Source organism: Paraburkholderia silviterrae (assembly GCF_004353915.1).
Taxonomy (GTDB): Bacteria; Pseudomonadota; Gammaproteobacteria; order Burkholderiales; family Burkholderiaceae; genus Paraburkholderia; species Paraburkholderia silviterrae.
This window is the reverse complement of sequence record NZ_SMRP01000010.1, coordinates 102,088-159,758: the sequence shown is the minus strand read 5'-3', so window position 1 is coordinate 159,758 and position 57,671 is coordinate 102,088. Positions and strand designations below refer to the sequence as shown.

The window sequence follows — 57,671 nt, the reverse complement described above, 5'->3', positions numbered from 1 at the left end:
GTGTCTGCGACGTCAAACGTGGTAGACGTCGAGAACCTGCCGGATATAGTCGTTCTTCAGGACGATCTTCTTGTATGCAATCAACAAGTCCTCGCCAGCCTTACGCAAGGTCACGAACATTGTGCCGAAGTATTGGTCGTTCACCCGGTAGCGGTGGCTGAGCGTGTGAAAGTTGTAGCGCACGTCCACTTCTTCCGCGCGCTCGGCCAGCACTTCCACGTTCGTGACGTTGTGGCTGGTGCGCGGCTCGGGTGTAGAAGCGCCGCTGCGCTCGGTCTTGATGCGAAAGACGCGATCCTCGAGCCCGCCTTTGTCCGGGTAGTACATCAGCGAGATCTGGCTTTCGTGGTCGTCGGTCAGCTGGTCGTCGTCGTCCCAGGCCGGCATCCAGTAGGTGACGTCGTCGGCATAACAGGCCAGCCATTCGTCCCACTGGCGGTCGTCGAGCAGGCGCGCTTCACGGTAGAGCGCGGCGCAGATTTTCTGGTAATCGAAGCTCATGCCTGCGCTCCTTCCTGTTCCTTTTTCAGCGCGTCACGCATCACGCGCACCCAGTATTCGTGCTGACACACGAACAAGCCTTCGTCTTCGCTGCGCTCGCCCGAAATGAGCGGCTTGAGCCCCATCTTCTTCGCGTTCTCGTCCGCGCCTTCGACCCACAGCGGCGCGCCGCGCGACAAGTCGTTCCACATGGCCGTGATACCGGCGTAGCCGTTCTGGCAGGCGCGGAACTCTTCCAGGTCGTCGGCAGTGCCCATGCCGGAGACGTTAAAGAAGTCTTCGTACTGGCGAATGCGCGTCGCGCGGTCGGCGGCGCTCTCGCCCTTCGGCGCGAAGCAGAAGATGGAGACTTCGGTCTTGTCCACGCTGATCGGCCGCACCACGCGAATCTGCGTGCTGAACTGATCCATCAGGAACACATTCGGATACAGGCAGAGGTTACGAGTCTGGTTGACGATGAAGTCCGCCGTCACCTCGCCCACGCGTGCCTTGATTTCATCGCGCTGCCGATAAACCGGCCGCACTTCGGGGTTCATCGTTTGGGTCCACAGCAGGATGTGGCCATGGTCGAAGCCGTAGACGCCGGCTACCGACTTGCTCCAGCTGTTCGCATCCACGGCCTGCGTGCCGTCTTCCTTGCGGCGCCCCATCGTAGCGGCGTAATTCCAGTGAACGGTGCTGACGTGGTAGCCGTCGCAGCCGTTCTCCATCTGCATCTTCCAGTTGCCCTCGTAGACATACGAGGAATTGCCGCGCAGCACTTCGAGGCCTTCCGGCGCCTGGTCGACGATCTGGTCGATGATCACCCGGGCTTCGCCAAGGTAGTCCTCGAGCGGCACGACATCCGCATTGAGACTGCCGAAAAGGAAGCCGCGATAGTTCTGGAAACGCGCGACTTTCTTCAGGTCGTGCGACCCCTCGGTATTGAATTGCACGGGGTATTCGGTGGTCTTCTCGTCCTTCACCTTCAGCAGCTTGCCGGTATTGGAGAAGGTCCAGCCGTGGAACGGGCACGTGAAGCTGCCCTTGTTGCCATGCTTGCGCCGGCACAGCATGGCGCCTTTGTGTGCACAGGCATTGATGACGGCGCGCAGCTCGCCCGTCTTGTCGCGCGTGATGACCACGGGCTGGCGGCCAATCCACGTGGTGTAGTAGTCGTTGTTGTTCGGAATCTGGCTTTCGTGCGCGAGATACACCCAGTTGCTCTCGAAGATGTGCTTCATCTCCATCTCGAACAAATCGGCGTTGGTGAAGATATCGCGACGGCAACGGAAGATACCGGCCTCTTTGTCGTCCTGCACCGCAGTGGCGAGCAGGTGATCCAGTTCGTTGGCTTTGTCGATAATGGCGGACATGTTTCCTCTCCGTAGACGCGAGCTGGCACCTGCACAGAATTCGCGCACCGGTATCGAATGATGCTTGGGGGATCCCGCTATGGCGGCGGCGCTACCTGGCCGCCGCCCTGTTGGGATGTTGAGGTCGCGTTGTGGCCTGTTACGCCGTGGCTGAAACGCGCGGGCGGTTGACGATCTGGTTGTCCTTGCCCTGCACCAGCGTGGTCAGGGCAAAGTTGAACTCGATATCCTTGTACGTGTCGGCCTTCAGGCCCAGCGCCGTACCGCCGGTTTTTTCCACGACGGCAGGAATCAGCTCCTCGCGGGTGGCGTAGGCGAAGTCGTCCCAGATCAGCGGATCGCCTTCGATATTGAATTGCGTGGTGAGCTTGCGGTGGCTATCGCTGGTGACGAAGAAGTGCACGTGCGCGGGACGGTTGCCATGACGGGCAATCTCATCCAGCAGTTGCTGGGTCGCGCCCTGCGGAGGACAGCCGTAGCCCACCGGCATCAGCGTACGGAATTCGTACTTGCCGTCGGCGCCGGTCTTTACCGCGCCGCGCAGGTTGAACTCGCTCTGCGCGCCCGTAGGGTCGAAGTGCGAGTAGAAGCCCTTCGAATTGGCATGCCAGCATTCCACTACCGCGCCTGCAACCGGCTTGCCGTCCGGACCCGTCACCGTGCCGTGGATGACGAGCGGGCCTGCGTCCGCGTCAGGATTGAGGTCGATCTTCGACACGCCGTCGCGCAGCGGCGCGCCGGCCACATACAGCGGGCCTTCGATGGTGCGCGGCGTACCGCCTTCGATGCCGACCGCCTTGTCCGCTGCGTCCATGCGGATGTCGAGGTACTTCTCGAGACCCAGGCCCGCAGCGAGGAGCGCGGCTTCGCCGTCCTTGCCGAGCTTGTTCAGGTAGTTGATGCCGGCCCAGACTTCATCGGGCGTGATGTCGAGATCGTCGATGGCCTTGAACAGGTCGCCCAGCAGACGATTGAGAACCTGTTTGAAACGGGGGTTGCCGCCCGCGCCGCCGAGATTGGTGGCTGCTTTGAGCAGATCCTGGACTTCCTTGCTGTCGAATACCTTCGCGCTCATGGCTACTGTCTCCACTTCGTTATCTGCTGGGAAAAATGTCCCGGGTTTCTCTCGCCGCCACAAACCGGAGTTCTCATGCTCCGAAGGTATAATGAGTTGCGGCGATTGCTGTGAGAGAAGCATAGTTGGGCGGCGGCAGGCGCGTCCAACACTGATTTAGTATCAGGACCATATCCAGCAGGTATGAACATGGAGCTGAGACACCTGCGCTACTTCGTGGCCGTGGCCGAAGAGCGCAATTTCACGCGCGCCGCCCAGCGGCTGCACATCGCGCAGCCGCCGCTCTCGCGGCAAATCCAGCAGCTCGAGGAGATGCTGGGCGTGCAACTCTTCGAGCGCGATTCGCGCCCGCTCAAGCTCACCGACACCGGCCGCTTCTTCTATCAGCACGCGGTGCAGCTGCTCGCGCAGACTGCCGAGCTCGAGTCCATGACGCGGCGCGTGGGCAAGATCGAGCGCAGTCTTTCGGTGGGTTTCGTCGCCTCGACGCTTTACGGCATGCTGCCGAAAATCATCCGGCGTTATCGTCAGGAGAATGGCGCAGTCGAATTGAGCCTCGTCGAAATGACGACGATGGAGCAGATCAAGGCCCTCAAGGAGGGCCGCATCGACGTGGGGTTCGGGCGCATCCGCCTCGAGGATCCGAGCATTCGCCGCGTGGTGCTGCGCGAGGAACGCCTGATCGTCGCGCTGCCGCTCGGGCACCCGCTCATCGAGGCCAAGGCGCTGCTGTCGCTGCGCGACGTGGTCAACGAGACCCTCATCATTTACCCGAAGCACCCGCGCCCCAGCTATGCGGACCAGGTGCTCGCGGCCTTTCACGATCGGGCGCTCGAACCGCAGCGCGTTTATGAGGCGCGCGAGTTGCAGATCGCGCTCGGCCTCGTGGCAGCGGGCGAAGGTATCTCGATCGTGCCCAGCAGCGTCTATGGTCTCAAGCGCGACGACGTCTCGTACAAGGATCTCGACGACGCGAATCTCGTCTCGCCCATCATCATGAGCATGCGCATGCTCGACGAATCCGAGGACGTGCGCCGCATGCTCGACCTCATCTACGTGCTCTATGAAGAAGGCAAGATGGAGCACCTCGCGCCGCCGGAGCGCTAAGCCAGTACCCGCCGGCACCATACCCGGCGAGTATCGATTTAGACATTTTCGGTGTTGGACATGCCGATCGAACGGCCTGCATACTCGGCTCAAATCACTTGACCCAATCTGCCAGGTATGAACGCAACCGTAAGCTCCGTTGAAGCGATCCTCGTGGATCTGCCGACCATTCGCGCCCACCAGCTCGCAATGGCCACCATGCAGCAGCAGACGCTCGTCATTGTCAGATTGCGCTGCAGCGACGGCATCGAAGGCATCGGCGAGGCCACCACCATCGGCGGCCTCTCGTATGGCGACGAAAGCCCCGAAGGCATCAAGCTCACCATCGACACCTATCTCGCGCCCGCGCTCAAAGGTGTGGACGCAACCAATGTGCACGCGGCCATGGCCCGGCTCGACAAGGTCGCGCGCGGCAACCGCTTCGCAAAGTGCGCGCTGGAAACAGCGCTGCTCGACGCGCAGGGCAAGCGCCTGGGCGTTTCGCTCTCCACGCTGCTCGGCGGCGCGGTGCGCACCGCCTTGCCCACGCTGTGGACGCTCGCAAGCGGCGACACGCAGCGCGATATCGAGGAAGCCGAGCGCTGGCTCGCCGAGCGCCGCCACGACACCTTCAAGCTCAAGATCGGCCGGCGCAGCGTACGCGAAGACGTGGCGCACGTGTCGGCCATCAAGCGCGCGCTGGGCGAGCGTGCCCGCGTGACCGTGGACGTCAATCAGGCGTGGAACGAAGCCGAGGCCGCAACCGGCATCGCCATGCTCGAAGCGGCCGGCATCGACCTGATCGAGCAGCCGGTGCCGCGCGAGCAGCGCGCGGCGCTCGCGCGGCTGGCAGCACGCTTCGTCGTGCCGATCATGGCCGATGAAACGCTGATGGGGCCCGAGGACGCCATCGACCTCGTGCGCGGCGCGTGCGCCGACGTGTTCGCGCTTAAGATCATGAAGTCGGGCGGTCTCTACGGCACGCTGCGCACCGCCGCCGTGGGCGACGCGGGCGGCATGGCGCTCTACGGCGGTACGATGCTCGAAGGCAGCGTGGGCACGCTCGCGGCGGCGCATTGCTTTGCGACGCTGCCAAGGCTTGCGTGGGGCACGGAGCTGTTCGGGCCGTTGCTCGTGAAGGACGATGTTGTGGTCGAGCGGCCCGCGTATCGCGACTTCTGCCTGCATCTGCCGGATGGCCCCGGGCTTGGTGTCGCGCTCGACGAAGACAAGCTGGCGCATTATCGTCGCGACAAGCCGCGTGCGAGCGTCGCGACTTCCTGATTACTTTAATTGACTGAGGATCGAACGATGCTGTTTCTGGTACGTATGGATGTGCACATCCCCACCGACATGCCCGCCGCGCAAGCCGACGAGATCAAGGCGCGCGAAAAGGCCTACTCGCAGGATCTGCAGCGACAAGGCAAATGGCAGGCGCTCTATCGCGTGGTGGGCGAATACGCGAACTACAGCGTCTTCGACGTGGAGTCGAACGACGAGCTGCACACGCTGCTTTCCGGGCTGCCGCTCTTCCCGTATATGAAGGTGCACGTCACGCCGCTCGCAAAGCACCCCTCTTCCATCCGCTGATCTTTCCTTGCGCCGCGCGCGGGAAGCTTCACGAGCGCGGTGGCGAAGCTACGAAGCGAGCCGCTGCGCGGAGAAGCGCAGCCCGTCGAACAGCTTCGCGGCCACGCGCTCCGGAAACCCCTCCGGCAACGTGGCAGTCACCTCGTCGATGACTGCCGGGGTGCGCGCGACCAGACGCTCGATAATCGGCGCGGCATCGGGGCCGTAGTGGCACAGCTGCGCCGTGGCATCGAAATGCGCGCGCTTCACGTCGCGCATGCGATAGTGCCGGCTCTTGCCCCACACCGCCATCGCCAGCGTGGCCTTGTGCCACGACCATTGATTGCCGCCATCGCCTTCCACCGGCCAGATCGACATGACGTCGTAGAGCGGCGCGAGCTGGAAGCGACCGCCCGGCAAGAGGCGCAGGCTGAAATTCTTCGCATGGCCATCGGGCGCGGCCAGCATCCAAAAGGCGATCTGCGCGGTGAGGAAGGTTTCGATGTCTTCGCGCGCGGCCTGCGATTGGCGCAGGAGCTCAGAGATCTCGCGCACGCCAGGGCCGCCCTGGGATTCGTACTTGAAGTGCGGCGGAACGCCGAGCGCCTGGCAAAAATCTTCTTGTGGCAAACGCAGCAGCGCGCCGCTGCGCGAAACGGCGCGGTCGAAGCGCTCGACCGCCAGCACTTTCTGCGCGCCGAATGTGACGATGCGCGCCGATGAAACCGGCAATCCATAGGCCTTGAGCAAGGCAAGGCAGAGCCACTCGTTCTCCACCGAGGTAAGAAAGTCCACCTTGCGATGGCCGATCAGGCCGAGCGGCAGCTTGAGAATGTGGGTGGTGGGCGTGGCGCCGTGCGGCAGATGCCAGCGGCCCTCGTGATAGAGCAGCGCGGTCTTTTCCTGCGCGCCCGCGAGCGATATGCGCAACTCTTCGTCGGGCGCGCCCGTGCCGCCCGGCAGCGCGCCCGAGGTTTCGAGCAGGAGCCGCTCGATAGCGGCATCGTCGAGTGGCGTGCCCTCGATATGGTCGATGCGCTCGGGCGTCTCGTCCTCGACCAGCAGTTGCACCGCACCCACGCAATCGCGTCCGATCGCCTTGAGCAGATCGAACGCACCGAGCGAGTCGGTGCTAAAGCGCGCCGCGATGCGCCTGCGAATCTGTGTGCTGTCGGGCAGCAGATTGTCGAAGTAGTTATAGACGCGCGCGCCGCGCAGCGGCCGCTCGCCCACGCCGAATGGCAGCGAGAGCGAAAGCGGCCGCCCCGCCGCCGAAGCCTTCCACGCCGGGTCGTAGCGCAGCTCGGTCTCGCCCGTTGGAGGGAGCGTCCATGTGCCGACACGCTCGCCGTTGGCCCAGATCGAGAGCGTGCGCGAGTGCGATTTGCGCCCCATCGCCTACCACTCCGGCTGGTCTTCGCGCGCCTCGTAGAGCTCTCCCTGGTCGCGCGATTGCACGCACAGTTCGAGGTCGTAGAGCGCGAACAACGCGAGCATCTGGTTCAGCGAGATGCTGGCCGTGCCGGTGGTTTCGAGCGCGGACAGACGCGGCTGCCCGATGCCGAGCGATGCGGCCGCCTGGGCCTGGGTCATGCCGCACGCCTTTCTGGCCGACTGCAGGATCTCGGCGAGTCCCGTCGGCGTATGGACGATGATCTTCATGGGATATTCCTGTGAAGCATAAATCGATTATATGCCTGTAGACGATATTTTGCCAATATCGCTTACAGGCATAAACAGGAAATATCACCATAGCCAATATTGCGCCGATCTCCTCCAATCCGCACGCCAGCGGCGTTGGACACCTCCGCGCCGGGCGTCGCTACGCCGGGCGTAGTTACGCCGCGCGTCGCTACGCCGGGCGTCGCTACACTCACGCGGGCGTGGCCACCTCATGCCGGAACGCCGCGCCCGCGTGACGTTCCGGCAGTGTGTCGCCCGCGCCAAACAGCTTGTGGCGCAGCGTGCCCGCCTCGTACGCGGTCTTGTAGAGACCGCGATTTTGCAACTCTGGAACGACCAGATCGACGAAATCCTCATAGCTCTCCGGCACCACGGTGCGGCTCAGGTTGAAGCCATCCACGCCGGCCTCTTCCACCCACGCCTGCAGTTCGTCCGCGACCTGCGCCGCACTGCCGACGATCGCCGGATATCGCCCGCCCAACTCGAACATCTCCAGCAGCGCGCGGCGCGTCCAGCCTTGCTGCTTCGCCGTGCGCGAGGCCGATTCGATCGCATTGCCTCCGGCGTAGTCGACCGGTGCGTCGAGATCGTATTGCGCGTAGTCGACGCCCGTGCTCGCCGCGAAATGCGCGAGCCCGGCCTCGCGGCTCGCATAGTGGCGATAGTCGGCGTACTTCTCGCGCGCCTCGCGCTCGGTCGCGCCCGGCACCACCGCGGCGCCGACGAACACCTTCACGTCATCGGGGCGCCTTCCGGCGCGCACCACTTGCTCGCGCAGCGCGCGCACGGTCTCGCGTCCCACCGCTCGATTGGGCGGCGAGATGAACACACATTCGGCGTGGCGCGCGGCAAAGCGCTGCCCGCGTCCCGAGCTGCCCGCCTGGAACAGCACCGGTGTGCGTTGCGGCGAAGGCTCGGCGAGATGGTAGCCGTCGACGTTGTAATAGCGCCCCGCGTGCCGCACGCGATGGACCTTCGCGGGATCCGCGTACACGCGCGCCGCCTTGTCGCGCAGCACCGCGTCCGCTTCCCAGCTGCCTTCCCACAGCTTGTAGAGCACCTCCAGATATTCGTCGGCACGCTCGTAGCGCTCGTCGTGCGGCAACTGCTGCGGCACGCCCATGGCACGCGCCGCGCTGTCCAGATAGCCGGTCACGATGTTCCAGCCAATGCGCCCCTGGGTGAGGTGATCGAGCGTGGAAAAGCGCCGCGCGAGCAGATACGGCGCCTCATATGAGAGATTCACCGTCACGCCGAAGCCCAGATGCTGCGTAACGGCCGCCATGGCGGGCACTAGTAGCGTGGGGTCGTTCACCGGCAACTGGATCGACTCGCGCAGCGTCACATCGACATTGCGTAGATACACGTCGTAGACGCCCACAATATCCGCGAGAAAGAGCCCGTCGAAGAGACCGCGTTCGAGCGTGCGCGCGAGATCGGTCCAATACGCCAGTTGCCGGTAGTCGGTCGAGCGGTCGCGCGGATGCGTCCACAGCCCATGATTGATATGGCCCACGCAATTCATGTTGAACGCGTTGAGCAGAATCTTCTTGTCCGGTTTGGCCATCACAAGGCTCCGTGCCGTGGCGGCAGCACATCGTTCAGATAGAAGTTGCCGACCGCGTGATACTTCCAGCGCACGGGGTCGTGCAGTGTGTGCGTGCGCGCGTTGCGCCAGAAACGGTCGAGCCCGAGACCGTCGAGCGTGGCCGCCGTGCCTGCCAGCTCGAAAAGGCGCGAGCCTGCCTCGAGCGAAACCGTCGTGGTGAGCGCGCGCGCTTCGGCCACGGCAATCGATGCCTCGGCTACCGTGCGCTCGTCCGGCGCAGCCTGTGCGGCGTCCACGTAGCGGCCCGCGCGGCGCACCAGCGCCTCGGCAGCGGACAGACGTGCAGAGAGATCGCCGAATTGCGCCAGCGTGAGCGGATCGTCGGCGGCACGCTCGACCTTCGCGTCGATCCACGGGCGCGAGTGCTCGCGCACGAACTGGAGCGCCGCTTCGAAGGCGCCGCGCGCCTGCCCGAGATCGATGGCCGCGTGAAGGATCTGCGCGACTGGCCCGATGGTCGTCGGCCGCTCGAACGACGCCTGGAATGGCACGATCCATTCCTGCTCGACGCGCACGTCGTCGAACTGCACCGAGCCGCTGCCCGTCACGCGCTGGCCGAAGCCGTCCCAGTCATCCGTGATCGTCACGCCCGGCGCCCCGCGCGGCACGAACGCGAGATACGTCACGTCGCGGCCCGCTTCCTCGCTCACCACCAGCGTGGGAATCCAATGCGTGTAGAGCGCGCCTGTGCAATAGAACTTGCGGCCGTCGACGCGCCAGCCGTGTGCATCGCGCGAAAGGCGCGTGCGGCGCTGGAAATCCTTGTGGCCGATCTCGGCCAGCGCATTGCCGAAGCGCTCGCCCGCAAGCACGCGAGCGTAAAAGAAACGCTGCTGCTGCGCGCTCCCACCCACGCGCAGCACTTCGAGCGCGTAAAAATGATCCTGCGGAATCTGCCCAAGCGAGCCGTCCGCCGCGGCTATGGTCGCCGTCACCTCGGCGAGCGTGCCGCTCTTCACGCCCGGGCCACCATGTTCGCGCGGCACCGTGATCGTCCACAGGCCGCTCGCGACGAACGCATCGAGTTCGGCCCAGGGCAAACGGCGCTCGCGGTCGCGCAGCGCCGCGTCCTGTGCAAATGCACTCGCAAGACGTTGCGCGGTGGCAATCGCGTTTGCGTCGTCCTCGATGCGCGCCGGTGGATTCGAAGGCGCGTGCGCGCGCCGCGGTTCGCCCGTCTGGCCAGGCGGCTCCAGAAGCGTGGAAGAAATCTCGACGTTCATGCTTCAGTTCCCTTCAGTATTCATACGATGCTTCATCAATTCCATGAATGTCGCGCGGGCAGCGCGCCGTTCAGGTGATAGTTGCCAAGCAGATGCAGCTTCCAGCGCACGGGGTCGTGCAGCGTATGCGTGCGCGCGTTGCGCCAGTGCCGGTCGAGGTTGTGTGTGGCGCGCGTGGCTGAGGAGCCAGCGAGCTCGAAGAGCTTTTCGCTCGCCTCCAGCGCGATGCGCGTGGTCAGCACTTTTGCGCGCGCCACGGCTACCGAGGCGCGTGCGCTCGCTTCGGCACTGAGTCCATCGCCGAACGCATCTGCGGCGAGCCCATCGAGCGTGCGGCCCGCTTCGAGCAACACTTCGTGCGCCGCGTGCAGATCGATTTGCAGCCGCCCAATGTCGGCGATGATGTACGGGTCGTCCGCCGCGCGGGCCACACCCGAATCCACCCACGGCCGGGCACGCTCGCGCACGAAGCTCAGCGCGTCTGCGACAGCCGCTTGCGCGATGCCCTGATCGATTGCCGCCTGGATCAATTGCGAAGTGGGTCCGTACAGGCCCGGACGGTCCGCGAGCTGCCAGATCGGCAGCACGTCTTCGGGATCGATGGCAACGTTGTCGAAACGCACGGTACCGCTTGCCGTCGTGCGTTGTCCGAACGAACTCCAGTCGTCGATCACCGCGAGACCGCACGCGTCGCGCGGCACCCAGACCTGCACGGCGCGCCCGTCCTCATCGATGGCGCGCGTGGGCACGCGGTGCGCGAACAGTGCACCCGTCGAGTAAAAGCGCTCGCCATGCAGCCTCAAGCCTTCGGGTGTTGCCGACAAACGCGTCGCGCCTTGCAGGATCGTGGCCGAAGCGGCGGAGCGACGTTCGGGCCCGGCATTGCCAAGGCGTTGCCCCGCCAGCACTTCGCCGTAAAAGCGCGCCTGTTGCGCGGACGTACCGATCTCGCGCAGGATACCCAGCACGCCGAAGTGATTTTGGGGAATCTGCCCGAATGCAGGATCGGCTGCGCAGAGCACCACGAATACTTCGGCGAGCGTCGCGTACGAAACATCGGCGCCGCCGAATGCGCGCGGCACGGTAATCGCGCCGAGACCGCTCTCGGACCAGCTATCGAGCTCGTCCCACGGCAGCGTGCGTTCGCGATCGCGTTGCGAGGCACCGGGGGCTATGGTTTGCGCGAGAGTATGTGCTGCCGCGAGCGCTTCGGCATCGTTCGCGATGCGCCGCACACGGCGCGGATCGGAAAGCCGCGGCAGACGCGCCGCGGCGTTGGAGAATTCACTAGTCGGCATGGCGATTCGAACTGATCGGGTTAGCGTCCCGCTCGCGCCATGCGGCGCCGGGCGGGTCCCGCTAATCATTTGAACAGCGCAACGCGCAATCCCCTACTAGTTAATCCACGATTGCATATGACGTTTCTGGCTATGCGCGCATGCACGCCGGGCAATCGTCTGGCCGTGCCTGTTTGGCGCTGGCCGGACGGTAGTCTTCGCTGTCGATATCGTAGCCCGAAGGCTCCCAGCGAATCGCAAGCAACACGAGCAATGACGCGAGCGGCGCAATCGCGATCACCCAGAACACCTTCGTGCCGAGCGCCGCCGCCAGCACCGGAAAGAGAAACAGCGAAACGGTGGACGCCGAGCGCACCAGCGTCTGATTCAAGCCCACGCCAATGCCGCGCAGCGAGGTCGGATAGCTGAGCGAGGCATACGTCATAGAATGCGAGCCGGGCCCGAATCCCTGAGCGAACAGATACGCCCCCAGCAACACGATGGCGAGCGCGACGAACACCCCGCTCGACGGATGGCCGATCAGCGCAAGGCCAACCAGCGCGCCCACCTGCAGCGCGTGCCCTAGCACGGTCATCTTCCACGCCCCCACCGTGGGCGCGGTGCGCACGCCGATCAAGCCGCCCACGAACGCGAACAGCAGATTGAGCAGCAGCGAAGCGACGATGGTGGTGAGCGGCCCCTGCTGCAGGAAACTCGCAATGATCACGGGCAGGCCGAAGATGATCGCGTTATAGCCGAACGAGGACGCCGCGCCTATGGTCGCCGCGAGTATCGTGCGGCGTCGGTAAGTGGCGTTGAACAGCACGCCATAGTTGCGCCACGAAGCGGAGCGCGGCGCGTGTGCGGGCACTGGAGCGCTCGCCGCCTCGCCCACGTTGCGCTCGACCACGGCATCCACACCCCAGGACTGCTTCAGGATGCGGGCAGCCCCTTCAAGATCGCCTTGATTCGCGGCCCACACCGGCGACTCGCTGATATAGCGGTGCCGCACGAGAATGATGGCGATGGCCGGCACCGCGCCGAACGCGAGCGTCAGGCGCCAGAGCCAGCCCGAATGATGTGCGGGCAGCACCGCGTAGAGCGCGAGTATCAGCAGATAGCACGTGCTCGTGGCCGCGTACCACGCGGGGCACCATGCCGCGACGCTCGCCGCCTTGTTGCCGCGCCCGGACACGCGCGAGAACTCCGCGAGGAACGCCATCGCCACCGGCAAGTCGAGCCCCACGCCGAAGCCCATCAGGAAGCGCGCGCCGCCGAGCACCCACGCATTGGGTGCAAGACCCGCGACTATTGCGGCAACGACAAAGAACAGCATGTCAGCCATGAAGACGCGATAGCGCCCGATGCGGTCGGTGAGATAGCCGCCGAACAGCGCCCCAAGGATCGCGCCAAACGCGATCGCAGCGGAAACGAAACCCACCTGCGCGGGCGAGAGCGCGAATTCGCGCGCGATGTCCTTTACGCCATACGCGAGTGAGGTGAGATCGTAGGCGTCGAGAAACACTCCGCCCAGTGCGATCGCGATCACGGCGCGCGTCTTGCTACCTTGCGCAGGGCCTGCGTTGACGATGCGCGCGACGTCTTCGGCAGAACGGATAACGAGGTGCGGATGAACGGTATCGGTGGCGGCAGCGGCGCGCGCGTCGATGCCGCCGTCGCGCGAAGGAAAGGCTATGGTGGACATGAGCGAAACCCGTATGAATGGCGTTCGCAGCATCGTAGACATAGCCCGGCACGCGGCAAAACGACGTTTTCGTATATGCTTTGCGCCCGTTGCGAAAACCGGCATGCAAGCCGCCCACCCGCGCTATGCGCTTGCCGTGCAGTGCTTATCGGCGCACATGCAATAAACATTGCGCTCGAAATTGTTTGGCCATGGCGCGGGCGCCCTCTAGCATCGCCACATCTTTCACCACCTCACGGGCACACGCATGAACAAGAACAAGAGAACACTGTTGGCAACGGGGCTTGCCTCGCTCGCGCTCATCGCCGGCGCAACGCTCATGCAGTCCGCACAGGCAGCGCAAACCGTGCGCGTAGGCATCATGTCGGGCGAAGACGAGGATGTCTGGCGCGTGGTGGCCGCCAATGCCGCCCAGCACGGCATCGAGGTCAAGGTGAGCACCTTCTCCGACTATACGCAGCCCAACGAGGCGCTCACCGAGCACGACCTCGACGCCAATGCGTTCCAGCACAAACCCTATCTGGACGCGCAAGTCGCAGCCCGCCACTACGCGATCGTGCCCGTGGGCTTCACCTACGTGCAGCCGATTGGCCTTTATTCGCGCAAACATTCTTCGGTTTCGGCACTGCCGACGGGCGCGACCATCGGCGTGCCGAACGATCCGAGCAACGAGGGCCGCGCGTTGTTGCTGCTGCAGTCGCAGGGTCTCATCACGCTGCGCAGCGACGTTGGCCTGCTTCCCACCGTGCGCGACATCGCAAGCAATCCGAAGCAACTCAAGATCAAGGAACTCGACGCGGGCATCGTTGGGCGTGCGATCGGCGACCTGGACGCCGCCGTGGTCAACACCGACTGGGCGATCAAGGCCGGCATCCGCATTCCGCAAGAGCGCATCGCGCAGGAAAAGGTGGACGGCAGCCCGTACCGCAACTTCATCGCCGTCAACGAGAAGGACGCGAATGCACCCTGGGTGCGCACGCTCGTCGCCAGCTATCAGCAGCCGAACGTCGCCGCCAGGATCCGCGCCGTCTATCACGGCGCCACCCTGCCCGCCTGGAGCGGCGCGCCGCAGCAATAACTGTGCGCGCAGGCGGCACCCGCTAGCAGCCCAAGCGGCAAAACCGGTTTTCGCCCTACACTGCAAGGCATCGGCCGCGAGCCGCGTCAGCGGACTCCGGCCCCCGATTCCCGCCTGCAAGGAGTGCCACCATGCACACGAATACCGTGAAAATTCCCGGACCGGACCATCCCATCACGATTGAGCCCAGCCCGTTGCGCGTAGTCGTGAAGGTCGCGGGCAAGACCGTTGCCGATACGCGCCGGGCGCTGATGCTGCGCGAGGCGAACTACCCGGCAGTGTTCTACGTGCCGCGCGAAGACACCGACATGTCGCTGCTCGCACGCACGGACCATGCCACTTATTGCCCTTACAAGGGCAACTGCAGCTACTACTCGATCGTGCCTGGCGGCGAGCGCTCGATCAACGCCGTGTGGACCTACGAGTCGCCACATGACGCCGTCGCGCAAATCAAGGACCACCTGGCCTTCTATCACGACCGGGTGGACTCCATCGAGGAACTGGACGCCTGAACAAACCAGCGCAGCGCCGGCACGCGGGCTTCCGGTAGACCCTCAGCGCGCCTTTTGCGCCGCGGGCACGCCGATCAGCAACGCCACGCCGCTCGCCACCAGCAGCGCGGTCAGCACGTACAGCGCGTTGTCCATGCTGCCCGTATGCGTCTTGATGAGCCCGATCGCCCACGGGCTCACGATCCCGCTCGTGATGCCGATGCTGCTGATGAGCGCGATGCCCGCAGCGGCCGCCTTGCCCGTGAGGTAGGCGGACGGCACCGCCCAGAAGATCGGCAACGCGGCGAAGATCAGCACGGCGGCCACCGAGAGAATCGCCATCATTGCGGCAAAGCTCGCCAGGTGCAGCGTGAGCAACGACAGCGCGATGCCGCCGCCGATGGTGCATGCCGCGAAATGCCAGCGGCGCTCGCCACGCCGGTCGGAGCGGCGCGCGATCAGCATGAGGCCCACTGCGCCCACCGCGTTCGGAATCACGGTATAGAGGCTGATCGCCAGCACGTCGTGCACGCCGAAGTCGCGGATCATCAGCGGCATCCAGAAGTTGAGCGTGAGCGAAGCGCAGGTCAGCGAAAAATAAATGAACGCAAATAGATAGACGCGGGGATTGGACAGCGCGGTGCCGAACGAGCGCGACGAATGTGACGAATGCGGCGCCGGCGCTGCCGCGTTAGAGTCCGTGCGTGCGCCCATGGTTACGCCGTCGCGCTGCGCAAGCAAGTGGGCCTTTTCCGCATCGCTGAGCCAACGCGCCTGCTCCGGGCCATCGACGAGCCAGAGCGCCGCCATCAGACCGAGCAGCACGGCGGGCACGCCCTCGATCGCGAACATCCAGCGCCAGCCTTCCAGCCCCATCACGCCGCCCATGTCGCGCATGATCCAGCCCGAGACCAGTCCGCCCAGCACGCCCGCCACCGCGACGCCCGCGAAGAAGATCGAGAACACCGCGGCGCGCCGGCGCGCAGGAAACCAGTAGGTCAGATACAGCACGATGCCCGGAAAGAAGCCCGCTTCGAATACGCCGAGCAGGAAACGCAGCGCGTAGAAGTGCGTGGGCGTATGCACGAACATCATGCAGGTCGACGCGATCCCCCACAGCAGCATGATGCGCATGAACGTGCGGCGCGCGCCAAAACGCGCGAGCAGCATATTGCTGGGCACTTCGCACAGCACATACCCCACGTAGAAGATGGCGGCGCCGAGCCCGTACATGGCATCGCTGAAGCCGAGATCGTGCTTCATCTGCAACTGCGCGAAGCCGATGTTGATGCGATCGAGGAACGACACGACATAGCAGACAAACAAAAACGGAATGACATGCCACGAGACTTTGCGGTAGAGCAGGTCGTCGCTGGTTGGGGACATGCCCGTCTGGGACATGCCCGTTTGGGACATGCCCGTTTGGGACGCGGCGGCGAGCGGCGCGAGCGTGGGGTCGGACGCGCGGTCCGTGATGATCGATTGCGGCATGTGCCTGTCTCCAAACTTTGGGGGGAGATCAGCGCCACGCGGATCTCCGTTTAGTGGCGTCTGGCGCGCCTTGGGAACGACTCGATGAATGCTCCGGCAACTCCAGCCCCTGACTCGGGGGCAAGCAAATGCCGCATCGCAGCATGCCTGCACTGCGGCGACGAACCACTTGCAACTACCGTGGGCACATCATAGGAGCGTCGAAATTTATTTGTCAATAGCAAATCAATTCGTCAAAAGTAAACATAAACGAGCACCATGGCGCCAGACGGCCTCAGCGGCTTACGGACGGCCGCACTCGCCACCCGGATTGCGTGCGCGCGTCTATGCTTCGTCTGGTGCCCAAGACGGCAAGCTCGCCAACACCCATGACGCCGCGAGGCGGCGTCGCAAGGAGATTTTCATGAAGGCCATCAAACTGATCGCGCCCGCCGGGCTCGACAATCTCAAGCTCGTGGATATCGCGGCACCAGGCGAGCCGCAGGCGGGAGAGATCCGCGTGCGGCTGCACGCCAGTTCGCTGAACTACCACGACCTGGGCGTCGTTCTCGGACACATGGGCGCCGCCGACGGGCGCATTCCCATGTCCGACGGCGCTGGCGTGGTCGAAGCCGTAGGGCCTGGCGTGCGCGAATTCGCGGCCGGCGACCATGTGGTGTCCACGTTCTTCCCGCCCTGGCTCGACGGCGAACCCACAATCCCCGACTTCTCCGCGACGCCCGGTGACGGTGTGGACGGCTACGCGCGCGAAGCCGTGGTTGCGCCAGCCACGGCGTTCACCCACAGCCCGCGTGGCTACAGCCACGCCGAGGCGGCCACGCTCACGACGGCAGGGCTGACCGCCTGGCGCGCGCTGGTGGTGGACGGTGCGCTCAAAGCCGGCGCAACGGTTTTGGTGCTGGGCACCGGCGGCGTGTCGATTTTCGCGCTGCAGCTCGCCAAGGCGATGGGCGCGACTGTGATCGCCACATCGTCATCCGACGAAAAGCTCGAGCGCGCGCGGCAGCTTGGCGCGGACCACACAATCAACTATCGCAGCGAGCCGCAATGGTCGCAGCGGGTGCTGGACTTCACGAACGGACGCGGCGTCGACCACGTGGTTGAGGTGGGTGGCCCAGGAACGCTCGAACAGTCCATTCTGGCTACGCGGGTCGGCGGCCATATCGCGTTGATCGGCGTGCTGACCGGTATCGCGGGCCCGGTGCCTACCGCCACGATGATGCGCCGCCAGCAGCGCCTGCAGGGTTTGATCGTCGGGAGCCGCCAGCACCAGATCGACCTCGTGCGCGCCATCGACGCGACCGGCGTCAAGCCGGTGATCGACCGCTCGTTCCCGCTGGAGGCAATCGCCGATGCGTTCCGGCTGCAGCAAACGGGCGGGCACTTTGGGAAGATTGTTCTGGAGTACTGATGCGTGGCGCGGGGCATGCGGGCAGCTCAGCCGGGCCAGCAGGCCCGCTGCCTTGCGCCTGATCCGCGCGAGCGCGTGCCCTGGGCGCCGCGCGCAAATTGCTCACGATACGCGGCGGGACTCGTAAGCACGATGCGCCGGAAATGCCGCCGCAGTGATTCCTCCGAGCCGAAGCCCGCCAGTTCCGCCACGCGGTCCATGGGCAAGTTGGGCCGCGATTCAAGCAGATCGCGCGCAAGGCTCACGCGCTCGCGCACCACCCACGCGTAGGGTCCCATTCCCGTTGCGTCGAGAAACTGGCGCTGCAGCGTGCGCGCGCTCATCGCGGCACGCGCGGCAAGCGACGCCACGCTATGGTCGAGGCGCGGATTCGCACGCACCCAATCCATCAGCTTCGCAAGCGGGCTAGCTTCGTCGCGTGGCATCGGGCGCGGCACGAATTGCGCCTGGCCTCCTTCGCGATGTGGCGGCACGACCAGCCGTTGCGCAACGCGATTGGCTACCGCTACGCCGTGATCGCTGCGCACGAGGTGCAGCAGCATGTCGATGCCCGCAGCCGATCCGGCTGAGGTCAACACCTGCCCTTCGTCGATATAGAGTGCGTCAGGTTCGACACTCAGTTGCGGATAACGCTGCTGGAGCCTTTCGGCATAGCGCCAGTGCGTAGTCACGCGTTTGCCGTCGAGCACGCCTGCTGCAGCAAGCACGAACACCCCGAGCAGATCGAGCACAGCCGCACCCCGCGCGCGTGGGCGGCGCGCAGCTTCTTGAGCAGCGCTTCGGGCGGCAGCTCCTCGGGGTCGCGCCAGCCCGGTATCACGATCGTCTGCGCGCGATCGAGCATCGCCAGCGTATAGGGTGCGGACACGGTGATGCCGCCTGCCGCGTGCAACGGCCCGCGCTCGGCGGCGCACACAGCAAGGCGATACCACGCGAGGTCGAGTTCGGGCCGTTCGAGCGCGAAGAATTCCATCACGCAACCGAATTCGAAGGTGCATAGACGATCGTACGCGAGTGTGACGACGAGATGAGGTGTGGAATCGGACATGGCGCGATGTTGCCGGATATTGTCGATCGCGCCACTGTTGGCGCTAAGGTGCAGGGCTCGAGAATGAAGCCATCGTGTCCCTGCACAATAGACCCGAGAATTTCCGCAATAGACCCGAAAAATATCCCTACATGCCGAGCCAATAGATTAAAAAAATAGAAAGGGAAATTAAATATTTTCCTCAATATCCCGAAAATGCACTTTATTTATGCGTTAAAAATCAGGCTATTATCTCTTGTGTTCGAGGCTCAGCGCCAGAACCTGCGGCGCTTTCATATGTTGATTGCAAGATTCGCCACGGATGGCATTGCTTGCATAAAACCGCCAGATAATTAAGCTCAAACGTCCTTAAGACGCACGCCCCGGTCTGCTGCGCTCGAGTACATCAAGTCGGTTCGCCAGCAATACGGCCGCATGGTCAATGCGGTCGGCCACGTAGACCTGCATCATGGCGGCAACGTGATCCCCCAACGGACCATAACCCCCAGCGCCCTTTCCTACCTCGCCGCGCGGCAAGCGTTGCAGGTGACGGCGCGCATGTGCTGACTCTCCAAGCAGCAACGTCTTGTCCGCAAGCCGGTTCGCGTGTGCCTGCGCGAGTCAAGACACACGGTCATGCGGTCGTCGCTTTGCTGCGGCCTGGGCACGACGGCCAAACATTATTCGGCCTTTCGTGGCTGCTGCAAGAACTGCCCGGGTTGACATCGCGGTCGCCTGCTCATAGCATTGTCGTTATCACTACACACGTCGCATTAGCGGCGATTCCACACAGAACGGTGCCGCCATTGGTGCACTCCCGACGACCGACAAGAGGGTAAAGATCACTTATGACCAATCATGCTGGCTACGACTATGTTGTCGTGGGCGCAGGATCGGCGGGCTGCGTGCTCGCTAACCGGCTCTCGACCGATCCGCATCGCAAGGTCCTGCTTCTGGAAGCAGGTGGACGTGACCGGAGTCCGCTCATTCACATCCCAGGGGGATTCCTTGCGATGTTGCAGGGTGGCTTGTTCAGTTGGCACTATGAAACTGCTCCGCAACAGCATTTGAACAATCGCGTGCTGCATGATGTGCGCGGAAAAGTCATTGGTGGAAGCAGCTCGATCAACGGTATGTGCTACAGCCGCGGCGCTCCGGAAATCTTCGATGGGTGGGCACGTCTCGGGAACGCCGGCTGGTCTTATGCGGATGTGCTGCCCTACTTCAAGCGCGCCGAAGGCAATGAGCACGGTGAGAGCGATTTTCACGGCGGCAGCGGTCCGCTCAGTGTGACGCAGGCGCGTATTGACAACCCCGCGTCATTGGCCTGGCTGGAAGCCGCTCAACAGGCGGGGTTCCCGTACAGTGACGATCACAATGGCGCCAAGCCGGAGGGCTTCGGTCCGTCGGATCGGACCATTCTAAATGGGCGCAGAATCAGTTCTGCAGTCGCGTACTTGCGACCCGCCCGTCGTCGCAAGAATCTAAAAGTCGAGACAAACGCGCATGTGACCAGGCTGCTGTTTCAGGGCATGCGTGCCATCGGAGTCGAATATCTTCAGGGCGGCAAAGTCAAGCGCGCTTACGCCACGATGGAGGTCATTTCGAGTGGTGGCGTTTTCCAGTCGGCGCAGTTGTTGATGTTGTCGGGAATTGGCGACGCGGATCATTTGAAATCGACAGGTATAAAACCCATGCTCGACCTCAAAGGTGTGGGGCAGAATTTGCATGACCACGTCGGCACTCAGGTTCAGCTCACCTGCCCACAGCCTGTGACCGATTACAAGTATGTCTCGAACCGCCGGGCCATGATGCAGGCCGGGCTGAGTTATCTGCTCAAGCGATCTGGACCCGCGGCGGGAAACAGTACAGACGCCATCGCTTATCTACGGTCTGGTGCCGCAGGTCATTCTGAACTGGATCTCAAGTTCTACCTGATACCCATCATGCCGAGCCTGACCGGCTTCGTGCCTGAGCACGGTGTCTCCAACCTGATTATCCTGACTCGGCCGGAAAGCCGCGGAGAGTTGAAGCTGCGTTCAGCGGATCCGACGGCCTCGCCGCTCATCAATGTGAATTATCTGGCACACGAACGTGACCGCGAAGCGCTCAGGCGGGGTGTCAAAATTGTGCGGGACATATTCGGTCAGCGAGCCTATGACGTTTTCCGTGGGCGCGAGGTGACGCCAGGTGCAGATTGCGTGGGCGACTCCCGGTTAGACGACTATTTCCGGGCGACAGTCAATCCCAATTATGAGGCGGTCGGCACTTGCAGAATGGGCAATGACGAACTAGCGGTGGTGAATGACCGGTTGCAAGTCCATGGCACCGAGGGGTTGAGGGTGGTTGACGGATCCGTCATGCCCAGAATTTCTACCGGGGACCCGAGTGCTTCCATCATCATGATCGCGGAAAAAGCCGCCGAGATGATCACAAAGGGCGCGTAACTGTTTCGGTGGGTTCGCTCCGCGCTTGTATGGCGAAGTGCTTGCATTGCGTAGTGAATTCACCCACGTCAGTATGGAGTGCAAATCAACCTCGTCGACAGCGCCAGCCCCAATTCATCCCCATTCAACTTCACCACGGCTGCGCCAGAAGTGCTCAGACCTCATCCGTATGGGTTATGTTGCCGCCGCGGCGGCTGGCCACAATATGACCACACCCATAATCACAAAAGAGGGACATCATGGCACTGCCTCGCTCAAACGGAGAGACTGCAACTGCGGATCGTTACGCCCGAGGCTGGCATTGCCTCGGACTGGCGTCTGAATACAAGGACGGCAAGCCTCACGGTCTCGATATCTTCGGCCAGCGTCTCGTCGCTTTTGCCGGCGACGACGGTCACATCCGCGTCCTCGATGCGTGGTGTCCGCACATGGGGGGAGATCTGGCCTCGGGCACGGTGCAAGGCAACTCGGTTGTGTGTCCGTTCCACCATTGGAGCTGGGGCGGCGACGGCGCATGCAACAGCATTCCCTATTGCAAGCGCGTTCCGGCGAAAGCGCGCGTCAAAGCGTGGCACAGCTGCGAACAAAACAACCTTCTGTTCGTCTGGCACGATCCGGAAGGCGCACCGCCCGCTCCTGAAGTTGCGATCCCCCGCATCCACGCCTGCTTCTCGGACGAATGGATGCCGTGGTCCATCCGCAAGATGACCATCCAGACGCACTGCCGCGAACTCGTCGACAACCTCGCTGATGCAGCGCATTTCGGCCCCGTGCACGGCTCTCCCGCCAGCTACTTCTGCAACACGTTCGTCGGCCACGTCGGCCACCAGATGTTTCATGGTGCGCAGAGCGAGCTTCTGGGCAGCACGCTGATCGCGGACAGTGCCTACTTCGGACCGGCCTATCACATCACGCACATGAGCGCCGAAGTGGATGGGAATCCGCTGCACAGCATATTGCTCAACTGTCATGTGCCGATCAACCAGCACAGCTTCGAACTGCGCTACGGCGTGATGATCAAGAAGATTCCCGGCCTGTCCGACGACCAGAACCGCGAGATCGCCAATGCCTACGTGGAGCAGGCCCACAAGTCCTTCTTCCAGGATGTCGAGATCTGGCACAACAAGACGCGCGTCGAGCGCCCGGTCCTATGCGAAGGCGACGGCCCGATCTATCAGCTTCGCGAATGGTATCGGCAGTTCTACACGGACGTAGCAGACCTCCCTCGCAATTTGCATGAGAAGAAGGTCTTCCAGTGCAAGGACGGTGAATGGCAAACGCTGACCGAAGTGCCAGCACTAGCCCTCAGCGAGTTGCACGAGATTTGATCACGACATTCAGGAGACGAAAATGAACGGACGTTTGCAGGGAAAGATCGCGTGGGTCAGCGGCGCGGGAACCGGCATTGGCGAGGCCACCGCAAGGCGCTTCGCTGCGGAGGGTGCGAGCGTGATGATTTGCGGCCGGCGCCGCGAGCCACTCGAACGGGTCGTGGCCGAGATCGTGGCGCAGGGCGGCAACGCGGACTGGATTCAGGCCGACGTCACCGACGAGCAATCGGTCGAGCGAGCGGTAAGTGCCACGGTCGAACGCTTCGGCGGACTCGACATCATGGTCAACAACGCCGTGAACTACACATGGGGCATGCTGGATCAGGTCAGCACCGACGCGTGGCACCAGTGCCTGCGCGGCAGCCTCGACGTGGCGTTCTTCGGCACCCGGGCGGCGTTGCGCGTGATGAAGCAGCGCGGCGGCGGCGCGATCGTCAATCTCGGTTCGGTCGCGGGCCTGCTGGGGAGTCCGGGCTTGTCGGCCTACGGCGCCGCCAAAGCCGCCGTGCTCAACTTCAGCCGCGCGGTGGCACTCGAAGGCGCGCCCCACAATGTCCGGGTCAATGTCGTGATTCCCGGCGTGGTCTGGAGCGAAGGCACGCGCGAAGCGCTGAGCGACGCGCAAACCGCCGAGGGCACGGCTCGCTCGGTGCCGATGATGCGCATCGGCGAGCCGCTCGAAGTCGCCAATGCCATCCTGTTCCTCGCCTCCGGCGAAGCCTCGTATATCACCGGACAGAGCCTTGTCGTCGACGGCGGCAAGACCTGCCGGCTCGACGTGGGCGCAACCGACTACGTCTCCGACACCTCTGCCGAACGGCGTGATACCGCCTCGTGAGCGGTGCGGCCAGCTTAAAGGACCTGCGCGAAAATGCATGATTCATCACTGCTCGAGCGGATCGACCGCCTCGAATCGATCGAAGAGATCCGCATGTTGCCCGCCAAATACGCGTTGGCGCTCGACATGCGCGACCTCGACGCATGGACGAGCCTCTTCCCGGAAGACGTCGTGGTTGGCAAGGAGCGGGTCGGACGCGCCCATTTGAAGCAATGGATCGACGACACGTTGCGTAAGCAGTTCACCGTGACGTCGCATCACATCGGCGGGCACATCATCGAGTTCAAGGATGCAGACCACGCGAGCGGCGTGGTCTATTCGAAGAACGAGCATGAGACCGGCCCCGAGTGGGTCATCATGCAGATGCTCTACTGGGACGACTACGAACGCATCGACGGCCGCTGGTATTTCAGGCGCCGCTTGCCGTGCTATCTGTACGCGAGCGACCTGAACAAGCCGCCGATCGGAGACAAGAAGATGCGCTGGCCGGGCCGCGAACTCTACGACGGCTCGTGGCACGATCTCTGGCCTTCATGGAAGGCGTTCTGGAACAACAAGCCCACCGGCGAGCTGCCGGATGTCGCCGCCCCCGCACCGCTCGGGGCATTTCTGGAGAGCATGCGGCGCGGCTCGCCCGTGCCAAAGATCCGCACGCGTTGAAGACAGCACGGAATACCCAGCATGACAGCAAATCTGTTTGAGCCCGTACAGCTTGGCGAGCTCGCGCTCGCCAACCGTGTCGTGATGGCGCCGATGACGCGTAGCCGTGCGAACGAAAACGATGCGCCGGACGACTTGCACGTCGCCTATTACGCGCAGCGCGCGAGTGCGGGGCTGATCATTGCCGAGGGCACCTACCCGAGCCGTCACGGCAAGGGCTACTGCCGCACCCCGGGTATCGTCACCAATGCCCAGATCGGCGCGTGGCGCCGCGTGACCGACGCAGTGCACGAACGCGGCGCCAAGATCGTTCTCCAGCTAATGCATGTCGGGCGGGTTGCGACGCGCCACAACAAGGCACCCGATGCGCAAACTGTCGCGCCATCGGCGATTCGCGCACGGGGAACGCTTTATTCCGACTCGCATGGCGCCGTCGAGATGGACGTGCCGCGCGCGCTCACCGGCTCCGAAATCGTCAGCGTGATCAACGAGTATCGTCGCGGTGCGCTCAATGCAATGGCCGCCGGCTTCGACGGCGTCGAACTGCATTGCAGCAGCGGCTATCTGCCGATGCAGTTCCTGCTCGCATGCTCGAACCGGCGCACCGACGATTATGGCCGGACGCTACAAGGACGCATTCGCTTCCCGGTCGAGACGCTCGAAGCCATCGCCGATGCAATCGGTGCTGGGCGGGTCGGCTTGCGCATCTGCCCCGGCAACCCCTACAACGACATGCAAGACAACGATCCGGCCGCCACCTACGGCGCGTTGCTCGACGCCGTGTCGCCAATGGGCCTCGCGTATCTGCACGTGAGCCGCTCTCCCGATCCCGCACTGGACGCCTTTGCGCTGGCGCGCCGTCATTTTCGCGGCCCGCTGATCGTCAACGACGGCTTCGACGGACAAAGTGCGGCGCAAGCCGTCGCCGCCGGCATTGGGGATGCAGTGTCGTTCGCGCGGCACTTCATCGGTAATCCTGATCTCGTGATGCGCCTTAAGGAACACGCGCCGCTCGCAGGATTCGACCGCACATCGCTCTATACGACGGGAGCGCACGGTTATACGGACTACCCGCCTCTTTCTGGAGTCGCCCCAGGCATTGCTGCAGAAAGGACCCACCCGTGACCGATCGTCTTCCAACGAATCCGACCATTCCGAACCTGCTCGCGCAGTCTGCCGAATGTTACGCAGACCTGACTGCCATCGACGATGACAGCATGCGGATCAGCTACGCCGAGCTGCACCGGTCGGCGCGGGCCGTGGCCCGCGCGCTGATCGCGCTCGGCGTGCAGCACGGCGAGCGCGTTGCAATCTGGGCGCCGAACATTCACGAGTGGATCGTCGCGGCGCTGGGCATCCACTGCGCCGGCGCTGTGCTCGTACCGGTGAACACGCGCCTGAAGGGCGCGGAGGCCGCGGATATCCTCCTTCGCAGCCAGGCCCGCGTGCTCTTTTGCATTGGCGAGTTCCTCGACGTCCGCTACCCGGAAATGCTGTCGGACCATGCCATCCCGACGCTGCAGCACCGGGTCGTGCTGCGCGATCCGCAGGCGGGCGACGCAGGCTGGGACGCCTTTCTCGCGCGCGGCGCCGGGACGCACGAAGCCGAACTGGAAGCGCGGCTCGCCTCGATCGCGAGCGAGACGGCCTTGGATGTGCTGTTCACGTCGGGAACAACCGGGCGTACGAAAGGCGTGGTGACGTCACATGGGCAAAACCTTCGCGCCTTCACCGACTGGTCGGAGATCGTGGAGTTGACGCAGGGCGACCGCTATCTGATCGTGAGCCCGTTCTTCCATGCGTTCGGCTATAAGGCCGGGTGGCTCGCCGCCCTCATTCGCGGCGCGACCATCGTTCCTCAACGGATATTCGACGCCGAGTCCGTCTTGCGGCGCATTGCCGCCGAACGGATCAGCTTCCTGCCCGGCTCCCCGACACTCTATCTGAGCCTGCTAGCCCACCCTCGCCTCGCCGAGTTCGATCTCTCCTCGTTGCGCGTCGCTGTCACGGGCGCCTCGAACGTCGCGCCGGAGCTGATCGGGCGCATGCAGCGGGAGCTGGGATTCGGCACGGTGGTGACCGCCTACGGGCTGACGGAGTGCTGCGGTCTGGCCACCGTATGCCGCCCCGGCGACGACGCGTACACGGTCGCTACGACCTGTGGCCGCCCGCTCGACGGCGTCGAGCTGCGCCTCGTCGACGAGACGGGCCGCGCGGTGCCCACGGGCACGGCGGGCGAAGTCCTGATCCGCGGCTACACGGTGATGAAGGGCTACCTCGACGACGAGGCGGCCGTGCTCGAGACGATCGACAGCGAGGGCTGGCTGCACACCGGCGACATCGGCACGCTCGACGAGCGCGGCTATCTGCGCATCACCGACCGGCTCAAGGACATGTTCATCGTGGGCGGATTCAACTGCTACCCGGCCGAGATCGAGAACCTGCTGACCGAACACCCGTCGATCGCTCAGGTTGCGGTGATCGGCGTGCCCGACGATCGGCAGGGCGAGGTCGGCAAGGCCTATGTCGTATTGCGCGCGGGCCTCGACCTCGGCGCCGAGGAGTTGATCGGCTGGTGCCGGGCCCGCATGGCCAACTACAAGGTGCCGCGCAGCGTGGAATTCGTTGCGGCGCTGCCCGTGAACGCATCCGGAAAGGTGCTCAAGCAGTCGCTGCGCGCGTCGGCGGCACCCACCACGCACGGCGAGGTGGAGCGCCCTGCCGTGCATTGAAGAAGTGCAGCCGCCTCGTCCGCTGGGGATGAGGCGGCTCGACAACCCATCGAGACCCTCCATGACGACTCACCTTTCCTCATCGCAGTCAGACTCCCCCCGCGTATCGCTCAACCTGCCGGCCACCGCCGTCGTGGTGACGGGCGGCGCCTCCGGCATCGGGCAGGCGTCGGCAGCGGCGCTTGCCTCCGTCGGCCGCCCGGTCGCCATCTGGGATATTCAAAGCGACAAGGCGCAAGCCGTCGCGGCCCAACTCGCTGAACGTTACGGCGTCGCCACATACGGCCACGGTGTGGATCTGCGCGACGCGAGCGCGCTGGAACCGGCGCTTGCGCAAACGCGTGCGGTGCTTCCAGCGCTCGGCGGCCTGGTTCACGCGGCGGGCGTAGTCGACCAGAGCGGGATCGATGGACTCAGCGTCGAGCGCTGGGACGCCGTGCTCAACATCAATCTGCGCGCGCTGGCCCTGCTCGTTCAGGCGATGCTCCCCGATTTTCGCGCCAACCCAGGCTCGGCAGTCGTGGCCATCGCCTCCATCAACGCCACGCTCGGCAACGGGCTAATCCCCTCGTATTCCGCCTCGAAAGGCGGCGTCCTGTCGCTCGTGCGCTCGCTCGCGGACAGCCTGGGCAACGATGGAATCCGGGTCAACTCGGTCTCGCCGGGCCAGATCCTCACGCCGATGATTCAACCGGTTGTCGACACCCTACCCTCGGGCGCGTTCGAGCGCCGCATCATGCTGGGCCGTCTCGGGGAGCCCGCCGAAGTTGGCCGCGTGGTCCGCTTCCTGCTCTCGAACGAAGCCAGTTACATCACGGGTACGGAAATCGTCGTCGACGGCGGCAACATTCCCTCTCAGCGCTGATCCGGCGCGCACGCCCGACACTTCGTCGAGCGTGCAATACGGCATCGCTGCTGCCGCAGCGATGCACATTCCATCTCATCCACGCCTTGCCGAAGCGGCCGCATGCCGCCCGGCCTGGCGCCCAAAAAACGTCGAATCGGCCAGAGACAGGCCGGAACTGTACCCGCCTCCCCAGCGCGGCAGCCCGCATGCGGTCCGTCCCGCAGCGAACAGCCGAGGGACCGGCTCGCGTTGCTCGGTGAGCACCTGGCCGGTTGGCAGCGTGTCGAGACCGCCAAGTGTGAAATGCGAATAAAAGGCGTAGTCGACCCGGCAATCGAGTGCGACGAACGGCGGCTCGTCGAGCGGCTTCAGCCACTGCGCCGCCTTGTTGAAGAGCGGATCGACGCCGTTGCGCGCATGCCGGTTGTAGGTCTCGACCGTGGCGGTCAGCGTTCCGGCCGGCAAGCTCAGATCGCGCTCGACTTCTTCCCAGGTTTCGCCGGCGGCGGCGATGCCGATTCGTGTGAACTCAGCCGGCTCCTGATACGTTGCCTGATCGACAAGCAAAAAGATCCGGTCGCCAAGCTGCTGCAGAGCGTGATAGCCCACGCGTCCATGGTAGCAGTCCTCATTGATGAAACGCTGGCCGCGCTCATTCACAAAGATGCCCTTGATGAGCGACTCCGGTCCGTAGAACGGCAGGGTCACGAAAGCCTCGTTCATGTGGATCGCCGCCCCGCCGACGCTCATCCCCATCAAGATGCCGGAGCCGTCGTCCCCCGGACTGCCGATCGGCTCGCCCGAGCGCAACAACTGCGGCGCGTGCCGCCGAACCATGTCGCGATTCATCGCGAAACCGCCCGCGCAAAGAATCACGGCTTGTCGCGCGCGAATGTAAGCCGTCTGCCCCGCCGACCTGACGACGGTGCCGCACACCGCACCCTCGGCATCGACGATCAGGGCAAGGACGCGCGTGTCGTAACGCACGGCCGCTCCCAACGCCAGCGCACGCTCGCCAAGCACCTTCATCAGCAGTTGCCCGCCGCCCCAACCGGTCCATTGCGGCGTGTGGCCGCGCGGGCAAGGTTTCGCCTGGGCGCTGAACGGCCAGGCCTCTTCGCTGCCCGACCAGATCAGGCAATCGTCGGTGACGGGCTCCACCATTCGCTCGGGCAGAAACGTGTTCTTGTACTTCACCCCCTGTGCAACCAGCCAGTCGTGATGCGCGAGACTCTCTTCGGCATACAACCGCACCCTGGCTTCGTCGGCATCGCGCCCTCCCGCCATCATCAGATAGCGGTACAGGTCCTCCGTGGAATCGGTGAACCCGGCCTGCCGCTGCGCGGGCGTGCCCCCGCTTCCGCCCAGATAGATTTCGCCGCCCGAGAGCGCGCTCGTCCCACCGTAGCCCGACGCGCGCTCGATCACGAGCGTATCGGCGCCGGCCTGCACGGCCTCGATCGCCGCACTCGCGCCTGCGGCCCCGAAGCCAACGATGACGACATCATGTTCGGCGTCCCAGCGGGGAACGTTTTCGCTGAGCAAAGGATGAGTCAGGGAATATTCGAATGTCATGGCGGGTGGAATGAAAAGAAAGTAGAAATGGAGAATGCCGGCGAAGCCGGCATTTCGAGCGTGCCCAGCGTTTGCATCGTCTTGCGCTGCTGGCGTGACTGCACGGATGACCCAACGGCCGCCGGCGGCTGGCTCAGACCGGCCGCAGCGTGCTCAGATAGTCGTGGGCCAGTTGCTGATGGTGCTCTGAAGAAGGTTGGCAGGCCGAATGATACGGGCAAGAGCGCGGGCTCAGAGCGCAGCCGACAGTTCGGGAACGAGCGTGAACAGGTCGCCGACGAGGCCGTAGTCCGCCAGGCTGAAAATCGGCGCCTCCGGATCCTTGTTGATCGCGACGATCACCTTCGAGTCCTTCATGCCCGCGAGATGCTGAATGGCGCCCGAGATGCCCACGGCGACGTACAGTTGCGGTGCAACGATCTTGCCGGTCTGCCCGACCTGGAAGTCGTTCGGCACGTAACCCGCATCCACCGCCGCGCGCGACGCGCCCAGCCCTGCGCCGAGCTTGTCCGCCAGCGGCTCCAGCAACGCGGTGTAGTGCTCGCCGCTGCCCAGCCCCCGGCCGCCCGACACGACGATCGCGGCCGACGTCAGCTCTGGACGGTCGAGCTTGGTCACTTCACGGCTCACGAACGCCGAGGTTCCTGCAGCGGGCGCCGCCTCGAGCGTCTCCACCGGCGCGCTGCCACCCTGCGCCTCCACGGCGTCGAAGTTCGTCGTGCGCACCGTGATCACCTTGATGGCGTCGCCCGACTGCACCGTCGCGATCGCATTGCCCGCATAGATCGGGCGCTCGAACGTGTCGGGCGAATCAACGGCGGTGATCTCGCTGATCTGCGCGACGTCGAGCTTTGCGGCCACGCGCGGCGCGATGTTCTTGCCGTGAGCGGTCGCCGGCGCGAGGATATGCGAATAGTCCTTTGCAATCCTCAGCACCGTCGCCTCGAGGTTTTCCGCCAGGCCATCGGCCAGTTGCGGTGCGTCGGCGAGAAGCACCTTCGCAACCCCCTGGACCCTCGCCGCCGCGTCGGCCGCCGCCTGGGCCTGATGCCCTGCCACCAGCACGTGAATGTCACCGCCTATCTTCAGCGCGGCCGCCACTGTGTTCAACGTCGCGCCCTTGATCGACACGTTGTCGTGCTCGGCAATTACCAGAATCGTCATCTCGTTCGCCTCCGTGCTTCGCTCTTATAGGACCTTGGCTTCCAGCCGCAACTTCTCGACCAGCGTCGCCACGTCCGGCACCTTCATGCCCGCGCTGCGCTGCGGCGGCTCGGCAACCTTCAGTGTCTTCAGGCGCGGCGTGACATCGACGCCAAGATCCGCTGGCGTCACGATTTCCAGCGGCTTCTTTTTGGCCTTCATGATGTTGGGCAGTGTCACGTAGCGCGGCTCATTCAGGCGCAAGTCGGTCGTGACCACCGCAGGCAACGTGAGCGACAGCGTCTGCGCGCCACCATCCACTTCCCGCGTCACTGTCGCCTTGCCGTCGGCAACGCTCAGCTTCGATGCGAACGTCGCCTGCGGCAGACCGGCGAGCGCGGCCAGCATTTGGCCGGTCTGGTTGTTATCGTCGTCGATCGCCTGCTTGCCGAGGATCACCAGTTGCGGCTCTTCCTTCTCGACGATCGAGCGCAGCAGCTTCGCCACTGCGAGCGGCTGGAGGTCTTCGTTCGATTCGATCAGAATCGCGCGGTCCGCGCCCAGCGCGAGCGCCGTGCGCAGCGTCTCCTGGCACTGCGCGACGCCCGCCGACACCGCGATCACCTCCGTCGCCACGCCCGCTTCCTTCAGGCGCACCGCCTCTTCCATCGCGATCTCGTCGAACGGGTTCATCGACATCTTCGCGTTGGCGATGTCGACTCCCGTCTTGTCCGCCTTCACGCCGACCTTCACATTCGCGTCGACCACTCTCTTCACTGGCACTACGATCTTCAATTGCAACTCCTGTGTCCCGCCACCGCCATCCGTGCGGCGTTGGCGCAATACGGCCTCACGTCTTTCTCGCCGTGATTTCGCCGATCATCGATTCCCGGCTGCTGCGAGGAAATTCACGCATTCCTGGTTGAAGTAGTCGCGATGCTCGACCATCACCCAATGGCCGCAGCGGTTGAGCAGCACGAAGCGCGCGTTCTTGCACCGGTCGAGGAATTTGAGGGCGCCGCCGACCGGATTGAAGCGGTCCTCGGTTCCCCAAAACCCGAGGACCGGGCAGCGCAGCTCAGGCAATGCGTCGGTCAGGTTCGGCACGCTCATGGTCGACAACACCTCGGCCGGCTGCTGCTCGCACACCCGCATCCGCTCTTCGACCAGCGCGTCGCTCACCAGCGAATTGTCGAAGACCAGCAGTTGGAGCAACTCGCGCATCGTGTCGCGATTCATTTGCCTGCTCGTAAAGAGGGACACCATGCGCTGGATGCCCTCCATCCGGAAGTACGTCTCGCGGTCCTCGACGCCCCCGGGCGCCATCATGATCAGGCTTTCGACATCGTCCGGATAATCGAGCGCGTACTTCAGCGCAATCGCACCGCCCAGCGAGTTGCCGAGCAGGACCGCCCGCCCCACGCGCAGCACCTCCAGTTGCGCACGCAGTGCGCCCACAAAGAAGTCCAGTGTGTACGCCACGTCAGTTGGCTTCGACGACTGACCATAGCCCGGCAGATCCACCACGATCGTGCGATAGCCGGCAGCCGCAAAGTGCGGATAGTTATGCTTGAAATTGCTGAACCCGCTTGCACCCGGGCCGCTGCCGTGAATGAAGACGACGGGCGTTCCCGTGCCCACTTCAAAATGATGCAGCCGCAGGCCGCCGGGCGTGTCGGTGAAAAATCCGTTCGGAACTGTCGTCTGTGTGGTCATCGTTGCTTGCCTCCGTCGTCGCTCGTGCATGAAGCTCGAGTGCATCATCGCCGCAGTTCGCACGGCGCGGCATCACCCTTTCGGACTACGATGAAAATTCCCGCGGCGACTATCATCCGCGGGTACAACAACGGAGACTCGCAATGACGACGCTGAACTTCTGCGGCAAGACGGTATTGGTGACAGGGGGGACCAAAGGCATCGGGCGCCGGATCGCCGAGCGTTATCTCGAGGCCGGGGCACGTGTCTTCGTATGCGGCCGCTCCGCACCGGAGACGCTCCCGAGCGCCGCGGGCGAGACCGCCACGTTTATCGCAGCGGACCTGCGCGACATCGGACAGATCGATGCAATGCTCGCCGGCATTGTGGCCGAGACGGGACGTCTCGACATCGTGGTCAATAATGCGGGCGGATCGCCATTCGTCGCAGCAGCCGATGCCTCGCCGCGCTTCACCGCGGCGATCATCCACCTCAATCTCATTGCGCCCCTCGATCTGGCCCAACGTGCCAACGTGATCATGCAGCAGCAGGAAGACGGCGGCGTGATCCTGTTCATCGGCAGCGTCAGCGCCTCGCGCCCGTCGCCCGGCACCGCCGCCTATGGGGCTGCAAAGGCAGGGATCGTGAATGCGGTCGCCTCGCTGGCAGTGGAATGGGCACCGCGCGTGCGCCTTTGCGCGGTGAGCCCGAGTCTCGTGCAAACCGATTCCGCCACCAGCGGACACTACGGCGACGAGGCCGCACTCGACGCCATCAGCAAGACGATTCCGGCCGGCCGGCTCGCTACGCCGGACGACGTGGCCTCTGCATGCCTCTTTTTTGCTTCGCCGCTGGCCGCTTACGCGTCGGGCACGAATTTCCGCCTCGAAGGCGGCGGTGAGCGCCCGGCGTATCTCGGCGCAGCCAACGCCTGAAAGCCTTATGACGTCGGCCCATGTTCCGTACGTTTTGTCTAACAGGAAATATCCGCCATGAACAAAATCAAGTGTGCACTGATCGGGCCCGGCAACATCGGTACCGATCTGCTCTACAAATTGCGCCGCTCGAGCGTGCTCGATCCGGTGTGGATGGTCGGCGTGGACCCGGCCTCGGAGGGCCTCTCCCGCGCCCGGGAGCTCGGCCTGAAGACCACGGACAAGGGTGTGGACGGCCTGCTGCCCTTTGTGGCCGAGGACCAGATCCGCATTGCGTTCGATGCGACTTCCGCCTATGTGCATCAGGCGAACTCCGACAAGCTGACCGCGCTCGGCGTGCGCATGATCGACCTGACACCGGCCGCCATCGGGCCGTTCTGCGTGCCGCCCGTGAACCTCGCCGAACACCTCGGCCGCAACGAGATGAACGTCAACATGGTGACCTGCGGCGGCCAGGCGACGATTCCGATGGTCTATGCGGTTTCGCGCGTGCAGCCGGTCGCCTACGGCGAAATTGTCGCGACGGTGTCTTCGCGCTCGGTCGGGCCCGGCACGCGTCGCAACATCGACGAGTTCACGCGCACCACGGCAAGCGCCATCGAGCAGATCGGCGGTGCGCGAAAGGGCAAGGCCATTATCGTCATCAATCCGGCGGAGCCGCCGCTGATCATGCGCGACACGATTCACTGCCTGACCGAAGACGCGCCCGATGTCGAGGCCATCACGGCATCCGTGCACACGATGGTGAACGAGGTACGCCGCTACGTACCGGGCTATGCGCTCAAGAACGGCCCTGTGTTCGATGGCAACCGCGTGTCCGTGTTCATGGAGGTGGAAGGCCTCGGCGACTATCTGCCGAAATACGCCGGCAACCTGGACATCATGACCGCCGCTGCTGCGCGCACCGCCGAAGTCTTTGCTGAACAAATGATCGCCGCCGCGCAGACGGCGGCTGCTTAAGGAGCTGACCATGTCTCTCGCGGGGACTCCCATTACACTGCACGACATGACGCTGCGCGACGGTATGCACCCGAAGCGGCATCAAATTTCTCTTGACCAGATGCGCTCGATTGCGAAAGGGCTCGACGCCGCCGGCGTGCCGCTCATCGAGGTCACGCATGGCGACGGGCTGGGCGGCGCCTCGGTCAACTACGGCTTCCCGTCGCACACCGACGAGGCCTACCTGAGCGCGGTCATTCCCGAACTCAAGCGTGCGAAGGTCTCCGCCCTGCTGCTGCCGGGCATCGGCACCGTCGAACACCTTCACATGGCGCATGATCTCGGCGTGCATACGATCCGCGTCGCCACGCATTGCACGGAAGCCGACGTGTCCGAACAGCACATCGGGCTCGCGCGCAAGCTTGGACTGGATACCGTAGGCTTCCTGATGATGGCGCACATGTCGTCTCCCGAGCAGCTCGTCGGGCAGGCGAAGCTGATGGAATCGTATGGCGCCAATTGCATTTACATCACCGACTCTGCCGGCTACATGCTGCCCGAGGACGTGACGGCGCGCATCTCGCGGGTTCGCCAGCAACTCAAGCCAGAAACGGAACTCGGCTTTCACGGGCATCACAATCTTGCGATGGGCGTGGCCAACTCGGTGGCTGCCGTGGCGGCAGGCGCAAACCGCATCGATGCGGCCGCAGCCGGACTCGGCGCGGGCGCCGGCAACACGCCGCTGGAGGTTTTCGTCGCGGTCTGCCATCGCATGGGCATCGAGACCGGCGTCGATGTGTTCTCGATTTCGGATGTGGCGGAAGACCTCGTGCTGCCGATCATGGACGCGCCGATCCGCATCGATCGCGACGCACTGACGCTGGGCTACGCCGGCGTCTATTCGTCCTTCTTGTTGTTTGCGAAGCGTGCGGAAGCCAAATACGCGATTCCGGCGCGTGACATTCTTGTCGAACTGGGCAGGCAGCGTCTGGTCGGCGGACAGGAAGACATGATCGAAGACACTGCGCTCACCCTTGCCCGGGAACGCGGAATCGCGGCTTGACCGGCAGGCGGGAAGCAATACGGGACGCGACGTCCCGTTCGTAATGAAGCAGTGGCCGTGGGACACCACGGCCACTGCTTTTTTATTACAGCGACTGATCCGGCTCCGCCGCGGCGTACCCGTGGACCGGCACGTCGCGCTCCGGCGAATCTGCCAGCCTGCGCCGCTCCGCGCGTTCGACACCGAGCCATGCCGCGAGCGCGGGCAGCAGGAACACCGCGCCGAACAGGTTCACGAGGAACATGAACGCCAGCAGCACGCCCATGTCCACCTGGAACTTGAGCGCCGAGAAAGCCCAGCTGCCCACGCCGATAAACATGGTCACCGCCGTGAAGAGCGCCGCCGTGCCGCGCTGGCGCATGGCTTCGCCGAACGCCGCGGGCAGGCTCGCACCCGCGCGCACCTCGTGCTGCAGCCGCTCGTAGAGGTAGATACCGTAGTCCACGCCCACCCCCACGCCGAGCGTGATGACCGGCAGCGTGGCGACCTTCAGGCCGATGCCGAGCTTCGCCATCACCGCGTTGCAGAGAATGGAGACGAGCGTGAGCGGCACGATGATGCAGAGCACCGCGCGCCACGAGCGGAACGTCACGAAGCACAGCAGCGCGATGGCCCCGAAGATCGAGAGCAGCATGGCGATCTCGGCGTCGGCCACGGCTTCGTTGGTCGCCGCCATCACGCCCACATTGCCGCCCGCGAGATGGAACGCCACGCCTTGTGTGGCGTCCTCGGCGGCAAAGCGCTTGATCTCGTCCACGATGTGCGCGATTGTCTGGCCCTCGTGATTCTCCGTGTAGATCTGCACCTGGATCGCCTGGCAGTTCTCCGTGTTCATGCCGTTGTCGGGGTCGAAGCCGCTCGCGCCCTGCGTGAGGCCGTCGGCCGAGCGGGGCAGCGCGCCCCAGCGCGGGTTGCCTTCGTTGAACGCGGCAATCGAGACCTTCGCGAGCGACGGCACGCTCACCACCGACTGCACGCCCGCCACGCCGCGCATCTGCATTTCGAAGCGCTCGATCGTGCTCATCACCGGGTAGTGCAGGCACGCGTCGTCGAAGCCGGTCGTCTCCACAATGACGGACAGCAAGTCGACACCAATGTTGTACTGGCGAGTGATGGCGGCGTTGTCAACGTTGTAGCGCGAATCGCTGCGCAGCTCCGGCGCCCCCGAACCGATGTCGCCGATCTGCAGCTTGCGCGACTCCTGCGCGCCGAAAGCGAGCAGCGCGAGCACCACGACGAAAATCCCCAGCGCCGGCGCGGGGCGCGCGAAGCTCGCGGCGACCCGCCACAAGCGGCTGCCGCCCGCCGCCGCGCTGCGCCGCGCGAGCTCGAGCGTGCGGGCTTCGAGCTGGGTGTACGACAACAGGATCGGCAGGAAGATCTTGTTGGTGACGATCATCAGCAGCACGCCAAGGCACGCGGTGATGCCCAGCTCGCGAACGATATCGATCTTGATGCGCATGATCACCATGAAACCGAGTGCGTTCGTGAGCAGTGCAACGGTGCCCGGCACGAACAGCTTGCGGAACGCATCGCGCGCCGCCTCGACCGGCGACATCCCGGCGACGAGCGCCTGCTTCCATGCATTGGTCATCTGCACGGCGTGCGAGACGCCGATGGAGAAGATCAGGAACGGCACGAGAATCGACATCGGATCGATGCCCAACCCGAGGATCGGCAGTGCGCCCAGCAGCCAGACCACCGGGAACAGCGCGATCAGGAGCGCGAGCAGCGTGGTCTTGGGCGAGCGCGTGTAGACGAGCAGCAGCGCGCCCGTCACGAGAAACGCCAGCGTGAAAAAGCCGATCACCCCGCCGATGCCGGCCTCCACGTCGCCCACGAGCTTCGCGAAGCCAATGATGTTGACCTCGACATCCTGATTCGAGTACCTGGCGCGGATCTGCTCCAGTTGACGGGCGACGCTGCCGTAGTCGAGACGCTTGCCGGTGGCAGGATCGTCCTCACGCAGCTCCGCACGGATCAGCGCCGACTTCAGGTCGTTGCCGACGAGCTGCCCGATCTGGCCGGATCGCGCCACGTTGCGGCGCACCTTGGCGAGATCGTCCGGATTGGCGCTGCTGAACTGGCCCGGCACTACCACATCGCCGCGAAAGCCCGCTTCGGTGACCTCGGTATAGTGCACGTTTGGCGTGAACAGGGAGAACACGCGCGAGCGGTTCACGCCGGGGATGAAGAAGACGTCGTCGGTGGCGTGGCGCAGCTCGTCCATGAACGGCTGGTTGTAGATGTCGCCTTTGCCCTTCCAGCGCAGGCTCACGAGAATCGTGTTCGCGCCGGGGAAGGCGCTGGCGTAGCGGTTGAACACCTGCATGTATGGGTGTTCCATCGGGATCATCTTGTTGAACCCGGGGTCGAGTCGCAGGCGCGTCGCGGACCAGCCAAAGGCAAGCGTCACCGCGATGCACAGCGCGAGCAGATAACGCCGGTTCCGGATAATCGCATCCGCGCAGCGATCGACTGCGCGTGCAAGACGAGAAGCCCGCGCGGCGTCGCGGGGGCGGGAAAGGTCATTCATAGGCGTCTCACGTCAAGGAAACGAAAACGCGTCGTGGCGGCCGGACAGGCTGGCACGACGCGGGCAACAGGGGGAAAACAGGCGCCCGGATTTATTGGGTCACGGCGCCGGGGGCGGTTGCTGCCGGCCACGCCAGAGAGAGACGGCCCACACCGGCCTCGCCGCCGAGCAACAGCTGGCCAGGTCCCATATCAAGCACCGTGTCGAGACTCTGCACGCCGCCGACCTGGCGCACCGCGTACGTTTGGCCTGCGTCGCTCGAGGTGACGATCGCGCCGCCCTGGCCGACCAGCACGACGTCCTTGTTGTCGAGCCGGATCGCTGCAAAGTACGAAGTGCCCACATGGGTGTCGAGGTGTTGCCATGTCGCCCCCTCGTCCGTACTGCGCAGCACGTTGCCGCGCATGCCGTAGGCGAGCCACGCGCCGTCGGCGAGCGACAGCACGCCGAAGAGCGAACCTTCGTAGGGCGATGGGCGTTTCTCCCAGGTCGCTCCGGCGTCGCCGGAAACGAGCAGCGTGCCCGTCTCGCCCGCAATCACGAGATGCCCGTGACCGTCGCCCGCAATCGCGTTCAGATGGCGATCTCCCGCCGGCGTCGGCTGCTGTGTCCAGGTCGCGCCCGCGTCGTGCGAAACGAGCAGTTGTCCGAAGCTTCCGGTCGCGAACACCGGGCCGCCCGCCGTGCCCCAGACCGAGAGCAGCGGGTCCGAATGGGCGTGATCGAAACGCACTTCCTGCCAGTGATCGCCGCCATCGGTCGTGCGCAGGATCCAGCCGTCATGCCCCACTGCGATGCCCACGCGCGGCGAGATAAAGAAGACCTGCGTGAGGGTCGAGGCTTCGTCGGGCGCAACCGCCGCACGCCGCCACGACGCCCCCCTGTCGTCGCTCACGAGTATCACGCCGCGCTCGCCCACGGCCACCACGCGCGCGCCCGCACGCGCGAGGCCGTTGATCTGCACCTGATTGGCCGCAATCGCGCTGGCCGCAAATGCGGGCAACGGGCGCGGCGAAAACGCGAACAGCGCCGCGCCCAGCACGGCCGCCGACATCAGCAGCCCGGGTAGGTTTTTTTTCATGGAGATCTCCTGTCCCATCGAACTTGCTCGGTCGCATGCAATGGACCGGCTTACAGCCTGTCTGCGGCCTACGCCGCGATTTCGAACAGCGCCGCCGCGCATGGGCGAGGGCTCAGTACGGAGCACTCGACAGCGAGTAGCAACGCTGCAGCACCGCGTCGCCCAATGGCAGCCGCAATGTCAGGAACTGCGCGGGTCGTTGGCTAGACGAACGAGCGAGCGATAGCCCTGCATCGCTCCCGGCAGATGCTGGAAATAATCCGTGTACTTCGGCAACGCCTGATAGCGCACGGTGTGCGCGCCTCCAAATAGCGCAGCATCTGGGGGGCCGCGTGGAAACACGGGTCCACCGTGTGTTGAACATTCATGGCAGCCTCGTCAGATAAAGAAGTCTGCGTTTTCTCGCCCAAGCATCACGGCGCCCAGATTCTGGCCAAAGCGCTCGACGTTGTTCGCGTAGTGCGCCCGCGCCGCGTGCAGATCGAGGAAGCGGCGCACCAGCGGGTTGCGGTGATAGATGCCGTTGCCGCCCGCATGGCGCAACAGCGCACTGGCGATTTGTGCACAGCGTTCGGCGACCTGCGCCGATTGATAGCGAAAGTGAACCCGCCGCTCGATCGAGACGGCCGCCCCACCGTTTGCCGCGGCTAACAGTTCGTCGAAATTGCGCCTGAGGAGCACCCTCATCTCGTCAATGGCCACCGCCGCATTTGCGCAGGCGACCTGTGCGCCGGTGTCGTCGACCGTCTTTGCGCCGCTATTCGCGCTGATGCGCTTGTCTGCGTATCCGACGAAGTCGTCCAGCGCGCCCTGCAACGCGCCGATGCAGGCCGTACAGACCGCACGCACGAAGATCTGCGCGAACGGCAAGCGGAACAGCGCTGCGTCGTTCACGGCGAGACCCGGGCTCGTGCCCATCATCCCGTCGACCGACCTGTGGGTCCGGTAGTCGGGCACAAACACGTCGTCCACGACGATGTCGTGGCTGCCGGTGGCGCGCAACCCCAGCACGTCCCAGTCTTGCTTGATCGCGTAATCGCTGCGGGGCAGCAGGAAGGTACGGTATTCGGGCGCGCCGCCGGCGCTCGCGGGCGGCACCAGCGCACCCAGGAAGACCCATTCGCAAAGCTCGCTGCCGCTCGAGAACTTCCAGTGGCCTGATAGCCGGAATCCCCCCTCGACAACCGTCACGCGGCCGACCGGCATATAGGTCGACGCAATCAGCGTGGCCGGATTCGCACCCCACACTTCCTGTTGCGCGCGCTCGTCGAACAGCGCGAGCTGCCAGTTATGCACGCCCACCACGCCATAGACCCACGCTGTCGACATGCAGCCACGCGCGAGCGCGATCTGAATGTCGAAAAAAATCTGCGGATCCAGTTCGTAGCCGCCATAGCGCTTCGGTTGCAGGACCTTGAAGAAGCCCGCGGCCTGCAGGTCGGCGAGCGTGTCGGCGGGAATGCGGCCAATTGCGTTGGCTTGCCCCGCGCGTGCGCCAAGCACCGGCGCAAGTTCTTCGGCTCGGGCGATCAGTCTGGCCGCAAGGGCGTTCGATTCGTTCTCACGTTGCACGGATGTCTCCAGTGTGGCGCGCGCTCGGCGCCACGCTTCTCTCTTGTGTGACCCTTCTGGGTCTGGCTCATGGGTGCCGCCGCCCGCGCGGTGCGCGGGACCGGGCAGATCAGGCGCAAGGACGCACTTTCTCGCGCTCGAAGAACGCAATCACGTGCTCGCCAATGTTGCGGATCGTATCGAGCTGAGCCGAATGCGGAACCGTCCCCATCTGGCACAGAAACAGCACCTCGTCCACGCCAGCCTCCTGCAGACAGCCGACATAGCCGATGCCGTCGTCGACGGTCCCGTACGCGTGATTGGGGTTCATCATCGACAATGCGGGATCGCTGAAATTGACGACAACCTCTTCGGATGCGAAGCGCGAGCGGATATTCGCGAAGACGACAGCGTCGGACCAACCAACGCGAATATCCATAGGCTTCAGTATCGCGACTACGATTGCGAACTGCATCATCTGTTTGGAGTACCAAGATATTGCGTGCTGCCGTGTATGCGGCTTGCGCCGCACCGCCTCGCCGAAGTGTCGGCCGCACGGCGGCTCAGCCCATCGGCACGACACTTCCGAGCACGATGCCGACTAGCGTTGCCTGCCGCGTGACGCCGGTCTTCGAAAATATCGCCCGCAGATGGGTGCGCGCTGTGTTCTTGCTGATGCCCGACTCGTCGGCTGCCTCGTCGAGCGTCATGCCATTCGCAAGCAGCATCGCGAGCGAAGATTCGGCTGGTGTGAGATCGAACAGCTTGCGCAACGTCTCGTGCGCGCCTTGCGGCTTGCGATCCGGGTCGCGCAAAAACAGCGCGACCGCAGCCCGGCGCTTGCTGTCATCCGACCACTCCGACAACGGAATCGTGCGGATCAATACGCCGAGTCGCGGCTTGTGCCCGCTGCGCGTGATGGGCATCGCCTCGACGATCGGCGTGGCCGTCCCAAGGTGGCCCATCACGGCTTGCCGCACAATCCGCTTGAGGGTGCGGTTTTCCCCCGCGTCCATGGCCTCGATCGTTCCACGCGTGAGGTACACGCCATTGCCCTCGGCAAGAATCTCTTCAGCCGCCCGGTTCTTGTCGACGATCGTACCGTTGATGTCGAGCATGACTGTGCCGACCTGCAGGCGATCGATGGTGTTCGCGTACATCGACCGCTCCACCTCCACGGTATCCAGGCGCGAATGCACTTCGACCGCGCGCCTGAGATGGGGCAGCAGCAGCGTGCAGAATGCCCTGTCACGCGCGCTGAACTCCCTCGATGCGTGGCTGCGCGAGACGCGAAAGCGGCACTCTACGCCGGATTCCGTGCGCAAATCGGCACCCAGCACGTACCGGATGTCGGCAGGTTGCAGGAACTGCTTGTATAGCTCGGACGAAACCCAACCGGTCTCGCCGAGCACCTCGTCGACGGTAACGACATGGTCGCCCGGCAGGCCAACGAACGGATCGAGCGCGTAGTAGTAGCTGTTGTACGCAACTTCGTCCGGCACCAGACCGGACTCGGACGCGTTCGTCATCAATCCGCGCCGGTCACGCGAGGCGGTACGCAAAATGAGCGTGACGTAGCTCGAATCGAGAAAGCGTCGAATCCACTCCAATGCGCCTGCCCACGGCGTCTCCTCAAGGGGCCCTTGATATATCCGCGCCATGAGTTCGCTGAACTGCCAAACATCCACTCCCGCCTGTTCGCACAGTGCCTGTCCCGTGTCGGGTCCCCATTTTGTCCTCATCAAAACGCTCCATTCTCCATGCGTATTCCCATGGGGTTCGACCGCAGAGCGAACGCTTACTGTCGTCTCCCGCAAACGCCGTCGGGTAAATTCCAGGCACAGCCTCGCACGAACGCGTAGTTCGTCCATAGTCCGTTTGTGCGATGGCAATGCCGCGCAATCGCAGCGTCACGGTTCGCACATGCAAAAGGCCATGGGTGCCCGGGTTGGGCGGCTTGCCAGCCCGCGCTGGCATTTGTGCACGCCTTTTAGAAGTCGGGTCGTCATCCTGCCCGTAGTAATGGCGCGCTGGCTCGCAGCGGATCAATGCGACACGACTCGGAATCGCCGCACGGTTTCGTCTCGAAGTTCACGCAGTCGCCGCGCGAATTGCACTCTCAGGGGCTCAGACATTTTCCTTCCCGGCAAGCCCAGCCTATAACGCGCGTGAGAGCATGACGAACAGCGCCACCGCCCAGCATACGGCGACAACAAATGTGAATGTCTCTTCGTCCGCGCCACACCGTCTAGCCACCACGGTGCTCACGAGCGATGCGATGCCGATCACGCTGAGGAATTGCGCAAAGAACGAACCGGCCGCGCAAATCAAGCTCGGAAACTCACCGCCCCACTCGCACGTGTGAGTCCGCTGCGCGACGAATCCGACTAAACCTGGCAGCACGAATGCCACCGCTTTCAACCGGCTCCTCCGCACCCTCCCCGCCATCATCGTGTTCTCCCGATGGCCCTCGCAAGCGGGCCATCTGCCATGCGTGTCGATGCGTCATTGGCTACCCGACATCGTCCGGACTCCTGCTCGCTGCGGTGCCGAGTTGCCACATTCCCCCAAGAACATCATTGACTGCGATTTGCGACGTCGACACATCACCCGCGTGGATTAGGGAAATCTCCTGATGATGCGAATGAAGGCTTGTTGCGCACAATATTTTCGAATCGCTGCCTGTCCGCTTCTCACCACCCTTCATCCGCATGGACACCTCCAACTCCCAGACCGCATTCAGCCCGCTTCGCGTCGGTCCGCTGACCTTGCGTAACCGATTCATCAAATCGGCCACCAACGAGGGCATGGCGCCCCAAGGCGTGCCTTCGAAGATGCTCGTCAAACTTCACGAAGCGATCGCCGCAGGCGGCGCGGCCATGACGACCGTCGCGTATTGCGCCGTCGCCCCTGACGGACGCACGTTTGCCGATCAGGCCCAGATGAACGCCGCCACGCTCGCGCCATTCCGGGTCCTGACCGACGCCGTCCATCGGCACGGCGCGGCGGCCAGCGCCCAGATCACGCATGGGGGGTGCTTCACGTTCCTGCCGGAACTGTCGACGCGACGCCCCCTGAGTGCTTCGGGCGGATTCAACAAAGTCGGTATGTTGAACAGGCGGTTCTTCAAGCAGGCCATGACGCAAGCCGAGATGGACCAGTGCGCCGGGCAATTCGCCCAGGCCGCGCGCGCCGCGCGCGATGCCGGCTTCGACGCGGTCGAGATCCACATGGGGCATGGCTACCTGTTGAGCCAGTTTCTTTCGCCGCTCTATAACAAGCGCAGCGACGTATATGGCGGCTCCGCGCAAAAGCGGGCGCGGTTTCCCGCACAGGTGTTGCGGCGGGTGCTCGACGCCGTCGGGCGCGATCTTGCGGTGGTTTGCAAAATCGGTGTCACGGAGGGCGTCAAGGCTGGCGGCACGGCCGAAGACGCGGCAGCCATCGCGCGCATCCTCGAGGCGGAGGGTGCGCATCTGCTCGTATTGAGTGGCGGTATGAACGTTGAATCGTCATGGCAATTGTTCGGCAGCGCGCTACCGGCCGAAGCAACCTCCAACACCGCCAATCCGATCATCCGCACGGCGATAAGGCTGCAAAAGCTCACCGAGCCCAAGTTCGGCGAATTCCGTGAGATGTATTTTCTCGAGCATTCGAGAAAGGTCCGGCAAGCCGTCAAGATGCCGCTCGCGTACCTCGGGGGAGTGAAGTCGCTCGCCAACGTCCAGACGGCCATGCAGGAAGGATTCGACGCGGTTGCCATGGCCCGTGCGCTGGTGTTCGACCCGGAGTTCGTCAATCGCCTGCGCACGGGTGACACGCAGCAGTCCGGTTGTACGTCGTGCAATCGCTGCGTGGTGATGATGTACACCCCCGGTGGCACGTCTTGCGTGCTCCATCAGCCCAATGACGCAACCCTCAACCGAACTCCGGCGAACGGGTGACGGAGCCGCGCCGCCTCGGCGGCCCACCTGAGCGAGTCCATCGAAACGTCCGGTTCGCGCTGACACTCATCAAGCCCTGACTGGCCACGCCCGGCGTGCTGGACGCCGGGACCCTCCTCCGTATTCGACACACGCACGCGTACCGTCGTGCGGCTCGCGCGCCCCGTTTTAGTTAGTCATGCTTATCTAATGAAGGCGGCAGAATTGCCACCACCCCGGTCGCGGCGTGGCCTGCGATGGGGCGGCGAACCTTCTGATATCTCGCCACAAACGAGACATGAGTTGCATTAGGGAATACCGCTAATCCAATCCGGTGATCCGGTGGCTTTTTGCGAGGCCTACTCTAGGGCACCAATTCGGCGGTACACACACAATGGGGGAAACGGATGCACATGCAGCAACTGCGGCTGAACACGTCACGAGCGCCGTGGCGCAGAACGCTCCTCGCCGCGGCAGTCGCCACTGCCGCCACTCAAGCGTGGGCCAGCAACACCATCGATTTCGGCAACAATACGACGCTCGATTACACGGCGACCATCGGCTACGGAATCGGCATGCGCACCAACTCGCCGAACCCAGCCCTGCTCACACCGGACAACATCAACGGCGATGACGGCGACCGTAATTTCAAGAAGTACTCACTAATTGAAAATCAGATCAACCTGCTCGCCGAAGCCGACCTGAAGCACAACGATCTCGGCTTTTTCGTGCGTTTCAGCTCCTTCTACGATCAAGCCTATCATCGTCCGAACTACAACGATGCGCCATCCACGGTCAACTCCAACGGACCGTACAACGAATTCACCTCGGACGCACGCCGTTATCTCGGCGGCCGCACGCAACTGCTCGCCGCATACGGATACGACACCCTCAAGATCGGTTCCACGACGCTGGACGTGAAAGTTGGCGATCAGGTCCTCGCCTGGGGCGAAAGCCTTTTCTTCGCGAACATTGCCGCGGCACAAGGCCCGGTCAGCGCCTCCAAGGGCTATGTGGCTGGCGCGGAAGTGAAGGACATCCTGCTGCCTACCCCGCAGGCGTCGCTCCAGTGGCAGCTCACCTCGAACTTCAGTCTGCTCGGCTACTATCAGTTCGAGTTCGTTCCCAATGAACTGGTGGCGCCCGGCGGCTACTTCAGCTACTCGGACGTCACGGGTCCCGGCTCTCAATTCATCATCGGACCAGGGGGCATGCACATTCCGCGTGGTCCGGATATCAACCCTGGGGGCGGTAACCAGTGGGGTATCGGGGGCCGGTGGCGGGCGCCCCAGGGCAGCGAATTCTCCCTTTATTACCTGCACTACAACGACACGAACCCGAGCGTCGTCACGAGCTTCTTTCCGACGCTGCAGTATCAACAGCAGTACTACGAAAACATCAAGCTGACGGGCGCGAGCTTTTCGACCGATCTGGGCGGTGTCAACGTCGCGGGCGAAACCTCGTATCGCGCGGGGGCATCGATTCTCGTCAACACGCCCGATGGCCCGATCGCGTCGCGCGGCCAGGTCTGGCAAAACAACTTGTCCGCGATCTATACGCTAGGACCGACACTCCTCGCCGCATCGCAATCGCTCGTGGCCGAAGTCTCGTGGGTCCATCTGACAGGTGTCACGCCTGTACAGGGCTCGCAAGACCTGACGAATACGAAGGATGCCGCTGCTTTCGAGATCGGTTGGACGCTCAGCTACAAAAACGTCTTTAACGGCTGGGACCTGGATGTGCCCCTGACGTATTCGCAGCAGTTCTTCGGCAACTCGCCGCTCGCCGGCGCGCTGGGCTCGCTGAGCGGCAATGGCGACCATCAGCTGACGGCGGGCCTGAACTTCACTTATCTGAACAACCTGAAGCTCGGCATCGTGTACGCGATGTTCATGGGACCCGCGAATCCCGTTACTCGTCCGCTCGCCGACCGCGACTATGTGCTCGGCACCGCGACGTACTCGTTCTAAGCATCGCTGCCTGGCCTTTACAGCGTATCAACCCGCATGAGGACCTCACCTATGAAACGCATACTCCCCACGGCGCTGCGCGCCTCTGCGCTCGTCTTCGGCGCCGCCGTTGCGGTCGCGGCGTCGGCGATGATGACCCCCGCCGAAGTCAAGCAACTCGATGGCCCCCTGACGCCGGTCGGCGCCGAACGCGCAGGCAACGCAGACGGCACGATTCCCGCGTGGACGGGCAAATGGTTCGGCGTTCCCTCGGGCGTCTCCTACACGCCGGGCGAGCGCTATCCCGACCCCTACGCAAGCGAAAAGCCGCTGGTCGTGATCACTGCGCAGAACATGCAGCAGTACGAATCGAAGTTGACGGAAGGTGAGAAGGCTCTGTTCAAAAAGTATCCGGGCACCTTCAAGATGCTGGTCTACCCGAGTCACCGCGATTTCCGTATCTCCGAAGGCAAATACAAGGCGATCCGCGAGTGGGCGGCACGCACGACGATGACTTCGGATTACAACGGGCTGCACAATTTCCCGCCGCTTGCGCCGTTTCCGATTCCCAAGACCGGCCTCGAGCTGATGTGGAATCTGCGTTTCGCGTCCGACATCGAAGCCGAAGACGCGACGTATGACCAGGCCGTTGTCTATCCGAACGGCAACATCTCGTGGGGCAAGTCCGCGTACGTCATTTACGCGCCGGTCGGCGCCGACGTGTTCGATCCCAAGAACCCGCTGAATGCCAAGAGTTTCTATCGGCAAACCACGCTGCTCCCCCTTTCGGACCGCGGAACGATCATCACCGGATACGAGATGTGGGACCAGGAAGGCACCGACACCCGGCGTACGTGGGTTTACAACCCGGGCACGCGGCGCGTGCGCCAGGCGCCTGAGTTCGGTTTCGACCAGCCGGACGGTGCCGGAGGCTTCCGTACTGTCGACGACGACCGGCTTTTCAATGGGTCCGGCCAGCGCTACGACTGGAAAATTGTCGGCAAGCGGGAAGTCTATATCCCCTACGACAACTACAAGTTGATGGACCCGAAGGTCAAGTATTCGTCGATCTTGACGCCCGGTCACGAGAACATGGACTACATGCGCTTCGAGTTGCATCGCGTGTGGGTGCTGGAAGCCACGCTGAAGACCGGGTTCCGCCACCAGTACGCGAAGCGCGTGCTCTACCTCGACGAGGATACCTGGAACGCGGTTGCCGCCGACAACTACGATGCACGCGGCACGCTCTGGCGCACCAACTTCGCGCCGACGCTCTATGCCTATGATGCGAAGGACTTCTACCCGCCGTCATGTTTCTATCATGACCTGATCTCGGGCGCCTATCTCGCCGACCGTCTGAGCAATGAGGAATCCATGCCGTCGCTGGTCGCGAACGACAAGAGCACCGAATCGTACTACTCGCCGGACGCGATTCGCGGCGCAGGCAAGTAGCCCTCTTGCGGCGCCCGTCGTTGCGTGCAACCGCCCCTTCTCCTGGCATGAGGCTGCGGCCTCATGCGGGGCTTTCGCGGCCACGCCTTCGACGGGCGAATCGTTTCAATGCCCGCATTCGCCCTGCCCGGCATCCCGGGCAATGCCCGCTCATTCGGCCGGGCAGGCAGACGGCGTCTTGCGCATGCCCTTCCCATGCGAAGTGTCCTTCAATCCGCATCGAAAACATGAAGAGCTCTATACATTCTACCTCCAGCGAAGGCTGGCTCATTGTCACGGGACTGGCGGCCGTGCTGTGCGTGAGTTTCGGCGCCACGCTCAACTCTCTTGGCGTGTTCACGCTCCCGCTCACGAACGCGTTTCATTGCTCCAATGAAGAAGCGGCGCGAATCGCCACCGTGTTCCTGCTCACCATGACGATCACCATGCCCGTTGCCGGCTGGTTGCTCGACTGGGTTTCGCCGCGTCCGGTCATGACGAGCGGCGCCATCCTGATTGCCGCCGGCTTTCTGGTTGCGGCGCAGAGCCCCGACGTCACCGTCCTCACGCTAGCGATGGGGCTGAGCGGAGTGGGCGTGGGTGCGTCGACCTATGTGCCCGCCATCACCCTCGCCTCGCGCTGGATCCCCGTCGAACGCCAGGGTCTGGCGTTCGGCATTCTGCTGGCCGGCGCAGCCGTAGGTGCGGTCATCTTTCCAATGCTGGTGACCTTCATCACGGAACGTTTTGGCTGGCGCATGGCGATGCAGGCGATCGCCGCCACCGTGATCCTGACCTGCGTGCCCCTGCTGGCCTGGCTCGCGCGCATGCCGCAAGGGACGCTGGCCGAAAGCGGCGGTTTGCGCGAAGACGAGGCTGTTGCCGGGCATCGGGTGGGCGAAGCGCTGCGCATGCCGCGCTACTGGCTGTGGATCGTCATGCTCACGCTCATTACGCTGAGCACTCTCGGGGTCTACATCGCACTCGTTCCGTATCTCGTCTCGTCCGGGTACACGCCTGGCGACGCCGCGTCGGTCTATGCCTTCATTGGCGCGGCCACGTTCGCCGGCAACTTCCTGTTCGGCTCACTCAGCAACCGTTGGGGTGCGAAGGCCATCCTGCTGGTCGGGACGGCGCTGAGCGCGGTGGGGATCGTTTGCCTGTTGTGGGCACATGATCCGGTGCACGGCTTTGTGGCCGTCGCGCTGTTCTCACTGATCTGGGGAAGCACGTTCAACCTCGCGAACCAGCTTTCACCGTTGCTGCTCTCGCAAGCGATGGGGCAGCGCAATTTTGGGAGCCTGCTCGGCATCGGCAACCTCATCTCGGGTCTCGGCTCCGCGTTCAGCCCCGACGCGCTCGGCTATCTGGTGGACACGACGCACACCTACAGGCTCGCGCTCATCCTGTGCGCCGCCTTGCTGGCTGTCGCGCTCCTCCCCATCGCCATGCTGCGGCACACACCGGCTTGGGAGCACGCCCAATGAGGCACGCCGCAGCCAGGGAAAGCCGGTCTGCCTATGAAAAGGGCGTGGTGGACATCCAGCAAAGCGGGTGGCCGCCGGAACACGCGCTGGCCCGCTATGCAGCGCTCGAGTCGAGCATCGAGGCGGACGTCGCCGTGATTGGCGCGGGACTGGCCGGATCGTCGCTTACGCTGCATCTCGCAGAGCGTGGCGTCAACGTCGTGAATCTCGAGGCGAAGCAACCCGGCAACGGCGCATCGGGCCGCAATGCCGGACACGTGCAGACGTTTCTCGACAATCTCGCGCCGCTCAAGGCATGGCCCGGTCAAGGCAAGCGCTTCCTCGACTACTTCGTCGAGCATCGGGACGTCGTCTTCGATCTTTGCCGCAAGCACGGCATCGACGGCGATGCAGCCAGGTCGGGCATGGTCGAGGCCGCGTCCAGGCGAAGCGCCGCGCTCGATAACAAGGTCGCGCTCTGGAAGGGCTTCGGCTACGACGTCGACATCGTGACCCAGCCGCAATTGACAGCGCTCCTCGGCACCGACAAGTACCACTACGGCATTCACTGGCGTGAAGGCGGACGGGTCAATCCTTACCTGTTCACGAACGGGATGATGACCGCCGCCGTGGGCCTTGGCGCGCGCATGTATGGCGACTCACCCGTCATCGCCTGCGAGCCGCAAGGCGAGCGCTGGCGCGTGAGCACATCGCGCGGCAGCGTGCTTGCCGAGCGCGTCGTCATCTGCACCAACGGGCACGCAGGCAATCCGTTCTTCGACGAACTCTCTCGCACGCAGTTTCCGCTAGTGGCATGCGGGATGGCGACCCGTCCTTTGCCCGCGTCGCTCCTCGACAGCATCAACGCGACGCGCGCGGCGCTCACGCAATATCCGACCGGCCTCTATCCGATGGTGATCGACGGCCGCAACCGCATCATCACCGCAACTATTCCGCATCCAGGCCGCGCACACGATGCGCAAATTTACTTCGGCTACTTCCTGCGCCACCTGCATCGCATCTACCCGCAGACGCGCGACGCCGACATCGGGCTCGAATCGTACTGGACCGGCATGACGGCCAGTTCGTCGTCGGTCTACCACGCCGACTATCCGAAGCTCTATGCGGTCGCCGACGGCGTGCTCGCACTGATGAACCTCGGAACCTGGGGCAACGTCATGGGACCGCAGCTCGGCATGAGCCTCGCCCATGCGATTGCAGAGGACCGGCTTGCGGACTGCGTGCTTCCGCTCGAAGCGCCGAACACCGTGCGCTTCCCGCGCCTGTTCGAGTACAAGACCCGCCACATCATGATTCCGGTCGCGAGACTCGTCGACCGCCTCAACCTTGCCTAAAGGAACTACCATGACTATCGAGCACATCAACCCTCACGGACTGCTGAAATTCGCCCCCTTGAGCCAGGTCGTCGTCGCCCACGCCACCCGGACCGCGTATATCGCGGGGCAGTCGGCCTGCAACGAGAACTATGAAATGGTTGGCGCCGACCATTACGAGCAGTCGCTGCAGGCGCTAAGGAACCTCAGGACTGCCATCGAAGCCGCCGGCGGGACAGTGGAGCGGATCGTCAGCAGCACCGTTTATCTCAAGAACCTGACGCCGGAGACGAGCGGGCGCTTTATCGATGCGCTCTCGAGCGCGCTGGATGGCCAGCCGTTTCCCGCCCATGCGTTTTCGATGATCGGCGTGGAGGCGCTCGCCAGTCCGGAGGCGTTGGTGGAAATCTCCGCCATCGTCGCCCTGCCCGACTGAGCGCCGCGCACGGCGCTCAGGTTGCATCAGGCTTCCTGAACGCCGGCGCATCGCCGCCACTCACCGACGGTGGCCGGTGGTGCAGGCGGCCGGCCCGACGCGCCTCGCGGCCTTGAAACGCAATCTTTCGCACCCTCGAAGTCTCGCGCACCAACACAAAAACAAGGAGAAGCATGAATCGAGGCATCAGCATCAGATCGCGGTTGACGTTCGTTACTGGGGCTCTGTGTCTGCTTCTGACCGGAATGGGTATGTTCGGCTTGAACAGCCTGAGCGACGTCAATGCCTCATTGAAGGCGATGTACGAGAACCGGCTCGTCGCGATGGGGCAGCTGGATCTGATCGTGCGCGTGCTCAACCGCGTGCGCTATGACGTCGCCGCGGCGTCGGGCAACACTGACGCCACCGCGATCGACGAAAAGCTGCACCAGTTGAACAAGGACCTGGCTGCCGGCAACGCAGCATGGGCGGCGTACCGGAGCACCGCACTGACGTCGCGGGAAGCCGCACAGGCCAACGATTTCTCCGCCGCCTATCAGAAGTTCTTCGACGAGGCCGTGAAGCCCGCACTGGCCGCCTTGCAGGCGCATGACATGGTGCGGGTCGCGATGCTCGTCGACGGGCCGATGGAGTCGCGCTATCCGTCCGTGCAAAACGCCTTGAACGCGCTGATCGCCATCCAGCTCGACGCCGGCAGACGGCAGTACGAAAGCTCGGAGCAAACGTACGCAACGGTCTGCATCGTGTCGATAGCCGCCATCGCGGCTGGTGCGATTGCCGCTGCGTGCGTAGGCTGGTGGCTCATTCGCGCGATTTCCGTGCCGCTCGACCGGGCAGTCCGGGTCGCGCGGTGCGTCTCGCAGGGCGATCTGACGCAGCCGATCCAGGTGGGCCCGCTCGACGAGACCGGGTACCTGCTTCAGGCGCTGAGCGACATGAAGCACAGCCTGACCGGGATGGTCCGCGCGGTCCACGCGTGCACTGAAGCCATCGAAGGCACCTCGAGTCGTATCGCAGCAGAAAACTTCGACCTGTCGTCACGCACGCGTCATCAGGCAGCCTCGCTGGAGGAAACGGCGCTGTCCGTGGAGCAATTGACTTCGACGGTCAGGATGAATGGCGAGAACGCCCGCCAGGCCGATGAACTCGCGCGCGCCGCGTCGGAGGTGGCGGCCCGCGGCGGGGACGCGATGTCGAGAGTCGTGCTGACCATGTCGTCGATCGAGCAATCGTCCAGGCGCATTGTCGAAATCATCAACGTCATCGACAGCATCGCGTTCCAGACCAATATCCTCGCGCTCAATGCGGCGGTGGAGGCGGCGCGCGCCGGCGAACACGGCCGCGGCTTTGCGGTCGTCGCAACAGAGGTGCGCGGCCTCGCTCAACGCTCTGCCGCGGCGGCGAAGGAGATCAAGAACCTGATCGACGATTCGGTCGCCAAGGTGGATGCCGGCAGCCGGCTCGTCCACGAGGCAGGCGGCACGATTACGGAGGTGGTGGCCGGCACCCGTCGCGTAGCCGACATCATGATCGAAATCACCGCGGCCAGCCAGGAGCAGTCGGACGGCATCGAAGAGATCAATCGGGCGGTCTTGCAGTTCGACGGCGCCACGCAACAAAACTCGGCGATGGCCGAGAAGGCCACTGTGGCCGCACAGGCGCTTCGGGACGAGGCGTCTCAACTGGCGCGAGTGGTTGCCGCATTCAAGCTGGAGGCCTGATGCCCGGCACTGGCATCAGCCTCGCACGGCGTTGAGCCGCTCGATTGGGTCGCGCAGGTCCACCACCTTGACAGGACTTGACGATGCCACTAATACATCTCATGATGTTTTAGTGGCATCGTCGCTTTGGCCCGCAAGTGCGTCAAGCTATGATGTCCGGCTTGTGCAAAGGAATGCATGCAATGGATACAAGTGTCAGGAAAAGCCCGGGCCATACACGACCTGGTGGCCGAACGGAGCAGGTCCGCAAATCCGTCGCATCCACGGTCCTCGCGTTGATCGAGGCGGGGCAGGTGGACTTCGAGATACAGGAGGTGGCACGGCTTGCGAACGTCCACCGGACCACCTTGCATCGGCGCTGGCCGGACCGTGCGTCGCTGATTGCGGAGGCGCTCAGGGAGCACACCTCGCACATTGAGGTCACCTTAACCGGCGACTGGCGCGCCGATCTCGCCAGCATCGCGTTCAAGCTGCGGGATTTTCTGAGCGACCCGGTGGAAGTGGCGATGAATTCACTGCTGGCCAGCACGGGCAACGCCGAATTCCGCGCCTTGACGGCGGCGCATTGGGCGCCCGTGCTGGAACTCCTGCAGCAGCCGATACGCGACGCGCAGGCGCGCGGAGAAATCGACGCGCGTCACGATGCGGAAATTCTGATTGCGATGCTGATCTCCCCGATCGTTTCGTCGATCGTCTTTCTCAAACGAACGCCGGACGACAGCTATATCAGCCGGCTCGTCGCACAGTTGATTGAGGCGTGCGCCTGAAGCCGGCTGAATCATCGCGCGGTTTTAGATGAACGCCATACCGCCATTGACGGCCACGTTTTGCCCGGTCATGAACGAGCTGTCGTCGCTCGCGAGGAACAGCGCGACGCGCGCGATTTCATCGGGCTCGCCCATACGCGCGAGCGGCACGGCTTTCACGATCGCCTCGCTCCATTCGTCGGGAATGGTCTGCATCATCGGCGTGTTGGTGGGCCCCGGCAGCACCGTGTTGATGCGGATGCCGCTTGGCGCGAGTTCCCGCGCCACACTGCGCGTGAGGCCCATCATGCCCGCCTTGGATGCGCAGTAATGCACCGGACCTTCGCCATTGAGCGCCGAAGTGCTCGAGACGTTGACGATCACGCCTCGGTTGCCTGCCGCCTTCATGCAGCGCGCTGCCTCGCGGCAGAAATAGAACGCGCCCGTCAGGTTGACGCCCATGACCCGTGCCCAGTTCTCGTCGGATGTTTCGGTGAGCGTATCGACTGCGCCGATACCTGCGTTGTTCACCACGATGTCGACGCGGCCATAACGCTCCATGGTTTCCGCGAACACCGCTTTGACCTCCTTGCTGTTGCTCACGTCGACCTTGCGCGCCGCGCATGCATGACCGGCCGGCGCGGTTGCAATCGTAGCCTCCGCTGCGGCAGGATCAAGGTCGATGGCAACCACCGCCGCGCCCTCCTGCGCGAAGAGGCGCGCGATCGAGCGCCCCATGCCCTGCCCCGCGCCCGTCACTAGCGCCACTTTTCCTGCGAGTCTCATGCGCGATGCTCCTGTTCATGTAAAGGTGAACCGTGGCGGTGCAGGTTGCGCCGCCGCATCTGCAAAGCCTACGGACGGACGGCTCGCGAGCCATCGTCCGAAGAGATGACCAAAGGCAGGAAATGCAGCCCGCGCGGGAACATCCGGGCGACGCGCTCAGACGCTCGCGGCCTGGCGGCGCTCGCGATATGGCGCGACGCAGGTATTGAGGGCAACGCTGGGCGATGCCGACGAACTCGACACTCGCGATGAAGTGCCAAGGAGCATCACGCTATTGAGAAAAATGCGCACCACGTCCGTCTGGCGACGCGCGCCTGTCTTCGAGAAAATTGACCGCAGATGCGCACGGGCTGTATTGCGCTTGATGTTCAGTGCCGCCATTGCCTCTTCCAGCGACAGGCCATTGGCCAGCTGGATCGAGAGCGCGGTCTCCGCAGGCGTGAGATCGAAAAGCTGTTGTGCGAGCTTGACCGGAGGATGCGACGCGCTTTCAGGGTCGCGCACGAGAATCGCCGCGGCAGGGCGATGCTTGCCCTCCGCCCATGCGTCCGCCACCAGCCTGCGTACGACGACGCCCCAGCCCACCCGGCCGGACGGCCGGTTCACCGCCATCGCATCGACGTACACTTGCGTCGACTCGGCCTGCAACGCACCGGCCACAAAGCGCTGCAGCTTGCGGTTGTCCGTCGGGTAGGCGGCGGCCACGCGGTTGCCCACGATGTTCAGGCCATCGCCAGCCTGCAGCACCTCTCTCGCAATCGCATTGCATTCGAGAATCCTGCCGCTCTCGTCGAGCACGATCACGCCGACCATCAGTTGCTCCATCGCCTCGCTGTAGAGCGAAGCGATACAACGATCCTCGTGAGTCGACCGATGCAAATCGAGCGCGCGCCTCACATGACGCACGAGTCGCTCACAGAGCGCACGATCATCGTTCGAAAACGGCGGCGCGCTCTCGGGCCGAGTGAGCCGGAAACCATATAACGACTGGCCCGCGCCGGAAAAATCAATCGCCATGACGTGAAACATGCCGCGCGGCGCACACCACGCCTGGTAATAGCTCGACGCGCGCCATTGCGCTTCCGGGCACATGTCGCTGTTCGTCACGAGCCTGTCGACCGGCAACGCCGAAAAAGGGCTCTGTGCAAGATGAGGATTGCGCAGGTCCACGATGCGTCGGTCTGCACTGCCGGAGAAAATCACGCTGTCCTCTTGCAGGGTCGGGGATTGACGAATGACCAGCGAGGCGTAGTTCGCGGAGAATTCGTAGCAGATCTCCTCGATGCACCCCCTCCACTTCCTGGCGTCCAGTGCCGCGTCGTAAATCATTTCCAGCAGATGGCTGAACCTGTCTACTAAAATCGACGGCGTGCGCCCGGTATACGTATCCACACTCATCTCAGCTTCCTGCAAGTTATTTGCCTGGTGTGTCGAACATCACCGACATCGTCAATATGATCAACAAACAGAGCACATTTAATATGTACTACGAATTATTTAATCCGACGAAAGTTGGATGCCTCGACAACGACACAGCAACGAGCACCGTTTTGTACTACACGACGACACCGAAAGGCGCGTGTGTACAAAAACTACGCAGCGCGGTCCCGCTCATACTGGCCGAAGCTACGTCGCGCATCAAATCTGCTGCCGCTGCAACCGCGGTCTACCATCGAACAAATGATCCGCGTCTACAAATCCGCCATACGCGACGTGTCAACCTTCCCTCTGTGACGCCAGTTCAACACCACATCGCAAGACGGTCCATGTGACGCGCACGCCTGCCGCGATCCAGACCTTTTTAAATAGATTTTTACATTGAATTTTTATTTGATCGAATCGTAGAGCAGCGGATTTTTGGTGGCAAGCGATTTCAAATAAGGGAAAACACCTAATACGGTACAGGGCCACCTGATCGTCCTGGGCGACGCCGCCTCCGACCGAAGCGATGTAGTGATTCGGGCACCGCAGGTGGCGGCGAGCGCGAGGACAACAAGTTTTAAACGGTCCGCCAAGTAGCATGGGACTATCCAAACCCGCCACTCGAGTCCCGGCGGCGCACTCATCGCGGCGTAAAACACGTCGTGCCGCAGGCCTCATGGTGTTCCCGCTGGACGCACCAGAAGTCGCCTCAGCCAATCGTGGCCCACCAACGGAGCGTCGAACAGTTTCCAGCCCCTTCGCGAAGATGTGACACACATCCTCGCCATTAAGATAAGTTTTCCAAGTAGCCTTTGCGCTCGGTCGATCTGTTTTCCGGTTCACGCGCCCTCTCTACAAACCAGACAGCCTCTCTGTGCTGGCACAAGACTCCGCGCTACGGTCCCCGCCTCTCTCTCGTCACTCGGCGACCGAATCGGGACGACACGCCGATTGAGTCCGCACGAGTCGCACAGCAAGCAAAAATTTGATCATGTAAGTGACATACTAAAAAGACTTGGGTCGCTAACCCCAGCCCCGCTTCAGGCCGGATGCCGAGATAAACTGTGCGTTGCAAAGTCGTCGGACTAGCTTCCAAGAATTACCGCCACTGCAATCGGCGGTTATCAAGGCAATAGCAGCAACGACACCACGCAGGGCGCGAGCTTCAACAATAGTGGTTCGGCGAACGGTGCCAGCTCAGCAGTATCACTCCACAAGCTTTCGCTTGTATTCGTGACACAATTTCGTCCATCCGCAAGCTCTTGCCAACCGGTTGCTTGCGACGGCAAAACGCTTTCTCCAGCACCCGCAACAGCTTGGTGGCCCAGCGGCGCACAGTCGATTGATCGACCGAAACGCCGCGCCCGGCCATCATGTCTTCGAGGTGCCGCAGGCTCGGCGATTAGGCCACGTCCGAGCACACGAAAGTCAGGATCGCGTCCAGCGGATAATGCAGGCGTTTGAGCACTCGGGCCACTGCCGGATTCAACGTCCTCATCGAGCTTTCAGTCATTCGTGTCGTCCCACACATCAGAGCGGAACGCCTTACTGCAACAGAGCCGCTTAAACTGTCTCGCGCGACGCGTTGACCGTCGAGCCGACCCCAGACGTTCCCGTTGACATCTGATGCAGCAGAATGGCGCGCTGCGTTGCGTGCGCCTCCATGGCTTCCGCCTTGACCGGTCCGAATCCCCGAATCTGCTCGGGAAGGCTTGCGTACTCAACGGCGCACATGCGGTCGACCGTGGCAAGCCGCGCGCAGAGTTGCTCGATGTCTGCAAAGTACTCGGCAACTAAGCGTCGCTCGGCGCGTCGCTCGCCCGAATATCCGAAAACGTCCGCCGGCGTTCCGCGGAGGCCCCGCAATCGGGCCAGCACTCCCAGCACCGGGAAGATCCACGGACCGAACCTGCGCTTCTTCGGGTGCCCAGTCTGCGGATCGATACGTGAGAGCACCGGCGGAGCAAGCCACAACGACAGCTTCCTGGTGGAAGAGAACCGGCTGGAAAGCGACGCCCGAAAATCCGCGCTCGAATAAAGCCGCGCGACCTCATACTCGTCCTTGTAGGCCATCAGTCGATAGGCACTCTTTGCGACAGCAGTCGTGAACGCTTCACTGCCGGGCATGGCTTGAGCCTCAGCACGCCGCGCAAGGGCGACAAGTGACCGGTAGCGGTGCGCATAGGCGGCATTTTGATACTCGGTCAATTCACTGGCGCGATGTTCGATCAGTTCATCAAGGGTGCGCGGTGCGACGGTCCTGTCGTCCTCAACTGCCTCAATTGCGTCCAGCTCACCGGGCTCGGACGCGGCAACCCTACCCCAGTTGAATGCGCGCTTGTTCAGTTCCACCGCCGCTCCGTTCAGTTCGATCGCTCGTTCGATGGCCGTGCGCGTGAGCGGAACGAGGCCAAGCTGCCACGCATAGCCCAGCATCAACGTATGGGTTGGCAGCACGTCTCCGAAGAGCGCTTGGGCGAGCGCGCCCGCATCAAACGCATGG

At 63.7% G+C, this 57,671-nt stretch carries 47 protein-coding genes and 2 pseudogenes (1 of these 49 running past the window's edge); 24 read left to right on the top strand and 25 right to left on the bottom strand.

Annotated features, from left to right (window positions below; translation table 11 throughout):
• Positions 1-12: 12 nt before the first annotated feature.
• From benB to catA, 3 genes are all read right to left on the bottom strand, one after another.
• The gene (gene benB, locus EYW47_RS20735) at positions 13-501 is read right to left on the bottom strand and encodes a benzoate 1,2-dioxygenase small subunit (RefSeq protein ID WP_133196708.1); all 489 of its coding nucleotides are present in this window, start codon (positions 499-501) and stop codon (positions 13-15) included.
• The gene (locus EYW47_RS20730; RefSeq protein ID WP_133196707.1) at positions 498-1,856 is read right to left on the bottom strand and encodes a Rieske 2Fe-2S domain-containing protein; all 1,359 of its coding nucleotides are present in this window, start codon (positions 1,854-1,856) and stop codon (positions 498-500) included. Before EYW47_RS20730 ends, benB begins: the two co-directional genes overlap by 4 nt.
• 139 nt (positions 1,857-1,995) lie before the next feature.
• On the bottom strand, positions 1,996-2,931 hold the full coding sequence (gene catA / locus EYW47_RS20725; protein ID WP_133196706.1) for a catechol 1,2-dioxygenase: 936 nt from the start codon (positions 2,929-2,931) through the stop codon (positions 1,996-1,998).
• 189 nt (positions 2,932-3,120) lie between these two features.
• Between catA and EYW47_RS20720 the strand changes: the two genes are divergently transcribed.
• The 3 genes from EYW47_RS20720 to catC all read left to right on the top strand — a co-directional run bounded on the left by EYW47_RS20720 (position 3,121) and on the right by catC (position 5,607).
• Positions 3,121-4,038 carry a LysR family transcriptional regulator gene (locus tag EYW47_RS20720; RefSeq protein WP_133196705.1) on the top strand — a complete coding sequence of 306 codons (918 nt, stop codon included), beginning with the start codon at positions 3,121-3,123 and terminating at the stop codon, positions 4,036-4,038.
• A gap of 117 nt (positions 4,039-4,155) precedes the next feature.
• Positions 4,156-5,301: a muconate/chloromuconate family cycloisomerase gene (locus EYW47_RS20715; RefSeq protein WP_133196704.1), complete on the top strand. Its 1,146-nt coding sequence runs from the start codon at positions 4,156-4,158 to the stop codon at positions 5,299-5,301.
• A gap of 27 nt (positions 5,302-5,328) precedes the next feature.
• Positions 5,329-5,607: a muconolactone Delta-isomerase gene (catC, locus tag EYW47_RS20710; RefSeq protein WP_133196703.1), complete on the top strand. Its 279-nt coding sequence runs from the start codon at positions 5,329-5,331 to the stop codon at positions 5,605-5,607.
• A 48-nt stretch (positions 5,608-5,655) separates the two neighbouring features.
• Here the strand turns inward: catC and EYW47_RS20705 are convergent, their stop codons facing one another.
• The 6 genes from EYW47_RS20705 to EYW47_RS20680 all read right to left on the bottom strand — a co-directional run bounded on the left by EYW47_RS20705 (position 5,656) and on the right by EYW47_RS20680 (position 13,083).
• A complete protein-coding gene (locus EYW47_RS20705; protein ID WP_133196702.1) occupies positions 5,656-6,981 on the bottom strand; it encodes a type II toxin-antitoxin system HipA family toxin in 1,326 nt (441 codons plus the stop codon).
• Between the two features lie 3 nt (positions 6,982-6,984).
• A complete protein-coding gene (locus EYW47_RS20700) occupies positions 6,985-7,248 on the bottom strand; it encodes a helix-turn-helix domain-containing protein (RefSeq protein WP_133196701.1) in 264 nt (87 codons plus the stop codon).
• Positions 7,249-7,459: 211 nt separating this feature from the next.
• Positions 7,460-8,836: an LLM class flavin-dependent oxidoreductase gene (locus tag EYW47_RS20695; protein WP_133196700.1), complete on the bottom strand. Its 1,377-nt coding sequence runs from the start codon at positions 8,834-8,836 to the stop codon at positions 7,460-7,462.
• Positions 8,836-10,101 (bottom strand): SfnB family sulfur acquisition oxidoreductase, encoded by a 1,266-nt coding sequence (locus EYW47_RS20690; protein ID WP_133196699.1) that lies wholly within the window; start codon positions 10,099-10,101, stop codon positions 8,836-8,838. Before EYW47_RS20690 ends, EYW47_RS20695 begins: the two co-directional genes overlap by 1 nt.
• A gap of 35 nt (positions 10,102-10,136) precedes the next feature.
• Positions 10,137-11,399 carry an SfnB family sulfur acquisition oxidoreductase gene (locus tag EYW47_RS20685; RefSeq protein WP_133196698.1) on the bottom strand — a complete coding sequence of 421 codons (1,263 nt, stop codon included), beginning with the start codon at positions 11,397-11,399 and terminating at the stop codon, positions 10,137-10,139.
• A 130-nt stretch (positions 11,400-11,529) separates the two neighbouring features.
• Complete coding sequence (locus EYW47_RS20680; RefSeq protein ID WP_133196697.1) at positions 11,530-13,083, bottom strand: MFS transporter; 1,554 nt, start codon at positions 13,081-13,083, stop codon at positions 11,530-11,532.
• A 247-nt stretch (positions 13,084-13,330) separates the two neighbouring features.
• On the opposite strand from EYW47_RS20680, the gene EYW47_RS20675 reads away from it, so the two are divergent.
• Positions 13,331-14,161 carry a MetQ/NlpA family ABC transporter substrate-binding protein gene (locus EYW47_RS20675; protein WP_133196696.1) on the top strand — a complete coding sequence of 277 codons (831 nt, stop codon included), beginning with the start codon at positions 13,331-13,333 and terminating at the stop codon, positions 14,159-14,161.
• 131 nt (positions 14,162-14,292) lie between these two features.
• Entirely contained in the window at positions 14,293-14,673 is a 381-nt protein-coding gene (locus tag EYW47_RS20670; protein WP_133196695.1) for a DUF427 domain-containing protein, read from the top strand.
• A gap of 42 nt (positions 14,674-14,715) precedes the next feature.
• On the opposite strand, the gene EYW47_RS20665 is transcribed toward EYW47_RS20670, so the two are convergent.
• Positions 14,716-16,143: an MFS transporter gene (locus EYW47_RS20665; RefSeq protein WP_133196694.1), complete on the bottom strand. Its 1,428-nt coding sequence runs from the start codon at positions 16,141-16,143 to the stop codon at positions 14,716-14,718.
• Positions 16,144-16,546: 403 nt separating this feature from the next.
• Here EYW47_RS20665 and EYW47_RS20660 point away from each other — a divergent pair, with 403 nt between their 5' ends.
• Positions 16,547-17,554, top strand: coding sequence for a zinc-dependent alcohol dehydrogenase family protein (locus EYW47_RS20660; protein ID WP_133196693.1), 1,008 nt, complete (start codon positions 16,547-16,549; stop codon positions 17,552-17,554).
• A gap of 26 nt (positions 17,555-17,580) precedes the next feature.
• Here the strand turns inward: EYW47_RS20660 and ftrA are convergent.
• A pseudogene (gene ftrA, locus EYW47_RS20655) lies at positions 17,581-18,602 on the bottom strand (transcriptional regulator FtrA).
• 827 nt (positions 18,603-19,429) lie between these two features.
• Here ftrA and EYW47_RS20650 point away from each other — a divergent pair.
• The 7 genes from EYW47_RS20650 (at position 19,430) to EYW47_RS20620 (ending at position 27,454) form a co-directional block, all read left to right on the top strand.
• A complete protein-coding gene (locus EYW47_RS20650) occupies positions 19,430-21,028 on the top strand; it encodes a GMC family oxidoreductase (RefSeq protein WP_133196692.1) in 1,599 nt (532 codons plus the stop codon).
• A gap of 239 nt (positions 21,029-21,267) precedes the next feature.
• Positions 21,268-22,356, top strand: coding sequence for a 3-ketosteroid-9-alpha-monooxygenase, oxygenase component (locus EYW47_RS20645; RefSeq protein WP_133196691.1), 1,089 nt, complete (start codon positions 21,268-21,270; stop codon positions 22,354-22,356).
• 22 nt (positions 22,357-22,378) lie between these two features.
• Positions 22,379-23,197, top strand: a complete 819-nt coding sequence (locus EYW47_RS20640) for an SDR family NAD(P)-dependent oxidoreductase (RefSeq protein WP_133196690.1) — start codon at positions 22,379-22,381, stop codon at positions 23,195-23,197.
• A 33-nt stretch (positions 23,198-23,230) separates the two neighbouring features.
• Positions 23,231-23,857, top strand: a complete 627-nt coding sequence (locus EYW47_RS20635) for a nuclear transport factor 2 family protein (RefSeq protein ID WP_133196689.1) — start codon at positions 23,231-23,233, stop codon at positions 23,855-23,857.
• 21 nt (positions 23,858-23,878) lie between these two features.
• Positions 23,879-24,982 (top strand): alkene reductase, encoded by a 1,104-nt coding sequence (locus tag EYW47_RS20630; RefSeq protein WP_133196688.1) that lies wholly within the window; start codon positions 23,879-23,881, stop codon positions 24,980-24,982.
• Positions 24,979-26,589 carry a FadD3 family acyl-CoA ligase gene (locus tag EYW47_RS20625; protein ID WP_133196687.1) on the top strand — a complete coding sequence of 537 codons (1,611 nt, stop codon included), beginning with the start codon at positions 24,979-24,981 and terminating at the stop codon, positions 26,587-26,589. The genes EYW47_RS20630 and EYW47_RS20625 overlap by 4 nt, the downstream gene beginning before the upstream one ends.
• A gap of 61 nt (positions 26,590-26,650) precedes the next feature.
• The gene (locus tag EYW47_RS20620; protein WP_133196686.1) at positions 26,651-27,454 is read left to right on the top strand and encodes an SDR family NAD(P)-dependent oxidoreductase; all 804 of its coding nucleotides are present in this window, start codon (positions 26,651-26,653) and stop codon (positions 27,452-27,454) included.
• Between the two features lie 75 nt (positions 27,455-27,529).
• Here EYW47_RS20620 and EYW47_RS20615 read toward each other — a convergent pair whose 3' ends face one another.
• The 4 genes from EYW47_RS20615 to EYW47_RS20600 all read right to left on the bottom strand — a co-directional run bounded on the left by EYW47_RS20615 (position 27,530) and on the right by EYW47_RS20600 (position 31,870).
• Positions 27,530-29,011, bottom strand: a complete 1,482-nt coding sequence (locus tag EYW47_RS20615) for an FAD-dependent oxidoreductase (protein ID WP_133196685.1) — start codon at positions 29,009-29,011, stop codon at positions 27,530-27,532.
• A gap of 231 nt (positions 29,012-29,242) precedes the next feature.
• The gene (locus EYW47_RS20610) at positions 29,243-30,175 is read right to left on the bottom strand and encodes an electron transfer flavoprotein subunit alpha/FixB family protein (protein ID WP_133196684.1); all 933 of its coding nucleotides are present in this window, start codon (positions 30,173-30,175) and stop codon (positions 29,243-29,245) included.
• Between the two features lie 24 nt (positions 30,176-30,199).
• A complete protein-coding gene (locus tag EYW47_RS20605) occupies positions 30,200-30,949 on the bottom strand; it encodes an electron transfer flavoprotein subunit beta/FixA family protein (protein ID WP_133196683.1) in 750 nt (249 codons plus the stop codon).
• Positions 30,950-31,033: 84 nt separating this feature from the next.
• On the bottom strand, positions 31,034-31,870 hold the full coding sequence (locus EYW47_RS20600) for an alpha/beta fold hydrolase (RefSeq protein WP_133196682.1): 837 nt from the start codon (positions 31,868-31,870) through the stop codon (positions 31,034-31,036).
• Between the two features lie 143 nt (positions 31,871-32,013).
• On the opposite strand from EYW47_RS20600, the gene EYW47_RS20595 reads away from it, so the two are divergent.
• Genes EYW47_RS20595 through dmpG form a run of 3 tightly spaced genes read left to right on the top strand, consistent with a single transcriptional unit; the run spans position 32,014 to position 34,786 of the window.
• The gene (locus tag EYW47_RS20595; RefSeq protein ID WP_133196681.1) at positions 32,014-32,784 is read left to right on the top strand and encodes an SDR family oxidoreductase; all 771 of its coding nucleotides are present in this window, start codon (positions 32,014-32,016) and stop codon (positions 32,782-32,784) included.
• 57 nt (positions 32,785-32,841) lie between these two features.
• Complete coding sequence (locus EYW47_RS20590; RefSeq protein WP_133196680.1) at positions 32,842-33,744, top strand: acetaldehyde dehydrogenase (acetylating); 903 nt, start codon at positions 32,842-32,844, stop codon at positions 33,742-33,744.
• Between the two features lie 10 nt (positions 33,745-33,754).
• Positions 33,755-34,786, top strand: coding sequence for a 4-hydroxy-2-oxovalerate aldolase (gene dmpG / locus EYW47_RS20585; protein ID WP_133196679.1), 1,032 nt, complete (start codon positions 33,755-33,757; stop codon positions 34,784-34,786).
• 85 nt (positions 34,787-34,871) lie between these two features.
• Here the strand turns inward: dmpG and EYW47_RS20580 are convergent, their stop codons facing one another.
• From EYW47_RS20580 to EYW47_RS41385, 6 genes are all read right to left on the bottom strand, one after another.
• Positions 34,872-37,322: an efflux RND transporter permease subunit gene (locus tag EYW47_RS20580; RefSeq protein ID WP_133196678.1), complete on the bottom strand. Its 2,451-nt coding sequence runs from the start codon at positions 37,320-37,322 to the stop codon at positions 34,872-34,874.
• Between the two features lie 91 nt (positions 37,323-37,413).
• Positions 37,414-38,403, bottom strand: coding sequence for a WD40/YVTN/BNR-like repeat-containing protein (locus EYW47_RS20575; protein ID WP_133196677.1), 990 nt, complete (start codon positions 38,401-38,403; stop codon positions 37,414-37,416).
• Positions 38,404-38,781: 378 nt separating this feature from the next.
• The gene (locus tag EYW47_RS20570) at positions 38,782-39,975 is read right to left on the bottom strand and encodes an acyl-CoA dehydrogenase family protein (RefSeq protein WP_133196676.1); all 1,194 of its coding nucleotides are present in this window, start codon (positions 39,973-39,975) and stop codon (positions 38,782-38,784) included.
• A gap of 109 nt (positions 39,976-40,084) precedes the next feature.
• Positions 40,085-40,393 carry a hypothetical protein gene (locus tag EYW47_RS20565; protein ID WP_240763822.1) on the bottom strand — a complete coding sequence of 103 codons (309 nt, stop codon included), beginning with the start codon at positions 40,391-40,393 and terminating at the stop codon, positions 40,085-40,087.
• A gap of 124 nt (positions 40,394-40,517) precedes the next feature.
• Positions 40,518-41,696 (bottom strand): helix-turn-helix transcriptional regulator, encoded by a 1,179-nt coding sequence (locus EYW47_RS20560; RefSeq protein ID WP_133196799.1) that lies wholly within the window; start codon positions 41,694-41,696, stop codon positions 40,518-40,520.
• Between the two features lie 415 nt (positions 41,697-42,111).
• Positions 42,112-42,375: a hypothetical protein gene (locus tag EYW47_RS41385; protein ID WP_133196675.1), complete on the bottom strand. Its 264-nt coding sequence runs from the start codon at positions 42,373-42,375 to the stop codon at positions 42,112-42,114.
• A 290-nt stretch (positions 42,376-42,665) separates the two neighbouring features.
• On the opposite strand from EYW47_RS41385, the gene EYW47_RS20550 reads away from it, so the two are divergent.
• The 8 genes from EYW47_RS20550 (at position 42,666) to EYW47_RS20515 (ending at position 52,981) form a co-directional block, all read left to right on the top strand.
• Entirely contained in the window at positions 42,666-43,898 is a 1,233-nt protein-coding gene (locus EYW47_RS20550) for an NADH:flavin oxidoreductase (RefSeq protein ID WP_133196674.1), read from the top strand.
• Positions 43,899-44,284: 386 nt separating this feature from the next.
• Positions 44,285-45,847: a DUF1302 domain-containing protein gene (locus EYW47_RS20545; protein ID WP_133196673.1), complete on the top strand. Its 1,563-nt coding sequence runs from the start codon at positions 44,285-44,287 to the stop codon at positions 45,845-45,847.
• A gap of 51 nt (positions 45,848-45,898) precedes the next feature.
• Entirely contained in the window at positions 45,899-47,278 is a 1,380-nt protein-coding gene (locus EYW47_RS20540) for a DUF1329 domain-containing protein (protein WP_133196672.1), read from the top strand.
• A 227-nt stretch (positions 47,279-47,505) separates the two neighbouring features.
• A complete protein-coding gene (locus EYW47_RS20535; RefSeq protein ID WP_133196671.1) occupies positions 47,506-48,744 on the top strand; it encodes an MFS transporter in 1,239 nt (412 codons plus the stop codon).
• Entirely contained in the window at positions 48,741-50,078 is a 1,338-nt protein-coding gene (locus EYW47_RS20530; protein ID WP_133196670.1) for an NAD(P)/FAD-dependent oxidoreductase, read from the top strand. Before EYW47_RS20535 ends, EYW47_RS20530 begins: the two co-directional genes overlap by 4 nt.
• Positions 50,079-50,088: 10 nt before the next feature.
• The gene (locus EYW47_RS20525; protein ID WP_133196669.1) at positions 50,089-50,493 is read left to right on the top strand and encodes a RidA family protein; all 405 of its coding nucleotides are present in this window, start codon (positions 50,089-50,091) and stop codon (positions 50,491-50,493) included.
• Between the two features lie 173 nt (positions 50,494-50,666).
• On the top strand, positions 50,667-52,214 hold the full coding sequence (locus EYW47_RS42465; protein WP_133196668.1) for a methyl-accepting chemotaxis protein: 1,548 nt from the start codon (positions 50,667-50,669) through the stop codon (positions 52,212-52,214).
• Positions 52,215-52,396: 182 nt separating this feature from the next.
• A complete protein-coding gene (locus EYW47_RS20515; RefSeq protein ID WP_165976629.1) occupies positions 52,397-52,981 on the top strand; it encodes a TetR/AcrR family transcriptional regulator C-terminal ligand-binding domain-containing protein in 585 nt (194 codons plus the stop codon).
• Between the two features lie 24 nt (positions 52,982-53,005).
• On the opposite strand, the gene EYW47_RS20510 is transcribed toward EYW47_RS20515, so the two are convergent.
• The 4 genes and pseudogenes from EYW47_RS20510 to EYW47_RS20495 form a co-directional block, all read right to left on the bottom strand.
• Positions 53,006-53,746, bottom strand: a complete 741-nt coding sequence (locus EYW47_RS20510) for an SDR family NAD(P)-dependent oxidoreductase (protein ID WP_133196666.1) — start codon at positions 53,744-53,746, stop codon at positions 53,006-53,008.
• A gap of 156 nt (positions 53,747-53,902) precedes the next feature.
• A complete protein-coding gene (locus tag EYW47_RS20505; protein WP_205710114.1) occupies positions 53,903-55,144 on the bottom strand; it encodes a LuxR family transcriptional regulator in 1,242 nt (413 codons plus the stop codon).
• Positions 55,145-56,387: 1,243 nt separating this feature from the next.
• Positions 56,388-56,666 (bottom strand): annotated as a pseudogene (locus EYW47_RS41380) (IS6 family transposase); the annotation flags it as partial.
• A 65-nt stretch (positions 56,667-56,731) separates the two neighbouring features.
• A protein-coding gene (locus EYW47_RS20495; protein WP_240763820.1) for an indolepyruvate ferredoxin oxidoreductase family protein crosses the window boundary here: on the bottom strand, positions 56,732-57,671 show its final stretch. 2,570 nt of this gene lie beyond the right edge of the window; 940 of the gene's 3,510 nt are visible here — the last part of the coding sequence; its start codon lies beyond the right edge, outside the window; its stop codon occupies positions 56,732-56,734.

Coding starts and splice junctions, on each gene's coding strand:
- benB (WP_133196708.1), bottom strand. CDS start 501: ATGAGCTTCGATTACCAGAAAATCTGCGCCGCGCTCTACCGTGAAGCG.
- EYW47_RS20730 (WP_133196707.1), bottom strand. CDS start 1,856: ATGTCCGCCATTATCGACAAAGCCAACGAACTGGATCACCTGCTCGCC.
- catA (WP_133196706.1), bottom strand. CDS start 2,931: ATGAGCGCGAAGGTATTCGACAGCAAGGAAGTCCAGGATCTGCTCAAA.
- EYW47_RS20720 (WP_133196705.1), top strand. CDS start 3,121: ATGGAGCTGAGACACCTGCGCTACTTCGTGGCCGTGGCCGAAGAGCGC.
- EYW47_RS20715 (WP_133196704.1), top strand. CDS start 4,156: ATGAACGCAACCGTAAGCTCCGTTGAAGCGATCCTCGTGGATCTGCCG.
- catC (WP_133196703.1), top strand. CDS start 5,329: ATGCTGTTTCTGGTACGTATGGATGTGCACATCCCCACCGACATGCCC.
- EYW47_RS20705 (WP_133196702.1), bottom strand. CDS start 6,981: ATGGGGCGCAAATCGCACTCGCGCACGCTCTCGATCTGGGCCAACGGC.
- EYW47_RS20700 (WP_133196701.1), bottom strand. CDS start 7,248: ATGAAGATCATCGTCCATACGCCGACGGGACTCGCCGAGATCCTGCAG.
- EYW47_RS20695 (WP_133196700.1), bottom strand. CDS start 8,836: ATGGCCAAACCGGACAAGAAGATTCTGCTCAACGCGTTCAACATGAAT.
- EYW47_RS20690 (WP_133196699.1), bottom strand. CDS start 10,101: ATGAACGTCGAGATTTCTTCCACGCTTCTGGAGCCGCCTGGCCAGACG.
- EYW47_RS20685 (WP_133196698.1), bottom strand. CDS start 11,399: ATGCCGACTAGTGAATTCTCCAACGCCGCGGCGCGTCTGCCGCGGCTT.
- EYW47_RS20680 (WP_133196697.1), bottom strand. CDS start 13,083: ATGTCCACCATAGCCTTTCCTTCGCGCGACGGCGGCATCGACGCGCGC.
- EYW47_RS20675 (WP_133196696.1), top strand. CDS start 13,331: ATGAACAAGAACAAGAGAACACTGTTGGCAACGGGGCTTGCCTCGCTC.
- EYW47_RS20670 (WP_133196695.1), top strand. CDS start 14,293: ATGCACACGAATACCGTGAAAATTCCCGGACCGGACCATCCCATCACG.
- EYW47_RS20665 (WP_133196694.1), bottom strand. CDS start 16,143: ATGCCGCAATCGATCATCACGGACCGCGCGTCCGACCCCACGCTCGCG.
- EYW47_RS20660 (WP_133196693.1), top strand. CDS start 16,547: ATGAAGGCCATCAAACTGATCGCGCCCGCCGGGCTCGACAATCTCAAG.
- EYW47_RS20650 (WP_133196692.1), top strand. CDS start 19,430: ATGACCAATCATGCTGGCTACGACTATGTTGTCGTGGGCGCAGGATCG.
- EYW47_RS20645 (WP_133196691.1), top strand. CDS start 21,268: ATGGCACTGCCTCGCTCAAACGGAGAGACTGCAACTGCGGATCGTTAC.
- EYW47_RS20640 (WP_133196690.1), top strand. CDS start 22,379: ATGAACGGACGTTTGCAGGGAAAGATCGCGTGGGTCAGCGGCGCGGGA.
- EYW47_RS20635 (WP_133196689.1), top strand. CDS start 23,231: ATGCATGATTCATCACTGCTCGAGCGGATCGACCGCCTCGAATCGATC.
- EYW47_RS20630 (WP_133196688.1), top strand. CDS start 23,879: ATGACAGCAAATCTGTTTGAGCCCGTACAGCTTGGCGAGCTCGCGCTC.
- EYW47_RS20620 (WP_133196686.1), top strand. CDS start 26,651: ATGACGACTCACCTTTCCTCATCGCAGTCAGACTCCCCCCGCGTATCG.
- EYW47_RS20615 (WP_133196685.1), bottom strand. CDS start 29,011: ATGACATTCGAATATTCCCTGACTCATCCTTTGCTCAGCGAAAACGTT.
- EYW47_RS20610 (WP_133196684.1), bottom strand. CDS start 30,175: ATGACGATTCTGGTAATTGCCGAGCACGACAACGTGTCGATCAAGGGC.
- EYW47_RS20600 (WP_133196682.1), bottom strand. CDS start 31,870: ATGACCACACAGACGACAGTTCCGAACGGATTTTTCACCGACACGCCC.
- EYW47_RS20595 (WP_133196681.1), top strand. CDS start 32,014: ATGACGACGCTGAACTTCTGCGGCAAGACGGTATTGGTGACAGGGGGG.
- EYW47_RS20590 (WP_133196680.1), top strand. CDS start 32,842: ATGAACAAAATCAAGTGTGCACTGATCGGGCCCGGCAACATCGGTACC.
- dmpG (WP_133196679.1), top strand. CDS start 33,755: ATGTCTCTCGCGGGGACTCCCATTACACTGCACGACATGACGCTGCGC.
- EYW47_RS20580 (WP_133196678.1), bottom strand. CDS start 37,322: ATGAATGACCTTTCCCGCCCCCGCGACGCCGCGCGGGCTTCTCGTCTT.
- EYW47_RS20575 (WP_133196677.1), bottom strand. CDS start 38,403: ATGAAAAAAAACCTACCCGGGCTGCTGATGTCGGCGGCCGTGCTGGGC.
- EYW47_RS20565 (WP_240763822.1), bottom strand. CDS start 40,393: ATGGATATTCGCGTTGGTTGGTCCGACGCTGTCGTCTTCGCGAATATC.
- EYW47_RS20560 (WP_133196799.1), bottom strand. CDS start 41,696: ATGAGGACAAAATGGGGACCCGACACGGGACAGGCACTGTGCGAACAG.
- EYW47_RS20550 (WP_133196674.1), top strand. CDS start 42,666: ATGGACACCTCCAACTCCCAGACCGCATTCAGCCCGCTTCGCGTCGGT.
- EYW47_RS20545 (WP_133196673.1), top strand. CDS start 44,285: ATGCACATGCAGCAACTGCGGCTGAACACGTCACGAGCGCCGTGGCGC.
- EYW47_RS20540 (WP_133196672.1), top strand. CDS start 45,899: ATGAAACGCATACTCCCCACGGCGCTGCGCGCCTCTGCGCTCGTCTTC.
- EYW47_RS20535 (WP_133196671.1), top strand. CDS start 47,506: ATGAAGAGCTCTATACATTCTACCTCCAGCGAAGGCTGGCTCATTGTC.
- EYW47_RS20530 (WP_133196670.1), top strand. CDS start 48,741: ATGAGGCACGCCGCAGCCAGGGAAAGCCGGTCTGCCTATGAAAAGGGC.
- EYW47_RS20525 (WP_133196669.1), top strand. CDS start 50,089: ATGACTATCGAGCACATCAACCCTCACGGACTGCTGAAATTCGCCCCC.
- EYW47_RS42465 (WP_133196668.1), top strand. CDS start 50,667: ATGAATCGAGGCATCAGCATCAGATCGCGGTTGACGTTCGTTACTGGG.
- EYW47_RS20515 (WP_165976629.1), top strand. CDS start 52,397: ATGGATACAAGTGTCAGGAAAAGCCCGGGCCATACACGACCTGGTGGC.
- EYW47_RS20510 (WP_133196666.1), bottom strand. CDS start 53,746: ATGAGACTCGCAGGAAAAGTGGCGCTAGTGACGGGCGCGGGGCAGGGC.
- EYW47_RS20505 (WP_205710114.1), bottom strand. CDS start 55,144: ATGAGTGTGGATACGTATACCGGGCGCACGCCGTCGATTTTAGTAGAC.